Raw genomic sequence first — 42,895 nt, 5'->3', positions numbered from 1 at the left:
AACAAAAACCTGTTGAACAATCCATCCCGACAACAAAGTGTTGCCAAAGAAATCCCCACCAGACCGGCAAAGCCGACCCAGCGCGGGGTATCAAACTACTTGGCACTGGCTTATCAAGCACCCTGTTGAGTTCTCAAAGAACAACCACACACCATCCGAAACCCCCAAACCCGGGGGCCCCATCCGGGGCATTCCGTTCATCCGCGCCCCCCGCTTTCGCGCTGGGCACTTTTACTACGTTACCCTCCGGTTTCCGCACTGTCAAACCGGAGAATCCCGATCCGACCCGCTTCCACCCGAATTACGGCCACCATTCTGCACCCGGCATCCGCCGGTGGCTTCCTGGGGTCCGGCAGGCCGTCCGCCGTGGTCTCCCACCTGGCGCCCGTTTCCCTGCCGGAACAGAACATTACTACCGTCCCCTCGGGCCCGCAAAATCGACCCCCCTCCTTGACGGAGAAGGCCTCCGACCTGCCCGGATGCCCGCCTCAGACGTTGTCGCGCCACCAGGGGGTCTCGACGAAGCCCCGCCGGATGGTGAGCAGCACCATGCTGGCCGTCCAGCCCTGCACCCCGTCGAGGCGACCGAGCGTACGGGTGGTGAACGCGTGCACGTCGTCGGTGGTGGGCAGGATGACCTCGCAGAACAGCGCGTTGCGGTTGAGGGTGGCCGCGACGTACCGGACGCCCCGGTGGGTGCCCAGCTCGTGCGCGAGGGTGTCGAGGCGGGCCGGGTCGACGGTGATGTTGAAGATGATCTCGGACTCGAAGCCGAGCGCCGGCGCGGAGACCAGCGTGACCACGCTGATGCAGCCCCGGCGCTGGAGCACCTCGAACCGGCGGCGCACCGTGCTCTCGTCGACGCCGAGGGCCTTGGCGACCGCGCGGAAGCTGGCCCGGCCGTCCTCCTGCATGAAGTCGATGATCTTCTCGTCGGCGGCGTCGAAGTGACCCGGCGCGCACTGGTGCACCTCGACCACGGTGTCGGGCGTGCCCGGCACGACCAGCTGCTGGCCCCAGTCGTGCGAGACCTTGTAGACGTGCAGGGTCAGGTCGGTGTCGCAGCGCTGCACGCCCTCGATCGCCTGGATCTCCTCGACGATCCGGGCGTGCAGCGAGTCGCCCCGGCGCAGGCTCAGCTCGGCGATGATGTCCGCCGGGCCGGTGACCAGGGCCAGGAAGCGCAGGTCGGCCCGGTCGGCGAGCTGGGCCAGCACCCGCTTCTGGGTGCCCGGCTCACAGGTGATGCGCAGCACGAACAGGTCCGCCGCGCCCGGGTACTCGACGTCAGGCATCACCGCGACCCGGACGATGCCGTCGCGCAGCAGCTGCTGGCCGCGGCGCGCCACGGTGGTCACCGACGTCTGGCACCGCTCGGCGATCTCGGTCCAGGTGGCCCGCCCGTCGGCCTGCAGGGCCAGGATGATCCGCCGGTCCAGGTCGTCCAGGTGCTCAGGACCGCTGCTCATCCGCCCCCACCTCGCGCAGGAAGTCGCGTACCGTCTCGCGCCACAGCTCGGCCTCCTCCACCTGCGGGGAGTGGCCGGACTTCTCGAACACCACCAGCCGCGCGTCGGGGATCAGGGCGGCGATGGTCTCGCTGCTGGCCACCGGGGTGATCCAGTCGTCGCGGCCCACGGTCACCAGCGTCGGGCAGGTGATGCGGTGCAGGTCGGCCTTGATGTCGTACGCGGGCTGGTTCACCGCGAACGCGTGGTTGTGCGTCTCGTAGCGGTAGAACGTGGCCTCGACCTTGGCCTCGACGGCCGCCGGATCGTAGACGTGGTCGTAGAGCGGCAGGATCTCCCGCCAGCAGTCCCGCAGGTCGTCATCGTCACGCACCCGTCCGGTGTTGATGCGGTCCAGCTTGTCGGGGTCGATCTTCACACGGGTGGATGTCTCGGCGTTGTGCCGGGCGGCCTTCTCGTTCTCGTGGTCGGCGGAGGTGTCGCGCAGCACGAGGGCGGTGAGCCGCTCCGGGTGGCGGATCGCGTACTCCATGGCGATGAAGCCGCCGTAGGAGCCGCCGGCCAGGACGAACCGCTCCGCGCCGGCCCACTCCCGCAGCGCGTCGACGTCGGCGACCCACTGCTCGTGGGTGAACGGCGGCCGGCCCTCGCTGACGCCGCTGCCGCGGGCGTCGAAGACCAGGACGCGGAACGTGTCGGCGAACGGCCGGAACGTGGCGCGGGGCTCGGCGCGGGAGCCGAGGCCGGGCGCGCCGTGGTGGGCGATGAGCAGCGGAGCGTCCTCGGCGCCGAAGACCTCCACCTCCAGTTCGTTTCCGTTGATCGGCAGTCGCACGGCAGGCACTCCTCAGGGGACGGGACGGCGGCTCAGGGGACGGGGATGACGACGTCGTCGAGGGAACGGGGGTAGCTGGTGAAGGGGCGGGCCCCGGATCCGGTGATCAGCATCGAGTCGGAGATGCGGTAGCCGGCGTGGCCGGGCACGTAGATGCCGGGCTCGTTGGAGACGACCATGCCCTCCTCCAGCACGGTCGGGTCGCCGTCCTCCAGCCACGGCGGCTCGTGCATGCCGAGGCCGATGCCATGGCCCTGCCGGTGGCGCAGGAACCCGGCCAGGCCGGCGTCGCGGATCACGTCGAGGCAGTGCCGGTTGGCGTCGGCGCAGACCACGCCCGGGGCGAGGAACTCGGTGCCGGCCTGCTGGGCGGCACGCACGGCCTCGTAGTAGCGGCGCTGCTCGGCGCTGGGCTCGCCGAGGAGGAACGTGCGCTCCCCCTCGACGTACCGGCCACCGACGGCGCAGCCGAGGGAGAGCATGAACGTGTCGCCGGGGCGCAGCCGGTAGCCCGAGGGCAGGCCGTGCGGGTGGGCGCTGTTGGGGCCGGCGTAGACGAGGCCGCCGGCGAGCAGGGACACCACCACGACGTCGGCGTGGTCGGCGTACATCGTGGCGGTGCCGACCCGGGTGACGTGCGCGGCCAGCTCGGCCTCGCTCGGCAGCTCGCCGCCGGCGGCGAGCGCCTGTTCGACAAGGTCGCGGCCGGCGACCAGCATGAGGTCGGTGATCCGGGCGGCCTCGGCGTGCAGGGCGATCTCCTCGGGCCGCTTGCGCAGCCGGGCCGTGCCCACCACGTCGGCGATCTCCAGCTCGGCGCGGGGCAGGTCCCGGGCGATCTCGGCGACGCGGGCGGCGGCGGTGCTGCCGGGGTGGCCGACGCGGCCGGCGACGTCGCGCAGGTGGGTGAACGGCGGGACGCGGCCGGGGAACTCCGGGTAGGACACCAGGTCGGCGGCGGCGTGCTGGGCCTGCGCGTGCTCGCGTTCCAGCTCGGGCAGCAGCAGCCGGGTGGGGCCGTCGACGGGCAGCAGCACGGCCACCGGTCGTTCGCAGGGGTGGTGGAAGAAGCCGGTGAGGTAGGCGACGTCGTCGGGGTGGTCGGTGAGGACGGCGGCCAGGCCGGCGCGGTCGGCGGCGGCGCGCACGTCGTCCTGCACCGAGCGGTAGAAGTCCACGGGGAGCCGTTGGGTCGACAGCACGTCAGTTCTCCCGGGTGCGTGGGTTGCGGGCGTCGTTGTAGGCGATGGAGATGAGGGTGGCGGAGACGACGAGGGCGAGCATCGCCAGCGAGGGGAACAGGGTGGTCCACCAGGCGCTGGACATCGCGCCGGACTGCTGGGCCTCGTAGAGGATCCGGCCCCACGACCAGCTGTTGGGGTCGCCGAGGCCGAGGAAGGCCAGGCCGGCGGCCGACAGCACGGCCCGGGAGGCGGTGAGCACGACCGACACCACGATGACGGGGGCGACGGCGGGCACCAGGTGCCGGCGGATGATCCACAGCCAGGAGCCGCCGGTGAGCCGGGCGGCGTCGATGTAGGGCAGCCGGACCACGGCCAGGGCCTGGGAGCGGACCACGCGGGCCACCTCCGGCCAGGAGAACAGGGCGATGACCACGACCACGGTGGCGAGGCTGGGCCCGGCCAGGGCGGCGACGAGGATCATCAGGGGCAGCACCGGCAGCGACAGGGCCAGGTCGACGACCGTGCCGACCATGGTGTCGACCTTCGGGAAGTACGCGCCGAGCACCGCGACGAGCACGCCGATGACGATGGCCAGGGCGGAGGAGAGCGCGGCGACGAGCATGCTGATCCGGGTGCCCCAGACGACCTCGGCGAAGATGTCGCGGCCGAGGTTGTCGGTGCCGAACCAGTGCTGCCCGGACGGCGGGGTGAGCACCGCCGGGCCGTAGCCGCCGGGGTAGTCGGCGATGAGCGGGGCGGCGACCGCGACGACGACGAGGGCGGCGAGCACGGCGAGGGAGACCAGGCCCAGCGGGTTGCGGCGGAACGCCGTCCAGGTGGCGCTCGCGGCGGTCGGCTGGTCGGCGACGACCTGGTCGAGGGCGATGCCGGCGGCGGTCACTGGGTCCTCACTCTCGGGTCGAGCAGGCCGTACGCCAGGTCGGTGACCACGTTGGCGAGCACGACGGTCGCGGCGAGCAGGACGAACGCGCCCTGCAGGACGGGGTAGTCGAGCTGGGTGACCGCCTCGTAGATGCCCCGGCCGATGCCCGGGTAGGCGAAGACGGTCTCGGTGAGCACCGCGCCGCCGACGAGGAAGCCCAGTTGCAGGCCGACCAGGGTGGTGGTGGGCAGCAGCGCGTTGCGCAGGGCGTGCTTCCACACCACCTTGCGGTGGGGCAGGCCCTTGGCGGTGGCCAGGACGCAGTAGTCCTCGCCGAGGGAGTCGATGAGGGTGGCCCGCAGGGTCAGCACGTAGGAGCCGAGCTGCACCAGGACGAGGCTGACGCAGGGCAGCACCAGGTGGGCGGCCACGTCGAGGTACCACTGCCCGCCGTAGACGCCGGGGCTGTACGCGCCGCCGATGGGCAGCCACCGCAGTTGCAGGCCGAACAGGAACAGCAGCGCGATCGCGACGCTGGGCACGAAGACCGACTGGCCGACGACGCCGCCGACCTGGACGAGCCGGTCGAGCAGCCCGCTGGGGCGGGTCGCCGCCAGCACCCCGAGGGGGATGCCGACGGCGACCGTCACCAGCAGGGAGGACCCGGTGAGCAGCAGGGTCCACGGGAGGCGTTCCAGCAGCACGTCGGTCACCGGAACGGACTGGGTGATGGAGACCCCGAGGTTGCCCTGGACGAGCTGCCACAGGTACTTGCCGTACTGGACGAGCAGGGGCTCGTCGAGGCCGTACTGGCGCAGCAGGATCGCCTGGGTCTGTGGGGTCATGTTGGGGGTGGCGACGGCGAGCGCCGGGTTGCCGGGCAGCAGCCGCAGCAGCAGGAAGGTGATCGTGGTGGCGAACCAGAGCGTCAGGACCGCCCGTCCGAGCCGCCGCGCGACGAAGCCGACAACCGGTGGCATCCGCTCAGCCGACCTTCCGCGCGTTCGCCAGGGACTGCGGGTCGACCACCGACAGCAGCTCGCTGGGCTTGACCACGAAGCCGTCCCACTTGTCGCTGTGGGCGACGTACAGGTTCTGCATGTACATGACGTTGTCGTAGACGTTGTCGTGCACGAGGGTGGCGGCCTGCCAGATCAGGTCCTTCTGGGCGGCCTTGTCGGTGGTCGCGGTGGCCTTGGTGATCAGCGCGCTCAGCGCCGGGTCGTCGACCTTGGTGTAGTTGATGGCGCCGTCGGGCAGGAACGTCAGGGCCATGTTGGTCGCCGGGTCGTCCATGATGGCGAAGTTGCCGGCGTAGATGTCGTACTCGCCGGCGGCGGTCTTGGCCAGGTAGGTGTTGCGGTCCATGCCCTGCAGCTCGATGGTGATGCCGGCCTGGGCGGCGTTGTCCTTGACCAGCTGCGCCCACTGTGAGGTGACGGCGTCCTGCAGCGAGTAGATCATCGTCAGCGGGCGCAGGGTGCCGACGCCGGACTCGGTGACCAGCTTGCGGGCCAGCTCCGGGTCGAAGGCGTACTCCTTGAGGTCGGGCTTGACGAAGTCCTTGAGCACCGGCGGGATGGGGCTGGAGCCGGTGGTGACCGCCTGGCCCTGCAGCACGACGGAGCGGATGGCCTCGTAGTCGACGGCGTGGGCGAGGGCCTGCCGCACCTTGAGGTTGTCCAGGGGCTTGCGGGTCATGTTGTACGTCATGTGGGCGTACCCGAGGCCGGGGACCTCCTGGACCTTGACTCCGGGGGTCGACTGGAGGGTCTTGACCTGGGCCGGGGGCAGGGCGTTGGCGATGAGGTCCACGTCGCCGTTGCGCAACGCGAGGATCTCCGTGTTGACGTCGGGGTAGACCCGGTAGACGACCTTGGCCACGTTGGGGGTGCCGGCGGGGGCCATCGGGTACGGGGTGACCCGCTCCAGGGTGTAGCTCTGGCCCTTGGCGACGGTGGTGAGCCTGAACGGCCCGGCGCTGACCCAGTCGCTGTTGTTGGCGAAGGTGCCCGCGTCGGGGGCCTTCTCGAAGACGTGCTTGGGCACGACGTTCATCCAGAAGCCGACCTCGTCGACGACGGTGGCGTCGGGTCGCTTGAGCTTCAGCTCGACCCGGGTGGCCGTCGGGGCGGAGGCGGACTCGACGTTGGCGAGCTGGCCGTAGACGACGTTGCCGGCGGGCTTCTTCGTCATGATCGTGTTGATGGTGTACGCGACGTCGGCGGCGCTGACGGCGGTGCCGTCGCTCCACTTCATGTCGCCGCGCAGCTCGTAGAAGCCGGTGGTGGGGTCGCTGTAGCCGCGGTCGGCGGCCAGGTACGACTGCTTGGCGCCGTTGGCGTCGATGGTGAGCAGCCGCGGGTACATCAGGTTGGTGATCCAGCCGTCGGTGCGGCTGTTGCCCAGCAGCGGGTTGAAGTTGACCACGTCGGTGGTGGTGGCGATGGTGAGGGTGGCGTTCTTGTCGCCGCCCTGGGCGGCCGAGTCGCTCGGCGCGCTGGGGCTGCAGGCTGCCGTCGCGACCACCGCGGCGAGCGCGGTGACGGCGACGAGGGGTAGGCGGAGACGCATCAGACCCAGACCTCCTCGAGGACGCGGATGGTGTTGCCACCGATGACCTTGCGGATCTCGTCGTCGGAGTAGTCGTGGGCCACGAGCCATCCGATGATGTTGTAGAAGCACTCGGCGGGGTTCTCCAGGCCGTCGACGTACTCGACCTTGGGGTACTCGACCCGGCCGTGGGCCTCCTTGGTGGACAGGTTCGCCGCGAAGGCGTCGTGCAGCCCGACGTGGTCGCCGAAGAGCGTGTCGGGGCCGAAGGCGACGTGGTCGATGCCGATGAGGTCGACCGCGTGGACGAAGTGGTCCATGACCGACTCCAGGCTGTGCCGGGGGTGGGCCGGGGACAGGGTGGTGTGTGGGGCGGCCTCCAGGCCGAGCACCCCGCCGCGCTCGGCGCAGGCGGCGATGACCGCGTCGGGCTTCATCCGGTTGGTCGGCCACACCTCGCGGGAGCCGCAGTGGGTGATGAACACCGGCTTGGTGGACTTCTGGATCACGTCCATGGCGGTGCGGTCGCCGGAGTGGGAGATGTCGATGGCCAGGCCGAGCTTGTTCATGCGTTCGACGGCCCGCTCGCCGAAGTAGGTCAGGCCGCCGTCGCCGCGTTCCTTGAGGCCGCCGCCGAGCATGTTGGCCTCGGAGTAGGCGATACCGATCTGCCGGACGCCGAAGCCGTAGAGCACGTCGAGGCGGTCGACCTCGTTCTCGATCATGGTGGCGGCTTCGAGGGCGAACACGTGCGCGAGCCGGCCGGTCTCGTGGGCGTGGTAGATGTCCTTGAGCGACTCGGCCTTGATCACGTAGTCCTGGTGGGCGATGTCGGCCATCCGCACGCCGAGGTCGAACAGGACGTCGGTGTACTTCCAGCCGGCGTCGCTGGAGATGCAGCAGGTGCCGTCCATGCCGTTGTCGAACACGGCGGTCATGCCCGAGCGGGACAGGCCGAGGTAGCCGGTGGGTTCGCGGCCGGCCCGGATGTGCTCGCGGAGCTGGCCCATGTCCTCGGGGAAGACCTGGACGTGGTCGTGCAGCGAGATGACGATCTCGTCGCGCAGCAGCCGCTGCGTGCGTTCCCGCTGGCTGTCGGAGAGGTCGAGGCCGGCGTAGGCCGGCACCCGGCTGATCTGCTCGGCGTACCGGAACTTCTTGAAGTCCTTGCCGGCCTCCAGGTAGTCGTACGCCGTGTAGCCGGTGTAGCGCTTCGCCTGTTCAAGCATCCGCGTGGGGTCCCTTCAGATTCGCGGCCCGCGAAGAAGAGGCGCGGCCGCCGGGGTCGGCGCCCAGAACCGGCGCGACCGATTAGAGGGTTGCAATGATTCGGCACGGAAGTCAAGATGCAGTTCAGGAACAGGCACGGACGGCCGTTGCAGCGGGGATTACCGGCACGGGCGTCCGTTATGCGTAGCTGGAGGCTCGCGGTGAATCAGCCAGACGCCCCAACCACCGCCCCACCGGACGGAGGAGGACAGGCCCTGTCGGTACGCGGGCTGTCCGTGACCTTCGCCACCCGGCGCGGCGACGTGCCCGCCGCCGTGGACGTCGACCTCGACGTCGCCGCCGGCGAACTCGTCGCGCTGCTCGGCGAGTCGGGCTCCGGCAAGTCGGTCACCGCGAAGGCGATCATGGGGCTGCACCCGCCGACCGTGCGCGTCGAGGCCGACCGCGTCGCGCTCGGCGGCACCGACCTCACCACGCTCACCGAGGCCGGGCGCCGGGCCGTGCGCGGCAACCGGATGAGCATGGTCTTCCAGGACGCGCTGTCCGCCCTGAACCCCGTGCTCAGCATCGGCGACCAGCTCGGCGAGTTGTTCCGTACCCATCGCGGCGCGTCCCGCCGGCAGGCCCGCGCCGCCGCCGTCGACCTGCTCTCCCAGGTCGGCATCCCCGCCCCGGACCGGCGGGTCGACGAGTACCCGCACCAGTTCTCCGGCGGGATGCGCCAGCGCATCCTCATCGCGATGGCCATCGCCCTGCGCCCCGAGCTGATCATCGCCGACGAGCCGACCACCGCCCTCGACGTCACCGTCCAGGCCCAGATCCTGGAGCTGCTCAACGGGCTGCGCCGGGATCTCGGCATCGGCATCCTGCTGATCACCCACGACCTCGGCGTCGTCTCCGAGGTCGCCGACCGGGTCGTGGTCATGTACGCCGGGCGGGTCGTGGAGACCGGCACCACCGCCGAGGTCCTCGGCACGCCCGCCCACCCGTACACCGACGCCCTGCTGCGCTCCGTGCCCCAGGCCCACCAGCGCGGCGACGACCTGTACGCCATCCCCGGCACCCCGCCCAACCCGACCCGCAAGCCGCCCGGGTGCGCGTTCCACCCCCGCTGCGACCGGGTCGTCGAGCGGTGCCGCACCGAGCGCCCCGCCCTGAGGGTCATCGACGGCCGCGCCGCCGCCTGCCACCGCACCGAGGAGCTGTCGCATGTCGTCACCGGCTGAGCCCGTCCTGGTCGCCACGGACCTGCGCAAGACGTTCACCACCGGCCGGGCCGGGCTCGGCCGCACCCGGGTCAGCGCCGTCGACGGGGTGAGCCTCCGGCTGCACGCCGGGGAATCCCTCGGCGTCGTCGGGGAGTCCGGGTGCGGCAAGTCCACCCTGGCCCGGATGCTGGTCGGCCTGGAACGCCCCGACTCGGGCAGCATCGTGGTGCGGGGACGCGACATCACCGGCGTGCGGGGGCGCGACCGGCGGCTGCTGCGCCGCCAGGTGCAGATGGTCTTCCAGGACCCGTACACCTCGCTGGACCCGCGCATGTGCGTGCGCGACCTGATCGCCGAGCCCCTCGTGGTGCACGGCCGCGGCGACCGGCGGGCCCGCTCCGACCGGGTCGCCGAGCTGCTCGGCCTCGTCGGGCTCGCGCCGGAGCTGATGCACCGCTACCCGCACCAGTTCTCCGGCGGGCAGCGCCAGCGCATCGGCATCGCCCGCGCCCTCGCCCTGGAACCGGAGATCCTCGTCTGCGACGAGCCCGTCTCCGCCCTCGACGTCAGCGTGCAGGCGCAGGTGGTCAACCTGCTGCGGGACCTGCAACGCCGGATGAACATCGCCCTGGTGTTCATCGCCCACGACCTGTCCGTGGTGCGGCACGTCGCCGACCGCACGGCGGTCATGTACCTCGGGCGGCTCGCCGAGATCGGCGACACCGAGACCGTCTACTCCCGGCCGGCCCACCCGTACACCCAGGCGCTGCTGTCCGCCTCCCCCGTGGTCGATCCCACGGGCCAGCGCGGCGGCAGCCGGCGCATCGTGCTCGCCGGTGACCCGCCCAGCCCGTCCGACCCGCCGCCGGGCTGCCTGTTCCACACCCGCTGCCGGCTGGCCCGGCAGCAGTGCGGGCAGGTGCAGCCGGTGCTCGGCCCGACGCCGGGCGACGCCGACCGCGAGGTCGCCTGCCACTTCTCCGACCTGGCGCTGCGGGAGGGCGCGGGCGGCGTGCCGGCCCGGGCCTGACGCCGCCGGCCGGCCCGGCCGGTGGTCACTCGGGGGTGGGCGGGCCCAGCAGGCGGATCTCCTCGATGTCGAGCGCGGCCTGCAGCTCGCGCAGCACCGTGTCGTCGATCTCGTTGGCGTTGCGCAGCCGGGTGATCTCGCGCCGCTTGCGGTCCAGGACCGCCAGCCGCAGCCGGCGCTCCAGGTCGCGGGCCTGCTCGGCGGCTTCGCCCTGCTCGGCGGCGCGGATGTCGTCGAGGTGGTCCTGGTAGTCGACGCGGATCCGGTCGGCGACGTCCCGGTGCACGCCCAGCCCGTCGGCGACCTCCGGCAGCGCCGCCAGCCCGGCCTCGGTGGCCCGCAGGCGGGCCATCCGCACCTCGTCGGCGCGCTGCTGGTCGCCGACGAGGCCCGCCCAGCGGACCACGAGCGGCAGGGTGGTGCCCTGCACCAGCATGATCATGACGATCACCAGCGCCGTGCAGAAGATGATCAGGTCCCGCTCGTGGACGGGTTCCCCGGCCGGGGTGGTCAGCGGCACCGCGAGGGCCGCGGCCAGCGACACCGCGCCGCGGAAGCCGGCCCACCCGGCGGCCGTGCGGATCCGCCAGCCGACCCGCAGGGCCCGTTGCGACTTACGGCGGTCGACGAGCCGCAGCAGGTACGCCGACAGGTGCAGCCAGGCCATCCGGGTCGCCAGGACGGTGCCGGCGACCAGCACCGCGATGAGCAGCGCCTGCCCCACCGACGTGCTGGTGACCCCGCGCAACGCCCGGGGGATCTGCATCCCGAGCAGCACGAACAGGCCCCCGTTGATCAGGAAGGTGGTGAGGTCCCAGAAGGCGTAGGCCAGCACCCGGGAGGGTGCCCGGATCACCCGGGGACCGGCGAAGGAGAGCACCAGGCCGGCGACCACCACCGCGAGCACCCCGCTGGCGTGCAGTTCCTCGGCGGCCAGGAACGCGACGAACGGCGTGAGCACGCTGAGCGCGCCCTCGCGCAGCGGGTCGTCGAGGCGGCGGCGGATCAGCACGACCACCACCCCGATCGCCAGCCCGGCCGCGACGCCGCCGAGGAACGACCCCCCGACGCGCTCGACGAGCGGCAGCGCCCCCGGCGGTGCGCCGCCGGTGATCAGGCCGAGCGCGACGGCGAAGAGGACCAGCGCGGTGCCGTCGTTGATGAGGCTCTCCGCGCGCAGGACGGTGAGGAACCGGCGGGGCATCCGCTTGGCCAGGCCGGCGACCGCGGCGGCGTCGGTCGGGGCCAGCACCGCCCCGAGCACCCACGCCGCCGGCCCCTCGACCCCGACCGCCTGGGCGACCAGCGCCACCGTCACCATCGTGACCGCGACCAGCCCCACGGCGAGCAGGGCGATGACGGTCAGGTTGGCGCGGATCTCCCGCAGGCTGATGGTGAGGCTCTCCCGGTAGAGGATCGCGGGCAGGAACAGCAGCAGCACCACGTCCGGTTCGAGCACCACGTCCGACAGCGGCGGGGCGAGCGCCAGCAGCGCGCCCATCCCGATGAGCAGGACCGGCGGGGCGACCCGGTAGCGCCCGCCGATGGTGGTGCCGACGAGCACGGTGGCCGCCAGCACCACGATCAGGACGAGCCCCTCCACGTCGACCCCTCCGCGTCGTACGGCCGGTGCGGCCGTACGGCGTCGGAGGCGCCTGCCCGCCCCCACATGGTTCTACGGCGGGCGGGGGAAGGAGGGGCGAACGGGCCTATCGGCGGGGACGGGACGGGGCGAGCAGCGCCGACGCGGCGAAGCGCAGCAGCGGCAGGTAGATCCGGGCGGAGTCGCGCAGCGCCCCGAAGTGCGAGGAGGCGTTGTCCGCCAGGTAGGTGGTGGCGACGACGGTCTGCCGGACGGGGTGGCCGTCGCGCGCCGCGTGGAGCAGGACGTTCATCTCGTACTCGAAGCGTTCGCCGGGCACCGCGAGCAGCCAGTCGAGCAGGCCGCGCGGGTACGCCCGCAGGCCGGTCTGGGTGTCGTGGACCCCGACGCCGGTGGCGGCCCGGAACAGCAGCCCGGTGACGCCGTTGCCGATCCTGCTGCGCAGCGGCACCGTGCCGTCGAACCGGCGTACCCCCAGCACTATCGCGCCGTCGCCGTCGCCGTCGGGCAGGGCGCGGGCGACGCGCAGGATGTCGGCGACCCGGTGCTGCCCGTCGGCGTCGGCGCAGACCACGTCGTGCCCGGGATAGGCCCGGGCGACGTGCCGGAACCCGGTCTTCAGGGCCGTGCCCCTGCCCCGGTTGGACCCGTGGCGCAGGACGTCGCCGCCGAGCCGGCGCGCCGCGTCGAGGACCGGGTCCGAGGCCGGGGAGCTGCCGTCGTCGACCACGACGACGGGCACGTCGGGGGCGGCGTCGCGCAGCTCGCCGAGGAGGTCGGGCAGCCGCTGTCCCGGCTCGTACACCGGCACGAGGACGATCATGGGGTCCGCCTGTTCTTCGTGACGGCGGTCGATCCGCCGGCGACCGTCCTGTACCCCGTCGGGGCGTCCGCGTCACCTCCCGTCGGCCGCCGGGCGGAGGGCCGCCCGCCCGCCGGGGCCCGACGGGTGCCGCGGCGGGCCCGGTGCAGCAGCGCGACCATCGCCCGCTCGCGGCGCAGCAGGCCCGCCGGTTCGCGGACGCCGAGGAACCACAGCCGGCACGCCATGCGTACGGCGCCCTCCGGCCACCATCCGGGCGCGGGCTCCCCACCGGTGGCGGGCACGTCGAGCAGCGCCCCGCCGCGCAGCCCGAGCGCCCGGCGGGCGAGGTAGCGGACCCGGGGCAGGTGCCAGGTGTGCGAGACGATGCCCAGCGGGTGGTGCCGGTCGAAGGCGTGGCCGGCGAGCAGCCCGTCGGCGGCGGTGCGCAGGAGGTTCTCCAGGGTGCTGCGTGAGCGGGCCTCGGCGCGCAGGTCGGCGTGCCGGTCGAGGCCGGCCGCGAGCGCCTCGCGGAGCATCAGGTCGGCCTCGCGCCACCCGGCCGGTGGCGGGGCGGCCCCCTCGGCGGCCTCGGCCCAGCCGCCGGTGAACACGATCCTCGGCCGCCGGCCCCGCTGGGCGGCGGCCGCGAAGGCCGCCTCGTTGGCGGCGACGTAGTCGCGGGCGGCCCGGACCCGCGCGAGGCTGGCCGGGGTGAGCGCCCAGGTCCCCCCGGCGGCGGGCAGCACGCCGCGCCCGAGGACCACGAGCACGGTGGCGGTCGGCGGCAGGTGCCCTCCCCTCTGCGACGTACCGGGCAAGCCTAGCCAGGCGTCGGGCCACCTGCGGCATAGCCGCTCACCGATTGACAAAGTTTAGGGTCCAAACTTAATCTGCCCGTCCGACGGGCGTCACGTGCGCGTTCCCGACGCCCTGCCCACCCCCCCATCATGCGGCGGCATCTTCCCGGCAAGGAGTGTCATGATCGGCACACGAGGCACCACCCGACGGACCCGATGGCGGGTCGGCGCGTTCACCAGCGCGGTCACGATGCTGCTGGCCGCCGTCGGCGTCCTGGTCGCGGGCACCGCGCAGGCGGCGGCGGGCTGCGCGGTGACGTACCAGGTCAGCAGCCAGTGGCAGGGCGGGTTCGGCGCGAACGTGAACGTGACCAACCTCGGCGACGCGATCAACGGCTGGCGCCTGACCTGGACGTTCCCCGCCGGGCAGCGGGTGACCCAGGCGTGGAACGCCACCGTCACCGCCGCCGGCGACGACGTCACCGCCGCCAACGTCGGCTACAACGCCGCCATCGCCACCAACGCGTCGGTCTCCTTCGGCTTCAACGGCTCGTGGTCCGGCACGAACCCGAGCCCCACCTCCTTCGCGCTCAACGGGGTCGCCTGCACCGGCGGCGTCGGCCCGACCACGGCCCCGCCGACCAGCACGCCCCCCACCACGCCGCCGCCGACCACTCCCCCGCCCACGACGCCCCCGCCGGCCGGCGACGCGATGGCGGCCGTGGCCGCGATGCAGCCCGGCTGGAACCTCGGCAACTCCCTCGACGCCGTCGGCGCCGACGAGACCGCCTGGGGCAACCCGCGCATCACCGAGGCGCTGCTGGACAACGTGAAGGCGCAGGGCTTCAAGAGCGTCCGCATCCCGGTCACCTGGAGCGCGCACCTGGGCGGCGCGCCCAACTACCCGATCGAGGCGGCGTACCTGAACCGGGTCAAGGAGGTGGTCGACTGGGCGCTCGCCGACGACCTCTACGTGATGATCAACATTCACCACGACTCGTGGCAGTGGATCAACACCATGCCCACCGACCGGACCACCGTGCTGGCCAAGTACAACGCGATCTGGACCCAGCTGGCGAGCACGTTCCGCGGCTCGTCGCCGAAGCTGGTGTTCGAGAGCGTCAACGAGCCGCAGTTCACCGGCAGCTCCGGCGACGCCCAGAACGCCACCCTGCTGGCCGAGCTCAACACGTCGTTCCACCGCATCGTGCGCGCCTCCGGCGGCAACAACGCCACCCGCCTGCTGGTGCTGCCCACCCTGCACACCTCGTCGGAGCAGGCCCGCATCGACGAACTGGTCGCCACGTTCAACGCGCTCAACGACCGCAACCTCATCGCGACCGTCCACTACTACGGCTACTGGCCCTTCAGCGTGAACGTCGCCGGGGGCACCCACTTCGACGCCACCGCCCAGAAGGACCTCACCGACTCCTTCGACCGGGTGTACGACGCCTTCGTCGCCAAGGGCATCCCCGTCATCGTCGGCGAGTACGGCCTGCTCGGCTTCGACCGGCACACCGGCACCATCGAGCAGGGCGAGAAGCTGAAGTTCTTCGAGTACTTCGGCCACTACGCGCGGGCCAGGAAGCTCACCACCATGCTGTGGGACAACGGGCAGCACCTCGGCCGGACCTCGTTCCAGTGGAGCGACCCGGAGCTGATCGCCCAGATCAAGTCGAGCTGGACCACCCGCTCCGGCACCGCCTCGTCGGACCTGGTGTTCAACGCCAAGGCCAGCGCCATCAGCGCCAAGACCCTCACCCTGAACCTCAACGGCACCACGTTCCAGGGCCTGCGGCAGGGCAGCACCGACCTGGTCCAGGGCACCGACTACACCGTCAGCGGCAGCCAGCTCACCCTGACGGCGGCCGCGCTGACCCGGCTGACCGGCAGCCGGGCGTACGGGGTCAACGCGACCCTGCACGCGCGGTTCTCGGCGGGCGTGCCGTGGCGCATCAACATCATCACCTACGACCGGCCGGTCCTGGGCAACGCGACCGGCACCACCAGCGCGTTCGCCATCCCGACCCAGTTCCGGGGCGACCAGCTCGCCACCATGGAGGCGAAGTACGCCGACGGCAGCAACGCCGGCCCGCACGACTGGACGCCGTTCAAGGAGTTCGACGTCACGTTCCAGCCCGACTACACCGGCAGCTCCATCGCCCTGACCCCGGACTTCTTCGCCGCGGTCACCGACAACGCCCCGGTCACGCTCACCTTCCACTTCTGGAGCGGCGAGAAGGTCACCTACCAGGTGACCCGCTCGGGCAGCACCGTCACCGGCACCACCGCCTGATCGACCGCCAGCAGGCTCGCGGGCCCGGTCCCACCCACGCTCGCCGTGGACGGGGGCCGGGCCCGCGAGTCGGCGCGCCGACCGGAGGAGGACGGTCCGCGCGCCCGTGGTGGGTCGTTCGGCCGGCGGTGGACTCAGCCGCCGGCGGTGACGGAGGTGGCGGTCATGGCGTTGTCCGTGAGCGCGCCGCCCTGCACCGTCACCTTCTGGCCGCTCTTGAGCGCCGACAGCTTGCTGGCCTTCGTGGTCCGTACAGCGGTGTCGTCGGTGGTGCGGACCGTGACCACGGTGCCGTCGGCGGTCTCGACGTAGAGGGTGTCACCGTCGACGAGCGTCACCGTGCCGGTGGTGGTGCCCGCCGTCGCGCTCGCGCTCGGCTGCCCGGCCTGCCCGGTCAAGCCCTGGCCGCGGCCCATCCCGGCCGCCCCGCTGGGCAGGCCCGCCGGGAACCCCCCGGAGCGTGCCGCACCACCGGTCGCCGCCGGCTCGCCCCACCTCTGCTGCACCTGCACCCCGCCGAGGAAGCCGGCGACGACGAGCACGAGCGCGCCGAGGACCAGCGTGCCCCGGTTCCACCATCGGCGCGGGGCGGCCGCGGCCAGCGCGGCGGTGAGGTCGTCGTCGGGTCCCGCGGCGGTCGGCGACGCGACGGCGCGGTCGTCGTCCGGCTCCGCCGGCCCGCCCGGTGCCGAGGCGCCGCCGCCGACCCGGGCGAAGACGACGGTGTCGCTGTTGTCCATGTTCGGTCCTTGCCTGTCGGACATGCTGGCCTACTCGTAGCGCAGGGCGTCGATGGGACGCAGCCGGGCCGCCCGGGCGGCCGGCAGACCGCCGAAGAAGAGGCCGATCGCGATGGAGACGCCGAGGGCCAACGCGACGGAGCTGGGCACGATCACGGGCCGGACACCGACGATGGTGAACCGGGAGCCGAGCAGCGCGGCGGCCACCCCGAGCGCCCCGCCGAGGAGGCTCAGCAGCGTCGCCTCGATCAGGAACTGGGTCAGCACGGTCCGACGGCGGGCGCCGAGCGCCTTGCGGATGCCGATCTCCCGGGTCCGTTCGGTGACGGTCACGAGCATGATGTTGGTGATCCCGATGCCGCCGACCAGCAGGCTGATCGCGGCGACCGCGCCGAGCAGCGTGGTGAAGGTGTCGGCGGTCTCGGTCTGGGTCTGCAACAGCTGCGCGGCGTTCTGGATCCGGTACGGCGCGCTGCTCGACCCGGTCGTCGTGGGCAGCCGCTGGGCGAGCACCGCGGAGATCTGGTCCTGCACGGCGTCCACCTCACCAGGGTCGGCCGCCTCGACGAGGATCGAGCTGATCGGCCCGTACCCGGTGAGGACCTCCCGTACGGCGCTCAGCGGCGCGACGGCGGTGTCGTTGGCGTCCTGGAACCCGGTCGAGGACTTCGCCGCGAGCACCCCCACCACGGTGAACAGCGCGCCGCCGACGGTGACCTGCCGGCCGATCGGGTCGACGCCGGTGAACAGCTCGTCGGCGACGGTCTGCCCGATGACGACCACCCGGTGGGCCTGCGCCTCGTCGTCGGCGGTGAACGCGGCGCCGTCGGCCACCGGCGAGTTGGCCGCGGTGAACCAGCTCGGCCGGGTGCCCACGAACTGCGACACCTCGTGGTCGGCACCCTCGTACGTCACCGTCGTGGAGGTGCTGGCCAGCGGGGACACCGAACGGACGCCGGGGGCGAGCACCGGGTCGGCGAGCGCGTCGGCGACCTCGACGGTCAGGCCGCCCGTGCCCGAGCTCCGGTTGGTGCTGGTGACGGTGAGGGTGTTGGTGCCCAGCGCCTCGATCCGGCTGGTGATCGCCTGGGCGGAGCCGTTGCCCACGGCGACCAGCAGGATCACCGCCGCGACGCCGATGAGGATGCCCAGCATGGTCAGCGCCGAGCGCAGCTTGTTGGCGGCCACGCCGCGCAGGGCGAACCGGATGGTCTCGGTGACGGTCATCGGGCGGCCCCCGCCGCATGCCGGCCGGTGAGGTCCTGGCGCTCGTCGGAGCGGACCCGGCCGTCGAGGAGCCGGATCAGCCGCCGGGCCCGGTCGCCGACCTCCGGCTCGTGGGTGATCAGGACGATCGTCCGGCCGGCGGCGTTGAGCTGGTCGAACACCGCCAGGATGTCCTCGGTGGAGCGGCTGTCCAGGTTTCCGGTGGGCTCGTCGGCGAGCACCAGCGCGGGTTCGGTGACCAGCGCGCGGGCGACCGCGACCCGCTGCTGCTGCCCGCCGGAGAGCTGGTTGGGGAAGTGGCCGGCGCGGTCGGCCAGCCCCACCGCGTCCAGCGCGGCGAGCGCCCGCCGCCGCCGCTGCGCCGCCCGCACGCCCGCGTACGCCAGCGGCAGTTCGACGTTGGCGACCGCGCTGGTGCGCGGGATCAGGTTGAACGCCTGGAAGACGAAGCCGATGAGCCGGTTGCGCACCAGGGCGAGCTGCCGGTCCGCCAGGCGTCCGACGTCGACGCCGTCGAGCAGGTAGCTGCCGCCGGAGGGCACGTCGAGGCAGCCGATGATGTTCATCAGGGTGGACTTGCCGGAGCCGGACGAGCCCATGATGGCGACGTAGTCGCCGGCGTCCACCGTCAGCGACACCCCGCCCAGGGCGTGCACGGCGGCGGGGCCCTCCCCGTACACCTTGGTCAGCGCGCGGACGTCCAGGACCGGACGGCGCGGCGAGGTCCGGGGCTGCATCAGCGGGTCCCGGTGCCGGTGCGGGGGCCGCCCTGTCCCCCGGCGGGGGCGCCGCCCCCGCCGGTCAGGCCCCCGCCGCCGGGGAAGCCGCCACCGCCGGTCAGGCCGCCGCTGCTGCTGCCGGAGGTGGTGCTCTCGGGCAGCACGACCCGGTCCCCCTCGGTGAGCCCGGAGGTGATCTCGTAGGACTGGTCGCCGGCCAGACCGACCTGCACCCGCCGGGTCTCCTGCCCGGTGTCGGTGAGCACGGTGACGGTCCGCCGGTCGCCGCTGCCGCTCACCGCAGCCGAGTTGACCAGGAGCACGTCCTGGGCCGTGCCGGTCACGACGGCCACCTGCACGGTCTGCCCCGGCCGGGCGCCGGTGGGCAGCTCGGCGACGCTGACGGTCACCCCGTAGGTGACCACGTTGTTGGAAGTGGTGGCCTGCGGGTCGATCGCCTCCAGCTCGCCGGTGGCGGTGGCACCGTCCAGGGCGTTCCAGGTGACCGTGGCCGCCTGTCCCGCCTTGAGCCGGGTGGCGTCGGACTCGGCGATGGCGGCGGTGACCTGGAGCTTCGACAGGTCGGCGATGTCGACGAAGCCGGAGGAACCGCTCGACGACCCACCGGAGGACGACCCCGACGACCCCGACGAACCGGAGGAACCCGACGAGCCCCCGGACGAGCCGCCGACGGTGCCGTTGACGGCGACCACGGTGCCGGCCATCGGCGCGGTGAGCCGGGTGCCGGCCACCGCGGCCTCGGCCTCGTCGACGGCCAGCTCGGCCTGGGTGACCTCGTTCTCCGCCGTGGAGGTGTCGGAGCCGGCGTCCTGCGCCCGGTCCAGCGCATCCTCGGCGGCATCCAGGTTCGCCCGGGCCACGTCGAGGTCGCGTTGGGCGTCGGCCGGATCGACCTTGGCCAGCAGCTGCCCCTTGGTCACCTTCTGGCCGACAGTCACCGCGACCGAGGTGACCGTCCCGGCGGTGGCGAAGCTGGCGGTGGCGGTGGAGGCGCTCTCCAGCGAACCGTCCGCCGTGACCGTCGCGGTGACCGTGCCCCGGGAGACCTGGACCGTCCGGGTGCCGCCGGTCGCCCCGGCCTGCGCCGAGGAGTCCCCGCGCACGGAGAGCCAGGCCCCGGCGCCGCCGCCGACCAGCAGCAGGGTCAGGGCGGCGTTGACCGCCACAGGAGGCCGGCGCAGGGCGGCCGGCAGGCGTGCACGCATGCCAGGGATCCTGGCGGCCCAGCCTCGGAGGACCTTCGACGCCACCTCAGAGCTGGCTCGGAATCGGCGCCGGCCGGGAGCCGGGGTCGTGCTGGCCGGCCGGCGCGTCGCGGGCCGGCGGCGTCGGCCCCTCGCCCTGCGCCGGGGAGCCGGCGGCGGGCAGCAGTACGCGGAAGGCGGTGCCCGCGCCGGGGGCCGTGTCCAGCTCGATCCAGCCGCCGTGGGCGTACGCGATCGACGCCGCGATGCTCAGCCCGAGCCCGGAGCCGCCGCCGTCGCCCCGCCCCCGGCTCGGGTCGGCGCGGTAGAGCCGTTCGAAGACCCGGGTGGCGTGTTCGACGGGGATGCCCGGGCCGTCGTCGTGCACCTCCAGCACCGCGAGCGCGCCGGTGGGCCGGGCCGGTGCCGGGCCGGACCGGACCAGCGCACCTCCCCGGAGCGCCGGCAGCGGGGAGTCGACCACCGACGCGGCGACCCGGCCGATGCGGACGGTCACCCGCGCGCCCGGCCCGGTGTGCTGCATGGCGTTGCCGAGCAGGTTCGCGGCGACCTGACGCAGCCGGTGTTCGTCGCCGAGCACGGTCGGCGGCTCGAACGTCTCGTCGTCCTCGGCGAGGGTGGTCAACCGGATCCGCCGCCCCGGGGCCCGGGCGTGCGCGTCGCGGATGGTGTCGGCGGCGACCTCCAGCAGGTCGACCGGGCGCAGCACCGGGGTGCGGTGCCGGTCCAGCCGGGCGAGCAGGAGCAGGTCCTCGACGAGCACTCCCATCCGGGCGGCCTCGGCCTCGATGCGGCCCATCGCCTCCGCCAGCCGCGGGCCGGGCGGGGCGCCGCCGCGGCGGTACAGCTCGGCGAAGCCCCGGATCGAGGTCAGCGGGGTGCGCAGTTCGTGCGAGGCGTCGGCAACGAACTGGCGCAGCCGGCGGTCGGCTGCGGCCCGGGCGGTCATCTCCGTGCCGATGCGGTCCAGCATGAGGTTCACCGCGGCGCCGAGCCGGCCGGGCTCGGTGTGCGGGTCGGTGTCGTCCAGCCGGCGGGCCAGGTCGCCGCCGGTGATGCCCGCGACGACGCGTTCCATCCTGGTCAGCGGACGCAGCCCGAGGCGGACCACGAAGGCGGCGAGCAGGCCGAGCACGACCAGCACGCTGCCGGTCACCGCGACGTCGATGACCATGAGCCGATCGACGGTCCGCTCCGCCTCGGCCAGGGACGCGCCGAGCACCACGACCTCCCCGCCGTCGCCGGCGGACACCGCCAGCAGCCGCCACCCGTCGCCGTCGCCGTCGACGGTGTACGGGCGTCCGTCCCGGGCCCGCGCCGCCACCTCGGCCAGCGGGCCGGGATCGGGTGCGCCGGCCGTCGGCGTGCTGCTGCGCTCGGCGTCCCGGGTGCCGTCGGCCAGGTAGTGGACGACCAGCTGGTCGGGGCCGAGCCGGGCCAGCCGGCCGGGGTTGCGCGGCCCGGCCGGAGCGTCGTCGCCGGTGGAGGACCCGGCCGCGGTGCGCGGGGCGTCGGCGAACGGCCGGGCCTGGCCGGTGAGCTGCTGGTCGACCCGTTGCAGCAGGTACCCGCGCAGCAGGACCAGGCCGGCGGCGTTCGCCCCGAGCAGGGCGAGCGTGGCGAGGATCCCGACCAGGAGCACGAGCCGGGAACGCAGCGTCCAGTGCGCCCAGGGACGGACCGGCCGGCGGCTCACGCGTCGCCGCGCGGCAGCCGCAGCGTGTACCCCACTCCGCGTACGGTGTGGATCAGCGGCGGACCGAGCCGATCGATCTTGCGCCGCAGGTAGTAGACGTACGACTCGACGATGCGCCCGTCCCCGCCGAAGTCGTAGTTCCACACCCGGTCGAGGATCTGCGCCTTGCTCACCACCCGCCCCGCGTTGGCGAGCAGGAAGTGCAGCAGCCGGAACTCCGTCGGCGACAGGTCGACCGGTCGCCCGGCCCTGCGCACCTCGTGCGCGTCGTCGTCGAGTTCCAGGTCGGCGTAGCGCAGGGCGGCCGGGGGCGGGGGTGCCGGCGGCGCGGCCGGGGACGGCTCCGGGTGGCTACGCCGCAGGATGGCCCGGATGCGCAGCACCACCTCCTCCAGGCTGAACGGCTTGGCCACGTAGTCGTCCGCGCCGACGACCAGCCCGGTGACCCGGTCGTCGACGGTGTCCCGCGCGGTGAGGAAGAGCACCGGCACCGGGCGACCGGCCGCCCGCAGCCGGCGGGCGACCTCGAAGCCGTCGAGGTCGGGCAGCATCACGTCGAGGACCACCAGATGCGGGTCGAACTCCTCCACCAGGGCCAGCGCCGCCCGGCCGCTGGCGGCGACCCTGGTCTCGTACGCGACGAGCCCCAGGGTGACCGCGAGCAGCGTGGAGATGTTCGGTTCGTCGTCGACCACGAGCACCCGGGCGGCGCACGCGCCGTCGAGGGCCGTCGCGGTCCGCCCGGTCGGTGGCCGGAGAATGTCGGTAGGCACTGCCACTGCCTACCGGACGGGTCTCCACGCCCACTGTGCCGAACCTGTGATCCCGCTGTCACCAGGCCCGCTGTCACCAGGAGCGGAGCACCAACTCACCGACGGTGAGGCCGGAGGTGATCTCGGTGTACTGACCACCGCGCAACCCGATGGTGACCGTGCGTGTCGCACCCTCGACGCCCACCCGGACGGTCCCGGTGCGGTCGGCGACCTCGTGCACCGCCGTGGAGGGCACCCGCAGCGCGTCCTGCGCCGCTGCGGTCTGCACGGTGACCGCGGCGCTCTGCCCGACGAGCAGGTCCTGGGGCGCGTCGGCGAAGGAGAGCACGACACCGTAGCGGACCAGGGTGCCGTCGCTGCTGCCGACGGGGTCGACCTGGACGACGGTCGCCGGGAAGGTGCTGTCGGGCCGGTCGGGGAGGGTGAGCGCGGCGCTCTGCCCGACGGCCAGGGCCACCGCGTCGGCCTCGGGGAACTTGGCCTCGACCTGCATGGCGAACGTGTCGGCGAGGGTGATGAAGGTGCTGCCCCGGCCGACCTCGCTGCCCACCTTCCCCGCGACGGACAGCACGGTGCCACGGATCGGCGCGGTGATCGTGGCACCGGCCAGCGCGTCCTGCGCGTCGGCGAGGCTGGCCTCGGCCTGGTTGACCCGCCGCTGCGCCTGCAGGATCGGGTCGGTGCCCCCGCCGCTGGCGGAACAGGAGCCGCCCTGGGTGGACGCCGACGGGCGTGCCGACCCGCCGCCGGTGGCCGTCGGGCCGGACGTCGGGCCGGCGGTGGTGGGCGAGGCGGAGGGGGTCGGGGAGCTGGCGGAGGCGGTGGGCGTCGGCGTGATGGCGGTCGCCGTGGGCGAACTCCAGGCGACCGGTCGCACGCCGGAGCCGGAGCTGCCGGTCGAGCAGTCCGACGTCGCCGCGTCGTCCGCCGACTCGCGTGCCTGGGTGAGCGTGTCACGCGCCTCGGCCAGGTCGGCCTCGGCCTCGTCCACCGCCTCGGCGGCGGTGGCGACGTCCTCGTCGGCGACGGCGGCCAGCCGCTGCCCCGCCCGCACCACGTCGCCCGCCCGCACGGAGACGGTCTGCACCGTTCCGGCGACGGTGAAGCTCAGGGCGCGGGTGGTCGCCGGCGCGACGGTGCCCGAGGTGGCCACCTCGACGGCGACAGCGCCCCGGTCGACGGCCACGGTGGCCGGCCGGGCGGTCGTCGGCTCGGCGGTCGTGGTCAGGGCCCACGCGCCGCCCGCACCGAGCAGGAGCAGGGCGACGCCGCCCGCCACGCCCCGGCGTACGCGCCGGGTACGCCACCGTCGTTTCAGGCCGTCTCCCATGGGTGGCCAGTCTGCACACCCCTGCTCGTCGCCGGCTCGGCCTCAGCTCGGAGTTGACTGGGAACGGCCGGGCTCGGGCGGTCGGATTCCGAGCCAACTCCGAGCCAGGGCCGAGCCGCCGGTGAGGTGGCCCCGGTTACCTGGATGGGCCCCTTACCTGGACGGGCCCCGGAGAAGGTCGAGGAGTTCGCATGTCGCTGTCTGGAAAGGGCCGCCTGTTCGCGGCCACGCTTACCGTCGTCGCCCTGTCACTGTCGGCCGCCTGCAGCGGCTCGGACGACGCGGCCACGTCGGCCGGCGACAGCGCGCAGAGCAGCCAGAACGGCTTCGCCGCGTACCAGGAATGCCTGCAGGACAACGGCGTCACCCTGCCGTCGGCCGGCGCGGGCGACGCGCGGCCGTCCAGCGCCCCGACGGCCCGGCCCTCCGGCGATCCCTCCGGTGGCCCCACCGTGCGTCCCTCGGCCCGACCGGACGCCTCGGCGGGCGCGGGACGCGGCGGACCGGGCATGGGACGCCCCGACGGCGTCGACGAGGCCACGTGGGAGAAGGCGCAGGAGGCGTGCGCGTCGGTGCGGCCCAGCGGCGGGCCGGGCGGCGCCGGCGGACCGGGCGCGCGGCCGAGCGGTTCGGGTGCCCCGAACGGCGGGCAGGGCGACGGCCGCAGCGCGGCCTACCGCACCTGCCTGAGCAACCGGGGCGTCGACCCCGACGACCTCGACTCCGACGACACGAAGACGGCGGAGGCACTGTCCGCGTGTGCGGCGGTCAGCCCGTCGCCGGCGTCCTGAGCCGTTTCTTCTGGCCGTCGGGCGCCGCACCCGCCCGGCGGTCAGGAGAGGCGCTCGACCGTGACGGGAAGCAGCCCCCGCATCCGTAGCGTCGTGGTCAGCTCCCGCAGGACCGGCCGGATGGCCCCGTCCCGGCTGCCGGCCAGGTCGGCGGTCAGGTCCAGGCACCACGGGCCACCACCACCGATGCGGCGCAGGTGCCAGGTGAACTCGTCGTCGCCGACCCGGCGACGGGCGACGCCGACGACCCGGGCCCGTGGGTCGGCCACGTCACCGGTGACGGTCATCCGCCCGGTGTCCCGCAGGTGCGCCAGGCCGTCCGGCCCCAGCACGTCGACGAACAGGACCCGGTAGACCCGGGTCGCGTGGAACCCGGCGGTGATCCCGGTGGTGCCGAGGGACAGCGGTGCCGTGGCCAGCGGCTCGGCGTCGTGGAAGTGGCCGCGCAGCGCCCCCTCGTCGGGCAGTTCGCCGCCGCCGAGCTCGCGGTAGGCGGCCCCGCACTCGCGCCGGGTGACGGCGACCACGCGGTTGCGCAGGGCGGCGTCGAGGCGCATGGTCCGGCTGAAGTCCGCCGAGCTCCACCAGCCGCCGTCCTGCGGGGTCCACGCGGCGCTGTGCAGGCGCACCGCCGAGTGGTCCGCCGCGAACACGAACTCCTCGACGACCACGCCCTCCGGCCGGCCGCGCGGCTCGCCGCCGGCCGGGCCCGGATGGACCAGGTAGTAGTCCAGGGCGGTCGACCCACCCTCCCCCACGCTCATCGCGCCATTGTGGACCCCGCGGCCGCCCCGTCCGGGCCGACCCGCCGCCCGGCACCCGACGGGTCGGCGCGGGCCGACGGATCGGGCCGGACGGTGTCCGCGTTGCCGTACCCGGTGCAGGGTCAGCCCTCCAGGCACCGGCGCACGGCGGCGACCAGCCGGTCGCCCCGCTCGTCGTCCACCCCGCCCATCTGGTTGACCACGTACGCGAAGCCCACCTCGTGGGCGTCGTCGCCGAAGGCCACGTGGCCGCCCGCGCCGTCGTGGCCGAAGCTGCGCGCGCCCAGCAGCGGCCGGGCCGGCGGGGAGTCCAGCAGGAAGCCGGTCCCCCAGCGCTGCCCCCCGTCCGGCGGCCCGTAGCGCTGCTGGCCCCAGACCCGGGGCGTGGTCGCGTCGTCGACCGACGCGGCGGTGAGCAGGCGCGGGCCACCGCCGACGTCGGACACGGCGGCGGCGTAGAGCCGGGCCAGGCCCTCGGCGGTGCTGACCGCGCCGGCCCCCGGGATCCCGGCGGCCTGGATGACCGGGTCGTTGAAGCTGACCAGGCCCTCGTCGTCGGCCGGGAAGGGATAGGCGCCGTTCATGGTCAGCCCCCGCTCGGCGACCGGGTCCGGGGCCGGCACCGCACCGGGCGGCGGCGCCAGCATCCAGGCCACCGCGGCACGCGCGGCGTCGGGAAGGCCGATCCAGGTACGCAGGCCGAGCGGGTCGGCGAGCGCGGCGCGGAAGAACGCGCCGGGCAGTTGCCCGGTGACCCGGCGGATCACCTCGCCGACCAGCCAGCCGTAGGTCATCGCGTGGTAGCTGTGCGCGGTGCCCGGCGGCCAGAGCGGCGGCTGCGCCTCGATCGCCTCGATCACCGGCGTCCAGGCGACCACGTCCGCGCGGGTCAGCGGCCGGTCCAGGGCCGGCAGGCCGGCCTGGTGGGTGAACAGCCAGCGCACCGGGATCCCGTCCTTGCCGTGCTGGCCGAACTCGGGCCAGTACCGGGTGACGGGGGCGTCCAGGTCGAGGCGGCCCTGCTGGACCAGCAGGTACGCGCAGACCGCCAGGATCCCCTTGGTGCAGGAGAAGACGACCGCCGGGGTGTCGGCGGCCCACCGGCGGCCGGAGCGCGGGTCGGCGAGCCCGCCGTACAGGTCGACGACCTTGCGGCCCCGCACGTAGAGGGCGACCGCGGCGCCCACGTCGCCGCGCGCGGTGAAGTTGTCCCGGAAGACGTCGACGACCGGGCCGAAGCCCTCGTCGGCGTCGCCGTGGACCGGTGCAGGCGTCGTCACGCGCTATCCCTTCAGCGATCCCTGGATGAGGGCCTTGATGAACTGGCGTTGGAAGATCAGGAACACGATGAGGGTGGGGGTGAGGATGAGCAGGGAGCCGGCGCACAGCAGCACCAGATCCGTCCCCCACTGCCCCTGGAACGCCCCGAGCGCGCCGGCCATGGTGCGTTTCGTGGCGTCGTCGACGAGCACGATGGCGAGCAGGAACTGGTTCCAGGTCCACAGGAACAGCAGGATGGTCAGCGACGCGATGGCGGGCCGCGCCAGCGGCACGTGGACGCGCCAGAACAACTGCCAGGTGTTGCTGCCGTCGACCCGCGCCGCCTCGGAGAGCTCCTTGGGCACGGTGGCGAAGTGCGCCCGCATCCAGAACACCGAGAACGGCATGTACAGGCCGATCAGCGGCAGGATGATCGCCCACCGGGTGTTGAGCAGGCCGAGGTCGCGCATCTGGTAGTACAGCGGGGTGACCACGGCCTCGAAGGGCAGGGTCAGGCCGAGCAGCAGCAGGCCGAAGGCGATCCGGCCGCCGGGCACCCGCAGGTGGCCCAGCCCGAATCCGGCCATCGTGGCGATGACCACGCCGATCGGCACGACCCCGACGACGATCAGCAGGCTGGAGCGCAGCAGCGCGCCCATGTTGGCGGCGGTGAACGCGTCGGCGAAGTTGCCCCACTGCGGGTCCGCCGGCCAGGCCAGTCCGGTGGGGACGGTGCCGCGCGGCTGCAACGCCGCCGACAGCATGCTCAGGAACGGCAGCAGCGTGACGACGACCAGCGCGATCAGGAAGATCCGGCCGGTCAGTCGCTCGCTGCGGCTGGTGAGGTTCATGCCTTGTCCTCCCGGGTCAGCCGCTGGATCGGCAGCACGCAGGCCAGCACCAGCACCATGAGCACCACCGACAGCGCGGAGGCCAGCCCGACCTGCCGCTGGGAGAAGGCGAGCCGGTAGATCTCCAGGCCGGGCACGGTGGTCTGGATGCCGGGGCCGCCGCTGGTGGAGATGTAGACGATGTCGAAGCTGGCCAGGGCGGCGATGATGGTCACGGTCAGGCAGACACCGACCTCCTGGCGCAGGCTCGGCAGGGTGACGGCGAAGAACTCCCGCACCGGTCCGGCGCCGTCGATGCGGGCCGCCTCGTACAGCGCCGGGTCGATCTTGCTCATGCCGGTGACGAGCAGGATCGTGCACAGGCCGAGCATCACCCAGGTGCCGATCACGCCCACCGCGGGCAGCGCCGTGTCGAACTCGCCGAGCCAGGCCCGGGTGACCCCGCCCAGGCCGACCGCCCGCAGCACCTGGTTGACCAGGCCGTCGGTGGACAGCAGCCAGCTCCACGCGATGCCGGCCGCGACGAGGGGGATCACCTGCGGCAGGAACAGCACGGTACGCACCACGGTGCCGAACGGGCCGCCGCTCATCCGGCGCACGAGGCTGGCGACCAGCAGCCCGAGGGCGACCGGGACGAAGCTGAAGAAGACGATCAGGACGAACGCGTTCCCGATGATCTTCAGCAGGTCGCTGTCGGTGAACACGGTCAGGTAGTTGGTCAGCCCGACCCACTCGGCCTGGCCGATGCCGTTCCAGCGGTACAGCGAGTACTGCATCGTGAGCAGCAGCGGACGCAGCACGAAGAACCCGTACATGAGCAGGGCCGGCAGGACCCACAGCCAGCCGAGCCACCCGGCCGTGCGGCCCCGCCGCCTCCGGCGGGGCCGCACGGGTGACTGCCGGTCCGCGCCGCCGGTCGGGACACCAGCGGCGGTGCCGCCGACGGCAGCGGTCATCGGGACAGTTCCTTCTCGTACTCGGCCTGGACCGCCTTCACGTACCCCTCGGGGGTCTGCTGCCCGGCGATCAGCTTCTGCAGCTCGGGGGTGATCGCCGCGGCGAAGATGCCGCCGGTGGCGTTCGCGGTGAAGTCGACCGCGCCGTTCTCCGCGCCGAGCTGCTGCGACGCCTTGAGCGTCTCGGCCAGCACGGTGCCCTCGGTGACGGGCGGCAGGGACAGCTCGGCGGGACCGCCGGGGCTGGACCCGCCGACCTTCACGGAGATCTCCCGGGCCTTGGCGTCGGTGTGCGCCCAGTTCAGGAAGTACGCGGCGGCGTCCGGGTTCTTGGCCCGGGCACCGATGCCGAAGGTGTTCGGCGCGGACATCGCGACGTGCTTGCCGCCGGCGGCCTCGGTCGGGAACAGGAAGAAGCCCGCGTTGCCGGCCATGTTCTTGTCGAGGTTGCCCGACTCCCAGTCGCCGTTGAACATGAACAGGCCGCCGCCCTTGGTGAAGTCGCCGACCATGGTGGCGTAGTCCAGGGCGTTGGCGTCCTTGGTGAAGTAGCCGGCCTTGGCCCACCGCTGGATGGTCTCGGTGGCCTTCAGCGCGGCGGGGGTGTCGAAGGTGGCACCGGGCTTCTGGAAGATCCAGTCCGCGATCTGGGCCGGGTCGCCGAACTGGTTCTGCAGCGCCTGGTGCGGGAAGTTGATGCCCGCGGTGTTCTTGTTGAACTGCACGATCGGCTGCACGCCGGCGGCCTTGGCCTTGGCCAGCAGCTCCTCGAACTCGGCGACGGTGGCCGGGGGCTCGGTCATGCCGACCTGCTGGGCCAGCTTCTTGTTGTAGAACACCCCGGTCACGCTGTAGCCGAGGCCCAGCCCGTAGAGCGAGCCCGAGCCGCGCACCTTGCCGCCGTCGGCCAGCCGGAGCTGGACGAGCTGCGAGGCGGGGAACTTGTCCCAGCCGTAGGCCGCGACGTAGGGGTCGAGGTTCTTCAGCAGGTCGTCCTTGACCAGGTCGACCATGGTGGGCAGGCGGATGATGTCGGGCGCGTTGTCCGAGGCGAGCACCCGGGGCGCGTTCTCCGTGATCACCGTGAACTGGTCCTCGCGGATGTTGAACTTCACGTTCGGGTGCTGCTTGGTGAACTCGTCGGCCAGCGCCTTGACCAGCGGGAAGCCGGTCTCCGCGTACAGCTCCAGGGTGATCGGCCCGGTGCCGAGTTCGGTGCTGACGGGTGCGTCGGACCCGGTCGACGACGGCTGGTCCGACCCTGGTGCGCTACACGCGCTGATCACCAGGCCGGCGGCCAGGGCCGGCACCAGCAGTGCCAGGCCGCGCCGCGAGAACCTGGTCGAGAAATCCGGCACGTCAACCACTCCTTGATTTCAACGCCGCGTCACGCCGCCCGGCGGGCCGGCGCGCACCGGCCCCGACCGTGTTCGTGCCGGGACCGGGCGGCCCGCCCTGCGGGTCGCGACCGAGCCGGTCGACATGATCACGGGGAGGGTCGAGGTGCCCTTCCGCACGACCGAACGGCGCAGCTAAAATGATTTAGCAGAGCATGCGCGCGGCGCTCCGAACCTGTCAAGGACGAGTTCGCAACGACTCGGAAACGGCTGGTTCACACGTCCCGCGGCCCGTCACCCACCCACCGGGGTGGCCCTCGTGACCCGCGCATGATGATGTGACGGGGCGGCGCCGGACGCGCCGCGGTGATTCGGAGGAGTCATGGGCCGCAACAGAGCAACCCTGGCCGATGTCGCGCGGCTGGCCGGACTGTCGAAGACGGCCGCCTCGATGGTGCTCAACGGGCGGGAGGGGACCCGGCTGTCCGCGGAGGCCCACCAACGCGTCTTCGCCGCCGCCGAGGAGCTCGGGTACCGGCCCAACATGGCCGCGCGCAGCCTGCGCACCCGCAAGACGGCCACCATCGCGTTCGTCTCCGACATCGTCGCCACCACCCGGTTCGCCGGTGACCTGATCCGGGGCGCGCTGGACGCCGCCCGGGAACGGGACCACGTGCTGCTGATCACCGAGACCCAGGGCGACGCGGCGTTCGAGCGGTACGCCATCGAGGCGATGCTCGACCGCCAGGTCGACGGCGTCGTCTACGCGGCGATGGCCACCCGCCGGCTCACGGTGCCCCCCGCCATCCTCGGCGGCCCGGTGGTGCTGCTCAACGCCGTCAGCCCCGACGAGCGGCCCTGCGTGCTACCCGACGACGAGCAGGCGGCCGTCGCCCTCGTCGAGGCCCTGCTCGCGCACGGCCACCGCGACCGCATCGCGTTGATCGGCCGCAACCGCCTCAAGGAGGGCGATCCCGAGGTCTCCATCGCCGCGCCGGCCCGCCTGCGCGGGATCCGCGCCACCCTCGCCGCGGCCGACGTCGGACTGCTCGCCGAGTGCTTCTGCGCGGAGTGGCTGCCGGAGCACGGGTATGCCGCCATGCGCAACCTGCTGTCCCGCTCGCCCCGGCCGACGGCGGTCGTCTGCATGAACGACCGGCTGGCCTTCGGGGCGTACCAGGCCCTCGGCGAGGCCGGCCTGGCCATCCCCGAGGACATCTCCGTCGTCTCGTTCGACGACGATCCCATCGCCGCCTGGCTGCGCCCCGGCCTCACCACCGCCGCCCTGCCGCACGAGCGGATGGGCCGTCGCGCCGTGGAGCTCGTGCTCGACGGGGGCGACGCCGGGCCGTCGTACGTCCCCATGCCGCTGCGCCGCCGCCGGTCCGTCGCCGCGCCGGCCGCCGGCGTCCCCGCGCCGAGGCGGGCCCCGGCGTAGACCGGTGAGCGCCGCCACCGCCGGCCGAGGTGGTTGCTAAACCGATTCACTGATAGGTTGCCGGCCATGCTGCGATTGCCGGACCACTGGGTGTGGGACAGCTGGTACGTCCAGGACGACGACGGCCGGTGGCACGTGTTCTTCCTGCGCGCCTCCCGGGCCCTGCACGACCCCGAGCGCCGCCACCACCGGGCGTCGATCGGGCACGCCGTCTCCACCGACCTGCGCTCCTGGACCCTGCTCCCCGACGCGCTCGTGCCCGCCGACGCGCCCGCCTGGGACGACCTGGCCACCTGGACCGGCTGCACCGTCCGCGGCCCCGACGGGCGGTGGCACCTGTTCTACACCGGCGTCGGACGCGCCGAGGGCGGCCTCGTCCAGCGCGTCGGGCTGGCCGTCTCCGACGACCTGACCACCTGGCACCGGCACGGCGACGGCCCCCTCGTGGAGGCCGACCCGACCTGGTACGAGCTGCTCGACCGGGACGCGTGGTACGAGCAGGCCTGGCGCGACCCCTGGGTCTTCGCCGACCCCGACGGCGACGGCTGGCACATGCTCGTCACCGCGCGCGCCAACCGGGGCCCGGCCGGCGGGCGGGGCGTCATCGGGCACGCCACCTCACCCGACCTGGTCACCTGGACCGTCCGGCCGCCGCTGTCCGCGCCCGCCGGCTTTGGCCACCTGGAGGTGCCGCAGGTCGCCGTCGTCGACGGCCGGCCCCTCCTGCTGTTCTGCACCAACGCCGTCGCGGACCCGCGCCTGCGCGACCACCGGATCTGGGTGGCGGACGCGCCGAGCGTGCGCGGCCCCTGGGACGTGGCCGCCGCGCGCCCCGTCCCACACCCGCACCTTTATGCGCCCCGCCTGGTCCCCGACGGCGACCGGGGGTGGGCGCTCATCGGCTTCCTCGACCGGGTCGACGGCGCGTTCGTCGGTGAACTCACCGACCCCGTGCCGTTCCGCCTCCCGCAGGCCGACCCGTCACCCGCCGAGCCGGCCGTCACCGGGCGGTAGCCGTCCCGGCGGGCGGTGACCCGCCGGGACGGCCGGCCGTCAGGAGGCCGCCTGCGCCGGCACGGCGTCGTCCGCGCCGGCCTCGGCGTCGCCGGCCGGGCGGTCGCGGACCATGGTCAGCACCGCCACCGCGAGCAGGACCGTGATCACGGTGCTGATCGCCCCGACGAGGTTGAGGCCGCCGGTGAAGGCGTCCCGGGCGGCGGCCAGCAGCGCCGCGCCCGCGTCGCCGGGCAGCTGCTGCGCCGCGGCGACGGCCGCGGCGAGGGTGTCGCCCGCGGCCGAGCCCTCGGGGGCGGTGAACTGACTGCGGTAGACGATCGCGCCGACGCTGCCCAGGATGGCGACGCCGAGCGCCATGCCCAGCTCGGTGCTGGTCTCCGACACGGCGGAGGCGGAGCCCGCCTGCTCGGGGGGCGCCGACCCGACGACGATGTCGGTGCCCAACGCGATGAGCGGGCCGCCACCGGCGTAGACGAGCAGGAAGCCGACCACCAGCTGGGTGAGGCCGCCCTGGCTGTCGAGCAGGGCGAGCATCAGGTGCCCGACCGCCGAGACCGCCAGGCCGGCGGCCACCACCCGGGCCGGCGCGATCTTCCCCGCCAGCACCGGCGACAGCATGGACGTGACGATCAACGCGAGCGCCGCCGGCAGCAGCCAGAGCCCGGCCCGCAGCGGCGAGAGCCCGACGACGAGTTGCAGGTACTGCGTCACGAACAGGTACGTCCCGCCGGCGATGAGCATGCTGAACAGCATCGCCACGAGGGCCGTGGCCAGCGGGCGGTTGCGGAACAGCCGCAGGTCGATCAACGGGCTGGCCAGGGCACGCTGCCGGCGGACGAAGAACACCCCGACGACCAGGCCGGCGACGACGGCGAGCAGCGGCAGCGGGCCCGCGTCCTCCTTGGCCAGCTCCTTCAGGCCGTAGATGATCGGCAGGATCGCGGCCAGGGACAGCGCCACGCTGGCCAGGTCGAGCCGGCCGGCGTCGGCGTCCCGGTACTCCGGCAGCAGCCGCGGCCCGGCCACCAGCAGCACGGCCATGATCGGCACGTTGAGCAGGAACACCGAGCCCCACCAGAAGTACTCCAGCAGCGCGCCCCCGACGACGGGGCCGAGCGCGATGCCGACGGAGAACATGGTGACCCAGACCGCGATGGCGACGCCCCGCTGGCGCGCGTCCTGGAACATGTTGCTGATCAGCGCGAGGGTGGAGGGCATCAGGGTGGCCCCGGCGACGCCCAGGGCGGCGCGCGAGGCGATCAGCATGGCCGGCGTGTCGGCGTACGCGGCGACCACGGAGGCCACGCCGAACGCGGCGGCGCCGATCAGCAGCAGCCGCCGCCGGCCGATCCGGTCACCGAGGGTCCCCATGGTGACCAGGAACCCGGCGATCATGAAGCCGTAGATGTCGATGATCCACAGCATCTGCGGGGCGCTGGGCAACAGGCTCTCGCTGATGTGCGGCACCGCGAGGTGCAGGACGCTCATGTCGATGGAGAGCAGGAGCGTCGGCAGCGCCAGCACTGCCAGGCCGAGCCATTCCCGGGGGCCCGCCCGGTGCTGCGGTTCGATCGTGGTGCTCAATGTGGATCCTTTCTTCATGTGTCGCCGGACGGGGGAAACAGTGGGTCGTCAGGTGCGTGACCACCGCCTCGGCGACGTATGGCTCGTACAGGTAGAAGTGGCCGCCGGTGAACAACCGGCGGGCGAAGGGCCCCGTCGTCTCCAGCGACCACAGGTGCAGCCGGTCGGCGACGACGATCGGGTCGTCCGCCGCGCCCAACGACAGGATCGGCACGCCGGTGCCGGTGGCCGGCCGCTCGTAGGTCTCCATGGCCTCCAGGTCGGCGCGGATCGCGGCCAGCGCGGGTCGCACCAGGTCCGCCCGGTGCAGCAGGTCGGGGGCGATGCCGCCGATGTCCACGAGGTGTTCCAGCATTTCGGCGTCGGTGCGCCGGTGCCCGTACGGCGGCTCGCTGGGGAAGCAGGGCGGCTGCCGGGCCGACACGACGAGGTGCCGCGGCGGCAGTCCCGCCCGCTCCATCGCCCGGGTCAGCTCGTAGCCGAGCACGCTGCCGAAGCTGTGCCCGACGATCGCGTACGGCAGGGGGTCCCGCTCGGCGAGCGCCCGGGCAAGGCCGTCGACGAGCGGCTCGACCCGCCGCAGCAGCGGCTCGGCGGCGCGCAGGCCCCGGCCGGGCAGCTGGGCGACCAGGAACTCGACCCCGGCGGGGACGACCCGCGTCCAGGACCGGAACGCCGAGGGCCAGCCGCCGGCGTGCGGCAGCGCCACCAGCCGCGCCCACGGGGCGTCCGGCCCGGCTGCGGCGGCCGGTCGTGCGCCGCCGCCCACCTTCAGCAACCAGGGGTTCATCGTCGTCCTCACGCCAGCAGCGGATGGTGGGCTTCGAGGTGGGCGAGCACGCGGTTCTGGTGCGGTCGCAGGCGCTGCCCCGGCAGGTGCTCCAGCGAGTGCAGGAAGGGATCGGGCGGCTCCGGCAGGCCCGCGAGCGCCGACGCGACGGCCAGCACCAGGGTCGGCTGGTACCACGCCGAGTAGCCGCCCTCGTGGGCCAGGACGATCCGCCCGCCGGTCAGCTCGTCGGCGAGGGCGCACATCCGGGCCGTCATGGCGTGGAAGGTCCGGCTGGTGCACATCATCCGGCCCATCGGGTCGTGGCCGCCCGCGTCGAGGCCGGCCGCCACGAGGATCAGCTCCGGGCCGAAGGCGCGGGCCGCCGGCTCGACCAGCCGGGTCAGCGCCGCCAGGTACGCCTCGTGCCCCGAGCCGGCCGGCAGCGGCACGTTGAGGGTGCGCCCCGCCCCGGCGCCCTCCCCCGTCTCGGTGACCAGGCCCGAGGCGGGCGGGAACAGCCCCTCCTGGTGGATCGAGACGTAGAGGACGTCCGGGTCGGTGTAGAAGGTGCGCTGGATCCCGTTGCCGTGGTGCACGTCCCAGTCGAGCACCAGCACCCGGCGTACGCCGTGCCGCTGGGCCGCCCGCGCGGCGATCGCCACGTTGTTGTAGAGGCAGAGGGCCATCGCCCGGTCGGGCTCGGCGTGGTGCCCGGGCGGCCGGACGAGGCAGTACGCCCGGTCGTGCCGCCCGTCGAGCACGGCTTCGGTGGCCTGCACGCAGGCGCCCACGGCCACCCGGGCGGCGTGGGCGCTGTGGTGGTTGACGTGCGCGTACACCCCGGCGTCGCCGGCACCGAGCGCGGAGGCCGCCTCGACGCGGTCGACGTGCTCGCGGGTGTGCACGAGCAGCAGGGCGTCGTCGCCGGCCGGCGCGGGGGTGACCTGGGTGTAGTGGTCCAGCACCCCGGCCATCCGCACCAGTCCCTCGGCGCGGCGCAGGTCGGGGTCGACGGCGAACTGGCGCAGGGGTTCGATGCCCGGGCCGACCGGCAGGTAGCCCGACCCCTGGCCGGGGTCGTGCCAGAAGCAGACCTCGTGGCTGTACCAGGCGAGATTCGGCATGTGCGACGTCCTTGGCGCTCGGGTCAAAGGGGTGGTCGGGGCCGCGACGCCGACGGGGGGGTGTCGACGCCGCGGCCCGCTCGGGGAGGGCGACCGGTTACGCGGCGACGGCCGCCTGGGCCCGGGTCTGTCCGGTCACCTCGGCGACGCGCCGCAGGTAGTGCTCCCGCTCCTCGGCCGGGGTGTGCTTGGTCCGGAACGTGGAGTCGAGCCAGGCGAGGACCTGGTCCACCTCGGCGGGGCCGAGCGGCCGGTCGCCCAGCTCCTTCTCGAACTCGCGGATGCGGGCCGTGGGCGCGAGGACGCCCTCGGCGTAGCCGGACTCGTCCGGGTTGTGGTTGCGGGTGCAGGCGATGGCCTTCAGGACGGCACCGAAGAACGCCCTGCTGTCGATGTCGCTCACTGTGGTCTCCTCTCGACGGGGTTTCTTCCGCCGGCCGCCCGCTGCGGGCGGCCGGCTACACGGGTGGTGTCGCGACCGGAACGCTCCCGGCTGCCCTCAGGCGATGAGCCCGACCCGCCGGCCGGCGTCGGCGAAGACGGCGACGGCGTGGTCGAGGTCGTCGACGGAGTGGCTGAGGTTGACGATGGTCCGCAGGCGCGGCAGCGCCTTGGGCACGGTGGGATAGACGATGGGTTGGACGAAGATGCCCTCGTGCTGGCAGAGCCGGGCCATCTCCTGGGCCTGGCCGGCGCTGGCGCAGATGATCGGCACCACCGGCGTCACGCTGCCGAGGGTGTCGAAGCCGAGGGCGCGCAGCTGCGCGCGGTACCGGTCGGTGCGGGCCCGCAGCTCGCCGGTGAGGTGCGGGGCCGCCTCCATGACCTCGACGGCCGCCCGCGCGGCGGCCACCTGCATCGGGGTGCCGGCGGCGGAGAACATCCAGCCCCGGGCGTTGTTCTTCAGGGCGAAGATCAGGTCGCTGGAGCCCGCCACGTAGCCGCCGGTGCTCGGCACCGTCTTGGACAGGGTGCCCATCTTCACCGCGATCCGGGCCGGGTCGATGCCGAAGTGCTCGGTGATGCCCCGGCCGGTGGCGCCCAGCACGCCGAGGCTGTGCGCCTCATCGACCATCAGCGGGGCGTCGTGGCGCTCGCAGAGCTCCAGGATGCCGGGCAGGTCGGCGACGTCGCCGTCCATGCTGAACACCGCGTCGGTGACGACCAGCTTGCCGGCGTCGCCCGCCCGGCGCAGGGCCCGCTCCAGGTCGGCCAGGTCGTTGTGGGCGTACGTGATGACGGTCGCGCCGGACAGCCGGTAGCCGTCGAGGATGCTCGCGTGGTTGTAGACGTCGCCGATGACCACGTCGCCCGGCCCGACCAGCGCGCCGACCGTCGCCACGTTGGCCATGTAGCCGCTGGTGTAGACGATGGCGTCCTCGGCGCCGACGAACCGCGCGATCGCCAGCTCCAGCTCGCGGTGCAGGTGCAGGGTGCCGGCGAGCAGCCGGACCCCGTGCGCGCCGGTGCCGTGCCGCTCCAGGGCGCGCTGCGCCTGGTGGTTGATGTAGTCGTGGCCGATGAGCCCCAGGTAGCTGTAGGAGGCGAAGTTGAGGAACCACCGGCCGTCGAACTTGATCCAGGCGCCCTTGGACTCCTCGATGACCGGCTCGTAGAAGTAGTCGTCCCGCGCGATGACGAGCCGGTCGTCCACCGACAGCGCGTCGATGCGCCGGTCGAGGAAGGTGCCGTCCGGGCGGTCGGCGAGCCGGCCGGGCAGCGTGCGGCGGGGAACCGCACCGCCGAGAGGGGCGGCGACGCCGGGCGGCCCGGCGGGCCGGGGCGCGGCCGGCGGGGGTCCGGCCGGGGCCGGGCGGTGGCCGGCGGCGGGGGCCGGCGCGGGCCGCCCGTTCGCCGCCGCCGGGGGCTGCGCGGCGGCGGGCCGCCCGTTCGCCGCCGGGGGCCGTCCGTCGACCGCCGCCGGCTCGGCGGTGCGCCCGGCCGGGCGGCGCACGACCGCGTCGCCGTCGCCGTCACGGAACCGGTCCCAGTCCGGGACGAACCGGTGCGCCGCCGGCCCGCCCGACCCGACGGCCGCGGGCGACGCGGCCGCCACCGGGGGTACGGCGACCGGCGCGGGCGGCCCGGCGGGGCCGGCCGCCGGGGGCGCGGCGGGCGACGCGGGCGGTGCGGGCGGTGCGGGCGCCGTCGTGGTGGCGGCGCGCGGGAGCCCCTCCAGGTGCCGCAGCAGCGCGCCGACGCCGGGGTGGTCGAAGAAGGTGGCCGGGTCGATCTCGACGCCCGCGCCGGCCAGCGCGGCGGAGACCTCGACCGCCATCATCGAGTCCAGCCCCAGGTCCAGCAGGTTGTCCTCGGGCGACACCTCGGCGACGTGCAGGGTCCGCTTCAGGATCGCCGACAGCTCCGGCCACAGCCGGGTGTCGGGAGAGGTCACAGGGGTCGTCATCTCGTCGTCCTTCGGGGTGTCGACTGCGGACAGGACGTAGTTGCCGGGCGGCAGCCCGAGGGTGTGCCGCAGGAGCGCGACGCCGTCGTCGGCGGGCAGCGCCGGGATGCCACGCGCCGCCGCCGCGTCGGCGACCCGCTCACCCATGCCGACGGCCCACAGGCCCCAGCCGAGGCTGTACCAGGCCTCCCCCTCGGCCCGGCGGCGGGCGGCGTAGCCGTCGAGGTAGGCGTTGGCGCAGGCGTACGAGCTCTGGCCGAGGTTGCCGTGCGTCGCCGAGATCGAGGAGAACAGCACCACGTACCCGGGGCGCGCCCGCGCACCGAACGCCGCGTCGAGCGCGTGCACCCCGCCGATCTTCGGGGCGAACACCTCGTCGACGCGCTCGGGCGACAGGCTGCGCGCCAGCCCGTCGCGCAGGACGCCGGCGGCGTGAAAGACGCCGTCGAACGGCTCCGCGTCGGCCAGCGCCGCCGGCAGGTCGCGCACGTCGGCGGCGAGGACCCGCAGGTCGCAGGCGGCGGCGAGCTTGTCCAACCGGTCCCGCGCCGGCCCCTGCGTCGGCACCGTCCGGCCCACCAGCGTGAGGTGGGCGCAGCCCGCGCCGGCCAGGGACTCCGCCACGTGCAGGCCGATGCCGCCCAGCCCGCCGGTGATCAGGAACCGGCCGCCGACCGCCCGCCCCGCCCGCTCGCCCGGGGTGGCGTCGACCGCCGGGTGCGCCGGGGCATACCAGGTGCCGTCGCGCCAGGCCAGCTCCGCCTCACCGTGGCGCACCTCGTCGAGCGTCGGCGGGGGCGTGGCACCGCCGAGGCCGAGGTCGACCAGGCGTACGCGGACCTGCGGGTGCTCGATGCGCAGGGTGCGCGCCAGCCCCCACAGCGCGGTCTGCACCGGCTCGACCGGCTCGCCGCCGGTGACCTGGTGGGCGGCGTTGGTGACGATCGTGAGCGCCGGCATCGGCGGCTGCGCGGCGAGCCGCCGGACCAGGGTGAACACGCCCTGGAGGACGGCGGCGGCCTCGTCGGCGTCCCGCACCCCGCGCGGCGCGACGTAGACCACCTCGGCCGGCGGGGTCTGCGCGCGCGCCCGGTCGACGTGCTCGTCGTGCAGGTCCGTCGGGTCGAGCAGCACGGGCCCGTCGTCGGGCGACCCGCCGGACAGCTCGCGCGACACCAGCCAGGTGTGGCCGCCGGTCGGCTCCGGCTCCGGGGTCGGGGTGACCGGCTGCCAGGTGACGGCGGTGACCGACCCGGCGGGGACCGGCCGGTGCCGGGCCGGTGCCCCCGCCGGGCGGTCGGATCCGCCGGCCCGCCCCGGCGCCTTCAGGATGATCCGGTCCAGTTCGAGCAGCACCTCGCCCTGCTGGTTGCAGACGGTGGCCCGCCCGCGCACCGCACCGCCGGACGCGCCCTGCGGGTCGGTGCGCTCGACCAGCGCCAGGACGGTGCCGGTGACCCGCCGCCGGACGGTGACCCGCCCCACGTACCAGGGCAGGCACCCCCCGGCGGTGCCGTCGTCGAGCATCCCGAGGCACTGGAAGACGCTGTCGAGCAGCGCCGGCGGGACGAGGTGCGGGTCGGTCAGCCCCCCGGACGCGCGGAGCAGGGCCAGCATCCGGCCCGGCCCCCGGTGGGCGGCGCGGATGGCGTGGAAGGTCGGGCCGTACTCGATGCCGCTGCCCCGCCGCCAGTCGGCGACGGCGGCCAGCGGCACCTCGTCGACGCAGCCGGCGCGCAGCTGGGCCACGTCCAGGTAGTGCGGGGGCGGCAGCGCGGAGCGGGTGGCCCGGGCGCGGCTGTGCGGCGTCGGGCTGGACGCGCCCGGCTCCCACGAGCCGAGCGCGCACTCCCCGTCGTCGGTCAGCGTGGTCTCGACCTCGACGGTCGTGCCGGGCGGCACCCGCAGCGGCGCGAGGAACGCGACCTGTTCCAGGCTCCAGCTCCCGCCGGGCCGCGCCGCGTCGCAGGCGGTGAGCATGGCGTCGACCTGCGCCGCCGCGGCCAGCACGGGCGTCCCGCCGATCCGGTGGTCGCGCAGCACCGGGTCGTCGGCGGCCAGCGGGGTCCGGTGGGCGCTCACAGCCGCAGGTCGAATCTGTCGGTGGCCAGGACCTGGCCGTTGACCTGGATGTCGACGAGGTGCTCGCCGGGGTAGTAGCGCCGGGTGGAGACCTCCCGCACCGGGTGGGACTTCTCCACCGTCCGGCGCTCGCCGGGGGCCAGTTCGAGGGTGGTGAGCTTGAAGACCTTCGGGATGCTCTGGCCGTTCTTGCGCACGTGGTGCACGACGTAGTCGACGGCGACGGTGTGCCGACGGCTGTCGGTGTTCTCGACGTCGAGGCGGATGAGGGTCGACTCGCCGAGGGTCAGCGACCGGGGCGACAGCCGCATCGACGGCACGCGGATGTGCTCGCCGCCGGTGACGCCGACGATCGCGAGGGCCTCCTGGTTGCCCTTCTTGACCAGGGTGCGCAGCGCGTGCCGGACGATCCAGGCGGTCTCCGGCGTCGGGCTCTCCTGCTGCCAGCGCAGCGCGGTGGCCAACGCGACGTCGGGTGCGTCCTTGGAGATGTCGTTGAGGTTGTTCGCGACGGACTTGCGGACGTACTCCGACGGATCGCTGCGCAGCGGTTCGAGGATCTCCAGGACGGGCTGCGGGTCCTTGACGAACATGGTGAGCGTGCGCGCCCAGGGCAGGCGGGGACGGGTGCCCTCGCTGGCCATGCGGCGCACGTTGTGGCTGGGGTCGCGCGCCCAGTCGGCCATCCGCTTCATCGTCAGGTCGTAGTGCTGCTCGATGTACGGGCGGATGGCGTACTCGGCGGTGTGCCGCTTGGTGATCTCGACGAGGGCGTCGAGGGACACCTCCGGGTGGTCCAGGCCGTACTCCTCGACGAACCGGGCCACCGGCATGAGGTACCAGCTGACGTTGAACATCCCCTCCCCCTCGGCGAGTTCGTCGCCGAGGATCGACACGAGGATGCGCACGCTCTCGGGGTAGTCCTGTGGGAGCCGGCTGCGCAGCCCCTCCGCCAAGACGAGGACCCGGTCCTTCAGCTCCTTTCCGGGGATCCGCCGTTCGACCTCGACGGCGTAGTCCTCGACGTCGAACTCCGGGTGGACCTCGCGGATCTTCCCACCGATGAGGCGGGCGGCGTCACCGTTGAAGTGGCGCTTGAGTCCGTATTCGCCAGTCATTGCATCCGGTCCTTCACGACAGAGATTCCCTCAGCGGGCGGGTAGAGGTGGATCTTAGGTTTGCGTGTTTCCTCCCTCAAGGAAGCGGGACGGCTCGTCGCGACGATTCTCGACTCGTCTCGTCCATTGGGGACCCAGTACGTCCGGCGTTCGAAGGGGTAGGTGGGAATGGTCGTCGTGCGATGCCCCTTACCGGCATGCACCCCCACCCAGTCCACCTCACCCAGACCACGGCTGTAGAACTCCGCCACCGCGGAATGCACCTGCACCTGATCCGAACGATCCCTGCGCAACGTCGACAACCACACCAACCCCGGATCCGGCAACACCTGCCGACCCAGACCCGTCAACACCGGATGCGCACCAATCTCCCAGAACACCCCACCACCAGCCGCACCCACCAACCCCAACGCCTCACCAAACAACACCGGCCCCCGAATCCCCCCACCCCACAACCCACCATCCGCCACAGACCCCGCGTCATGCCACCGACCCGAAATCGACGACGCAAAACCAATCCGCGGCGCCGACACCACCACCCGCGACACCGCCTCCGCAAACGGCCCCACCGCCCCCACCATCGCCTCCGAATGAAACGCATGACTCACCACCAACCGCTGACACCGCAAACCAGAGTTGACACAGAACGCATCCACCACATCCACCGGCCCCGACACCGTCACACTCCGCGGCCCATTCCACGCCGCCACCTCCAACCCCGGATAAGCGACCACCGCCGACCCCACCACCTCGGCATCAGCGAACACCGCCGCCATCGCCCCACCCGACCGCTGCCCCTGCATCAACGAACCCCGCACCACCGCCAACCCCAACACATCCCTCAACCCGAACACCCCCGCCGCCCACGCGGCCGACAACTCACCCACCGAATGACCCACCACCAACCCCGGCCGAACCCCCCACGACTCCAACAACCGCACCAACCCCACCTGCACCGCAACAATCCCCACCTGCGCAAACCGCGTCTGCACCAACTCCCCACCCCGACCACCGAACAACAACTCCAACAACGGCACCTCACCGGCAACAAGCCCCGCACACTCGTCCAACGCCGCCCGGAACACCGGCTCCACCCCATACAAACCCCGAGCCATCCCCGCATACTGCGAACCCTGACCCGAAAACACGAACACCGACACCGGCGCCGCATTCACCAGACGGCCCACCGCACGATCACCCGCCGCCACCGCCGACAACCCCTCCGCCACACCCACACCATCCACACCCGACACCGCCACCCGGAACCGATGCGACGCCCGACCCACATTCGCCGTAAACCCGAAATCCCCCACACCACTCGTCCCCACACCCGACAACACCCGCGCATAATCACCCGCCAAACGCCGCACACCCTCCACACTCGACGCCGACACCTTCACCACAAACGACTCCTGCGACACCACCTCACGCGGAGCGGCGACCGGCGGCTCCTCCAGAATGACGTGAGCATTCACCCCACCCATCCCGAACGCCGACACCGCACCCCGCCGCGGCACACCCGCCACCCGAGGCCATGCGACGACCTGATCCGCCACGAAGAACGGCGACTCCTCGAACCGGATGTGATCATTCGGCCGGTTGACGTGCAACGTCGGCGGAATCAACTCCCGATCAAACGCCAGCAACACCTTCACCACACCAGCCAACCCAGCAGCCGGCTCCAAATGACCAATGTTCGACTTCACCGAACCAATCGCACAGAACTGCGTCCGCGACGTGAACTCCCGCCACGCCCGCGTCAAACCCTCCACCTCAATCGGATCACCCAA

The 42,895-nt window shown here is 73.4% G+C and carries 34 protein-coding genes and 1 pseudogene; 6 read left to right on the top strand and 29 right to left on the bottom strand.

The window, feature by feature from the left end:
• Window positions 1-488: 488 nt before the first annotated feature.
• From GA0070558_RS29920 to GA0070558_RS29890, 7 genes are read right to left on the bottom strand one after another with little or no spacing between them, the layout of a single operon-like run.
• Window positions 489-1,469, bottom strand: a complete 981-nt coding sequence (locus GA0070558_RS29920; RefSeq protein WP_077937915.1) for an Lrp/AsnC family transcriptional regulator — start codon at window positions 1,467-1,469, stop codon at window positions 489-491.
• Entirely contained in the window at window positions 1,453-2,304 is an 852-nt protein-coding gene (locus GA0070558_RS29915; protein WP_091286084.1) for an alpha/beta fold hydrolase, read from the bottom strand. The genes GA0070558_RS29920 and GA0070558_RS29915 overlap by 17 nt, the downstream gene beginning before the upstream one ends.
• Window positions 2,305-2,336: 32 nt before the next feature.
• A complete protein-coding gene (locus tag GA0070558_RS29910) occupies window positions 2,337-3,506 on the bottom strand; it encodes a M24 family metallopeptidase (RefSeq protein ID WP_198956583.1) in 1,170 nt (389 codons plus the stop codon).
• A 1-nt stretch (window position 3,507) separates the two neighbouring features.
• A complete protein-coding gene (locus tag GA0070558_RS29905) occupies window positions 3,508-4,389 on the bottom strand; it encodes an ABC transporter permease (RefSeq protein ID WP_091286080.1) in 882 nt (293 codons plus the stop codon).
• Window positions 4,386-5,351, bottom strand: a complete 966-nt coding sequence (locus GA0070558_RS29900; RefSeq protein ID WP_077937912.1) for an ABC transporter permease — start codon at window positions 5,349-5,351, stop codon at window positions 4,386-4,388. The genes GA0070558_RS29905 and GA0070558_RS29900 overlap by 4 nt, the downstream gene beginning before the upstream one ends.
• Window positions 5,352-5,355: 4 nt before the next feature.
• Window positions 5,356-6,945: an ABC transporter substrate-binding protein gene (locus GA0070558_RS29895; RefSeq protein WP_091286076.1), complete on the bottom strand. Its 1,590-nt coding sequence runs from the start codon at window positions 6,943-6,945 to the stop codon at window positions 5,356-5,358.
• The gene (locus tag GA0070558_RS29890; RefSeq protein WP_091286073.1) at window positions 6,945-8,153 is read right to left on the bottom strand and encodes a dipeptidase; all 1,209 of its coding nucleotides are present in this window, start codon (window positions 8,151-8,153) and stop codon (window positions 6,945-6,947) included. Before GA0070558_RS29890 ends, GA0070558_RS29895 begins: the two co-directional genes overlap by 1 nt.
• 180 nt (window positions 8,154-8,333) lie before the next feature.
• On the opposite strand from GA0070558_RS29890, the gene GA0070558_RS29885 reads away from it, so the two are divergent.
• Together GA0070558_RS29885 and GA0070558_RS29880 are read left to right on the top strand one after the other, a co-directional pair.
• Window positions 8,334-9,380: an ABC transporter ATP-binding protein gene (locus GA0070558_RS29885; protein ID WP_091286069.1), complete on the top strand. Its 1,047-nt coding sequence runs from the start codon at window positions 8,334-8,336 to the stop codon at window positions 9,378-9,380.
• Window positions 9,364-10,392, top strand: a complete 1,029-nt coding sequence (locus GA0070558_RS29880) for an ABC transporter ATP-binding protein (protein ID WP_091286066.1) — start codon at window positions 9,364-9,366, stop codon at window positions 10,390-10,392. The genes GA0070558_RS29885 and GA0070558_RS29880 overlap by 17 nt, the downstream gene beginning before the upstream one ends.
• Before the next feature lie 25 nt (window positions 10,393-10,417).
• Here GA0070558_RS29880 and GA0070558_RS29875 read toward each other — a convergent pair whose 3' ends face one another.
• From GA0070558_RS29875 to GA0070558_RS29865, 3 genes are all read right to left on the bottom strand, one after another.
• Entirely contained in the window at window positions 10,418-11,995 is a 1,578-nt protein-coding gene (locus GA0070558_RS29875; protein WP_043963513.1) for a Na+/H+ antiporter, read from the bottom strand.
• 106 nt (window positions 11,996-12,101) lie between these two features.
• Window positions 12,102-12,818 carry a glycosyltransferase family 2 protein gene (locus GA0070558_RS29870; RefSeq protein WP_091286063.1) on the bottom strand — a complete coding sequence of 239 codons (717 nt, stop codon included), beginning with the start codon at window positions 12,816-12,818 and terminating at the stop codon, window positions 12,102-12,104.
• A complete protein-coding gene (locus GA0070558_RS29865; protein ID WP_256092208.1) occupies window positions 12,815-13,618 on the bottom strand; it encodes a YdcF family protein in 804 nt (267 codons plus the stop codon). Before GA0070558_RS29865 ends, GA0070558_RS29870 begins: the two co-directional genes overlap by 4 nt.
• Before the next feature lie 160 nt (window positions 13,619-13,778).
• Between GA0070558_RS29865 and GA0070558_RS29860 the strand changes: the two genes are divergently transcribed.
• Window positions 13,779-15,893 carry a cellulase family glycosylhydrolase gene (locus GA0070558_RS29860; RefSeq protein WP_439709652.1) on the top strand — a complete coding sequence of 705 codons (2,115 nt, stop codon included), beginning with the start codon at window positions 13,779-13,781 and terminating at the stop codon, window positions 15,891-15,893.
• A gap of 134 nt (window positions 15,894-16,027) precedes the next feature.
• Here GA0070558_RS29860 and GA0070558_RS29855 read toward each other — a convergent pair whose 3' ends face one another.
• From GA0070558_RS29855 to GA0070558_RS29825, 7 genes are all read right to left on the bottom strand, one after another.
• Window positions 16,028-16,633, bottom strand: a complete 606-nt coding sequence (locus GA0070558_RS29855) for a hypothetical protein (protein ID WP_176734440.1) — start codon at window positions 16,631-16,633, stop codon at window positions 16,028-16,030.
• A 30-nt stretch (window positions 16,634-16,663) separates the two neighbouring features.
• Window positions 16,664-17,860, bottom strand: coding sequence for an ABC transporter permease (locus tag GA0070558_RS29850; protein ID WP_091286060.1), 1,197 nt, complete (start codon window positions 17,858-17,860; stop codon window positions 16,664-16,666).
• Window positions 17,857-18,597 (bottom strand): ABC transporter ATP-binding protein, encoded by a 741-nt coding sequence (locus GA0070558_RS29845; RefSeq protein WP_091286056.1) that lies wholly within the window; start codon window positions 18,595-18,597, stop codon window positions 17,857-17,859. The genes GA0070558_RS29850 and GA0070558_RS29845 overlap by 4 nt, the downstream gene beginning before the upstream one ends.
• Complete coding sequence (locus tag GA0070558_RS29840; RefSeq protein ID WP_091286053.1) at window positions 18,597-19,805, bottom strand: efflux RND transporter periplasmic adaptor subunit; 1,209 nt, start codon at window positions 19,803-19,805, stop codon at window positions 18,597-18,599. The genes GA0070558_RS29845 and GA0070558_RS29840 overlap by 1 nt, the downstream gene beginning before the upstream one ends.
• Window positions 19,806-19,851: 46 nt before the next feature.
• Entirely contained in the window at window positions 19,852-21,501 is a 1,650-nt protein-coding gene (locus GA0070558_RS29835; RefSeq protein ID WP_256092207.1) for a sensor histidine kinase, read from the bottom strand.
• Window positions 21,498-22,262 carry a response regulator transcription factor gene (locus tag GA0070558_RS29830; protein WP_091286088.1) on the bottom strand — a complete coding sequence of 255 codons (765 nt, stop codon included), beginning with the start codon at window positions 22,260-22,262 and terminating at the stop codon, window positions 21,498-21,500. Before GA0070558_RS29830 ends, GA0070558_RS29835 begins: the two co-directional genes overlap by 4 nt.
• Window positions 22,263-22,347: 85 nt before the next feature.
• Window positions 22,348-23,604, bottom strand: coding sequence for an efflux RND transporter periplasmic adaptor subunit (locus GA0070558_RS29825; protein WP_091286050.1), 1,257 nt, complete (start codon window positions 23,602-23,604; stop codon window positions 22,348-22,350).
• Window positions 23,605-23,795: 191 nt separating this feature from the next.
• Here GA0070558_RS29825 and GA0070558_RS29820 point away from each other — a divergent pair, with 191 nt between their 5' ends.
• Window positions 23,796-24,395: a hypothetical protein gene (locus GA0070558_RS29820; RefSeq protein WP_091286047.1), complete on the top strand. Its 600-nt coding sequence runs from the start codon at window positions 23,796-23,798 to the stop codon at window positions 24,393-24,395.
• Window positions 24,396-24,436: 41 nt separating this feature from the next.
• On the opposite strand, the gene GA0070558_RS29815 is transcribed toward GA0070558_RS29820, so the two are convergent.
• From GA0070558_RS29815 to GA0070558_RS29795, 5 genes are all read right to left on the bottom strand, one after another.
• Window positions 24,437-25,159 (bottom strand): hypothetical protein, encoded by a 723-nt coding sequence (locus GA0070558_RS29815; protein ID WP_141722365.1) that lies wholly within the window; start codon window positions 25,157-25,159, stop codon window positions 24,437-24,439.
• 122 nt (window positions 25,160-25,281) lie between these two features.
• The gene (locus tag GA0070558_RS29810; protein WP_091286040.1) at window positions 25,282-26,439 is read right to left on the bottom strand and encodes a serine hydrolase domain-containing protein; all 1,158 of its coding nucleotides are present in this window, start codon (window positions 26,437-26,439) and stop codon (window positions 25,282-25,284) included.
• A 3-nt stretch (window positions 26,440-26,442) separates the two neighbouring features.
• Window positions 26,443-27,270: a carbohydrate ABC transporter permease gene (locus tag GA0070558_RS29805; protein ID WP_043963505.1), complete on the bottom strand. Its 828-nt coding sequence runs from the start codon at window positions 27,268-27,270 to the stop codon at window positions 26,443-26,445.
• Window positions 27,267-28,226: a carbohydrate ABC transporter permease gene (locus tag GA0070558_RS29800; RefSeq protein WP_077937884.1), complete on the bottom strand. Its 960-nt coding sequence runs from the start codon at window positions 28,224-28,226 to the stop codon at window positions 27,267-27,269. The genes GA0070558_RS29805 and GA0070558_RS29800 overlap by 4 nt, the downstream gene beginning before the upstream one ends.
• A complete protein-coding gene (locus GA0070558_RS29795) occupies window positions 28,223-29,584 on the bottom strand; it encodes an ABC transporter substrate-binding protein (protein ID WP_091286037.1) in 1,362 nt (453 codons plus the stop codon). Before GA0070558_RS29795 ends, GA0070558_RS29800 begins: the two co-directional genes overlap by 4 nt.
• Before the next feature lie 361 nt (window positions 29,585-29,945).
• Here GA0070558_RS29795 and GA0070558_RS29790 point away from each other — a divergent pair, with 361 nt between their 5' ends.
• Together GA0070558_RS29790 and GA0070558_RS29785 are read left to right on the top strand one after the other, a co-directional pair.
• Complete coding sequence (locus tag GA0070558_RS29790) at window positions 29,946-31,001, top strand: LacI family DNA-binding transcriptional regulator (RefSeq protein WP_091286033.1); 1,056 nt, start codon at window positions 29,946-29,948, stop codon at window positions 30,999-31,001.
• A 66-nt stretch (window positions 31,002-31,067) separates the two neighbouring features.
• Window positions 31,068-32,015 carry a glycoside hydrolase family 68 protein gene (locus GA0070558_RS29785; protein WP_091286030.1) on the top strand — a complete coding sequence of 316 codons (948 nt, stop codon included), beginning with the start codon at window positions 31,068-31,070 and terminating at the stop codon, window positions 32,013-32,015.
• Between the two features lie 39 nt (window positions 32,016-32,054).
• Here GA0070558_RS29785 and GA0070558_RS29780 read toward each other — a convergent pair whose 3' ends face one another.
• The 7 genes and pseudogenes from GA0070558_RS29780 to GA0070558_RS29750 form a co-directional block, all read right to left on the bottom strand.
• Window positions 32,055-33,620 carry an MFS transporter gene (locus GA0070558_RS29780; RefSeq protein WP_091286025.1) on the bottom strand — a complete coding sequence of 522 codons (1,566 nt, stop codon included), beginning with the start codon at window positions 33,618-33,620 and terminating at the stop codon, window positions 32,055-32,057.
• A 40-nt stretch (window positions 33,621-33,660) separates the two neighbouring features.
• Window positions 33,661-34,392: pseudogene (locus GA0070558_RS34715) on the bottom strand (thioesterase II family protein); the annotation flags it as partial.
• 8 nt (window positions 34,393-34,400) lie between these two features.
• The gene (locus tag GA0070558_RS29770; RefSeq protein ID WP_091286021.1) at window positions 34,401-35,498 is read right to left on the bottom strand and encodes a class II histone deacetylase; all 1,098 of its coding nucleotides are present in this window, start codon (window positions 35,496-35,498) and stop codon (window positions 34,401-34,403) included.
• Between the two features lie 97 nt (window positions 35,499-35,595).
• Complete coding sequence (locus GA0070558_RS29765) at window positions 35,596-35,901, bottom strand: hypothetical protein (protein WP_077937879.1); 306 nt, start codon at window positions 35,899-35,901, stop codon at window positions 35,596-35,598.
• Window positions 35,902-35,997: 96 nt separating this feature from the next.
• The gene (locus GA0070558_RS29760; RefSeq protein ID WP_218107132.1) at window positions 35,998-39,987 is read right to left on the bottom strand and encodes a bifunctional SDR family oxidoreductase/pyridoxal phosphate-dependent aminotransferase family protein; all 3,990 of its coding nucleotides are present in this window, start codon (window positions 39,985-39,987) and stop codon (window positions 35,998-36,000) included.
• Window positions 39,984-41,105 carry a DNA alkylation repair protein gene (locus tag GA0070558_RS29755; RefSeq protein ID WP_043963496.1) on the bottom strand — a complete coding sequence of 374 codons (1,122 nt, stop codon included), beginning with the start codon at window positions 41,103-41,105 and terminating at the stop codon, window positions 39,984-39,986. The genes GA0070558_RS29760 and GA0070558_RS29755 overlap by 4 nt, the downstream gene beginning before the upstream one ends.
• The coding region (locus GA0070558_RS29750) for an acyltransferase domain-containing protein (protein WP_141722364.1) at window positions 41,102-42,895 on the bottom strand (1,794 nt) is incomplete at its 5' end. The genes GA0070558_RS29750 and GA0070558_RS29755, both read right to left, overlap by 4 nt.

The sequence above is a fragment of the Micromonospora haikouensis genome, from assembly GCF_900091595.1.
Lineage (GTDB): Bacteria > Actinomycetota > Actinomycetes > Mycobacteriales > Micromonosporaceae > Micromonospora > Micromonospora haikouensis.
This window is presented reverse-complemented; position numbering and strand designations above follow the sequence as displayed.

Bases quoted from the DNA above. Each gene is read 5' to 3' on its own strand.
- GA0070558_RS29870 (WP_091286063.1), bottom strand. From the start codon at position 12,818: ATGATCGTCCTCGTGCCGGTGTACGAGCCGGGACAGCGGCTGCCCGAC.
- GA0070558_RS29800 (WP_077937884.1), bottom strand. From the start codon at position 28,226: ATGACCGCTGCCGTCGGCGGCACCGCCGCTGGTGTCCCGACCGGCGGC.
- GA0070558_RS29790 (WP_091286033.1), top strand. From the start codon at position 29,946: ATGGGCCGCAACAGAGCAACCCTGGCCGATGTCGCGCGGCTGGCCGGA.
- GA0070558_RS29855 (WP_176734440.1), bottom strand. From the start codon at position 16,633: ATGGACAACAGCGACACCGTCGTCTTCGCCCGGGTCGGCGGCGGCGCC.
- GA0070558_RS29840 (WP_091286053.1), bottom strand. From the start codon at position 19,805: ATGCGTGCACGCCTGCCGGCCGCCCTGCGCCGGCCTCCTGTGGCGGTC.
- GA0070558_RS29920 (WP_077937915.1), bottom strand. From the start codon at position 1,469: ATGAGCAGCGGTCCTGAGCACCTGGACGACCTGGACCGGCGGATCATC.
- GA0070558_RS29860 (WP_439709652.1), top strand. From the start codon at position 13,779: ATGATCGGCACACGAGGCACCACCCGACGGACCCGATGGCGGGTCGGC.
- GA0070558_RS29820 (WP_091286047.1), top strand. From the start codon at position 23,796: ATGTCGCTGTCTGGAAAGGGCCGCCTGTTCGCGGCCACGCTTACCGTC.
- GA0070558_RS29900 (WP_077937912.1), bottom strand. From the start codon at position 5,351: ATGCCACCGGTTGTCGGCTTCGTCGCGCGGCGGCTCGGACGGGCGGTC.
- GA0070558_RS29895 (WP_091286076.1), bottom strand. From the start codon at position 6,945: ATGCGTCTCCGCCTACCCCTCGTCGCCGTCACCGCGCTCGCCGCGGTG.
- GA0070558_RS29780 (WP_091286025.1), bottom strand. From the start codon at position 33,620: ATGAAGAAAGGATCCACATTGAGCACCACGATCGAACCGCAGCACCGG.
- GA0070558_RS29850 (WP_091286060.1), bottom strand. From the start codon at position 17,860: ATGACCGTCACCGAGACCATCCGGTTCGCCCTGCGCGGCGTGGCCGCC.
- GA0070558_RS29885 (WP_091286069.1), top strand. From the start codon at position 8,334: ATGCGTAGCTGGAGGCTCGCGGTGAATCAGCCAGACGCCCCAACCACC.
- GA0070558_RS29880 (WP_091286066.1), top strand. From the start codon at position 9,364: ATGTCGTCACCGGCTGAGCCCGTCCTGGTCGCCACGGACCTGCGCAAG.
- GA0070558_RS29755 (WP_043963496.1), bottom strand. From the start codon at position 41,105: ATGACTGGCGAATACGGACTCAAGCGCCACTTCAACGGTGACGCCGCC.
- GA0070558_RS29805 (WP_043963505.1), bottom strand. From the start codon at position 27,270: ATGAACCTCACCAGCCGCAGCGAGCGACTGACCGGCCGGATCTTCCTG.
- GA0070558_RS29815 (WP_141722365.1), bottom strand. From the start codon at position 25,159: ATGAGCGTGGGGGAGGGTGGGTCGACCGCCCTGGACTACTACCTGGTC.
- GA0070558_RS29770 (WP_091286021.1), bottom strand. From the start codon at position 35,498: ATGCCGAATCTCGCCTGGTACAGCCACGAGGTCTGCTTCTGGCACGAC.
- GA0070558_RS29845 (WP_091286056.1), bottom strand. From the start codon at position 18,597: ATGCAGCCCCGGACCTCGCCGCGCCGTCCGGTCCTGGACGTCCGCGCG.
- GA0070558_RS29785 (WP_091286030.1), top strand. From the start codon at position 31,068: ATGCTGCGATTGCCGGACCACTGGGTGTGGGACAGCTGGTACGTCCAG.
- GA0070558_RS29825 (WP_091286050.1), bottom strand. From the start codon at position 23,604: ATGGGAGACGGCCTGAAACGACGGTGGCGTACCCGGCGCGTACGCCGG.
- GA0070558_RS29890 (WP_091286073.1), bottom strand. From the start codon at position 8,153: ATGCTTGAACAGGCGAAGCGCTACACCGGCTACACGGCGTACGACTAC.